Source organism: Paenibacillus sp. YIM B09110, from assembly GCF_037167145.1.
In the GTDB taxonomy this organism is placed as follows: domain Bacteria; phylum Bacillota; class Bacilli; order Paenibacillales; family Paenibacillaceae; genus Pristimantibacillus.
The window spans coordinates 1-57,671 of sequence record NZ_JBANSP010000028.1 but is presented as its reverse complement, the minus strand read 5'-3'; the positions used below and the strand labels follow the sequence as shown (position 1 = coordinate 57,671).

Genomic DNA, 57,671 nt, shown 5'->3' with positions numbered 1-57,671 from the left:
AGGAACCTCGGTTCTTCCTGCTTTGCATCCAAAAAATGATCCATCGTACAATCGTTATCTAAAAATACATGAACGAGATTTCTAGGATTCCGATCGATTATCTGATAGTTGATCATAGGCGCATAGACCAGCGGTATACCTTCAATATTAATATTTTTAAACACGTTGTAGTTTGATTCCCCTCCGTCGATAGAGACGATTAGATGAGGAGTAATTCCATAATGGAGCAAGGATTGAACAGCAGATCCTGCAGCAATTAGAATAGCGTGTTTTTTGAGCTTTAACAGCCACTCCACATCCAGTTCCAGTGAAGGACCTGCTCCAATAATGACGGCTGTCTTCCCGTCAAATTTGCTCTTCAATCCCGCTAACGAAGGGGAATGTAATGTGGCGGATAAATTGTACAAACTATTTCGAACCCATTCCGCCCCGAACATCTCTGTCATTTTGATCGAACTATTAAAGTTGGTAACGGCTGATACAGCTTCTTTAAAGAAGAGATGCAAATCGTCTTGTGCAATACGGTCATACATGGGAAGAGCGAATAACTGTGGCTCCCCTTTCATATATCTTGCAAAATGATAAAACATTGCTTCCCTTTGTTTTCTGTCATTGCCTACAACAAAGCTCGCAATGCTGTTATTTTCAAATAGGGATTGAAAATCAACGACTTCCATTGCCGCCAAAAAAATTTGGATATCCGGTTCATAAATATATATTTTGTGATTCGGATATAGTTCCATATAGTGCTGGACGTGATAACCTAGCCCGAAGCCGAAAAAGAAAGCGCTCGTCACGTCGTGACTCGTTACAGTTAATTTGTTGCTCCATCGTTCGACTTCATGCTCAGGATTATATCGACTGTTCAAAAAAAAGGGGGCTTGCCCGTCTTGTTCCACATAAAGATTAGGAAGTCCGCTCTTGCTAGTAACCGTTTGATACTTCCGAATGTCTTTTGTTAGACCATCTAGCCCCTCATATATGTATGGCTTGTGACTTTGCAGATAGTTCGCATTGAACTCGAAACGATTGCCTCTCTGCAGATCGTCTTGTCCGAGTTCTAAGGTCAATCTATGAAATACAGGTATTAATTCAAAGCTAATACAATCGCTTGCTTCGATGTAATTGTCTTGATCCATAGCGGTGTTCATTGCATAGAACTTGTCTTTTATTTCATTAACGGCAGTCTCGATAACAGGCTGCAGTACATGCTTGTATCCCAATTTATGAAGATCTTCGCTAAGAATCGATAATGCTTTATATAAATCGTCTATGCCTTCGATTATATCAACGATTTGCCGCCATTCCTCGTCAGTCGGCTTTACCACCATGCTTTCAGCGGCATTAGAAGAAGCCTCGATTAATTTAGGCAGAAATAACACAATCTCAGTCATGCTGCTGTTTATCTCACTTAGTTGCTGATCCACGGTACTCCCCCTCTTACTACTTATTGTATATATCGGACCAAGACGCCGATAATATAATAAAACCCATCAGGAATATACACTGACGGGCTTTTGTAAATATATCCAAAGCAAAAGTTATGTTGTTGTTAATCGCTCAATCCGGGCAATCGACTCTTCTAAATACTCCGTAAGATGTTTATTCGTTTCTGCAATTCGATCAATGAGCTTTCCTAACACCGTTACAAACATTTCTGCTTTTCTTTGAATGTTTTTTTCTTCGGCCAGCTCAGGCAACTTGCGATCAAACACATGCACTTCGGCCCCTAATACGTATACATACATAACAATAAATGGTTTGCTATTTACTATGGAGCCCCAATAATCCTCTATAATCGCCATTGATTCCAAACACTTATTAGGATTGGTTTGACCAAGCAACTGAAGCTTATCTAACCGTTTCTTCACATTACTTACGATATCGTCTACTTCAGCGATTAACTGTGGCATCTCCCTTAACTTCGCTTCAATCTCTTTCCTTTGCGAATCGTCATACGCTTGTTTATGATTTCCAAGCACTTGTTCTATCATTATCCCAACGCTTTGCTGATCGCATAGCCTGTTTGCTACGCTTTCCATAAGTTCGTACTTTGTATTCTCAATTTTTGCGCCTAATTGACTTGCGTTAATAAATTGAACATTATCCGTGTTTTGAACTTCCTTCTCGATATTCGCTAGCGTAACCTGCATCTTCATATTCGTTCTGTTCATTCCGCCTTGTACGTTCTCAATGAGCTCGCTAGCCTGTTCTACAGTACTTTGCATCTTATCCGTATGGATGTGCTTAGCGCCGGTAGCGTACATACTTTCTGTAGGATACGATAAATCTTGTCCAGTAAATATGATCTCGGCACATCCTAAAAAGACAGCTAATTGTATTGCCGTACCGGTAACCGAATAATTAGAATGAAACACAGGTGGAGTCTCCATAAAATAATTAGTAACAGGATCGCTCTTAAAATAAGCATGGAATGTGTTATCGTATTGAATATCCATAATCTGATAATTGATTTGCGGAATATAAACCATCGGAATGTTTTTACGATTAATTTCCTTGAAAGCTTTAAAATTTTCTTCTCCGCCATCCATAGATACAACGAGATGCGGTTCTACTCCATAATGCTGCAAAGATTGAATAGCAGAACCCGCTGCAATAATAAGCGCATGATTCTTGAGCCTTTTCAATACATGTATATCCTTCTCCAAGGAAGGTCCTGCCCCTACAATAATGGCGGATAGGCCGTGTAATGATTGCTGTAACGTTGTAACTGCTGTTGAACTTAGATTGGCTGCGATATTGTATAAAACATTTTTGACATGTTGCAATCCCAATATATTCATTGTGCTAATATTTACCAAATATGACCAAGAGGCCTGATGAATGAGTTCCTTCAGCTTTAGCTTCTCGTTGTAAAATAAGTGGTTATAGCTTGGCAAATCTATAGTGGCTATTTTATTGCCACTGTCTATATATAAATCCCTTAATAGTTCTCCTAAACGCACTTTATCCTGACCTAAAAAGATCTCTTTGGGGACGACAGATTGAAAATAGGTTTCTAAATCGATCGCATGAATGGCGGCAAGAAATACTTGTTCGTCCGGCTCTATGACATAGACATTTGTGTCCCTAAGGCAATGTGCGGCTTCATGTAAATGATAGCCGAAACCAAACCCAAATACGATGGTATGGTTATATCCCGCAACCTTACCAGGTATTCGTTCCGTCCATCTTATGGCCTCATACGAGGGATCATATAAACTATAGATCGGGGCGCAGTCCCCCGTTGTAGTACGTACATGCAAATTAGGCATTCCGTTTTTAGCATTGATGATTTGATAATTGACATGATCTCGTTTAAGTTGTTTCAAACGCTTGACTGTTTCGGGATAATCATTCATCAATACCTTTAAATTAAGCTGAAACCGATTTTCCATTGTTTGCTTTTCTTCACCTAAGCTGTTAGACAACTCTTGAATAAGCGGTTTGAATTCATATCTAATAATATCTCCGACAGCTATATGTCGATCATTATCGAGTTGCGTATTTAACATGTGATACTTTTGCTCGATTAGCATGCAGGTACTATTTATAATCGGCTGTATGCCAAAGTTAATTTCATGTTCCAACAACCCGCTATTTACGGCATTTAACGTTTTGTATAAATCGTCGATTCCCGCAATCACTTGACTAAATATGTCCCAAGATTCCGTAGTCATCTTGTCGTAAAACAATTCTGAGACCGAATCGCACGCTTTCTCTAACCGCGGCAGAAACAACTTAATATCCTCAATGATTTCAAATATATTATCGATTTCATTATGCATCACATAGCCGCCTTTTACAAAGTGTTATAGTTTTAGTTTGTATATCGGCTTTTATGGTTCTTTTCATAAGAAAAACTGCTTAGGAAAAGATCCCAGCAGTTTTCTGATGCATTACTCTTTTCGATCAATAAAGTAACTTTCGGGTACGTATGCGGAGTCGTACCTGTTCTTTTGTAACTGTGACATCCGTAACTTCGATAGTTCTTGAGAAGCTTCTTCCATGAGATATTTCATTCGTTCGTTAATATGACTATCGTATTGCATGATTTGCGCTAGTAATTCCTTCTCCAATTGGGAAATAGCATCCTGTTCCTGAAGACGGATTATGACCTCATCGCGAAGCAGTAGAAGATCGTGCAATTCTTCATCATAAACTTCATGGATACGGTCTGCCGTCGCAATCGTTACATTTAACAAGGATGTGATAAGCTCAACCATATCAAACCATGTCCGCTGCAGTTTGTTGTCTACCAGTATTTCCGCTCAATATTTGCTTCCAAGCTGCTAGCAATTCCTGTAAATGCTCCGCGACTTCTTCAGCAATTGACGCAGTTTTGCTTACGTTTGCTTTGATGAGGCAATGTAACATATACTCGTAAATTCCAAGCAGATTTTGAGAGATTTCATAATCATAATTAAGCGAAGCAATTAACTCGTTTACAACAGCCTGCGCTTTCAAAAAATTAGTATTAGCGGCCTCATAATTATGCTTATGAATCGCTTCAATACCTAATTTAGTGAAGCGGATCGCTCCTTCATACAGCATGATAATTAACTTTTCACCATTTGCGGTCTGAACGGACGATTGCTGATAGATTTGATATGGTGAATTTATCATATTATATATACACTCCTTTAGATCTTACATAAAGCTGGATAAAGAACCAGACTGGGAATTGAATTTATTAATTGCCGTCTCCATTGCAGTAAATTGCTTATAATACTGTGTCTCAAGCCTAGTTAACCTTTTGACCATATCTGTCTCTTTAAGTTTCATTTGATTGATTTCAGTACTTAACGACGAATTAACGAGGAAAGTACTGTTCAAATCCGTACTGGTAAGCGAAGTTCCCGCTTTCTTGGACAATTCCGTTAATGCATCCATAGATGTAGTTGTCATTTTTTTAAACACGCCAGTTGAATTATTCGAAAACAATGAAATTACTTCTTCCGGATTCGATTCCAAGGCGCTTCGCAGTTTACTTTCATCCAGTACGAGCTTGCCCTTCTCCGAGTAACTACCTGTCGTAATACCGATTTGTATACTGTTACCGGAACTATCCTTAATTCCACTTACTAAAGAAGTAGCAGCAAGGCGCAAATCGGATACGAATCGGCTCAGCGTGCTATCATTTCTCAGTGTGCCGCTTCTTGCTTTATCTTGCCAGTTTTTAACATCATCTTCATTCATTTCCGCTTTCTCATCGCTGGTTAGCGGACTAAAAGTACGATTTCTCGCTTCAGAGAGCTCAGAATTAACTGAACTAATGATGTTGTTGTAATCCGCTACAAATGATTTAATTGTATCGATGATTTTACTGGTATCTTGAACCGCAGTAATTGTAGAGGGATTTCCTACTGCAGTTTTAGCTTTAACCGTAAAGTCCATGCCGTTGACAGCAAATCTATTATTGTTGCTTGTGTAACTGATGCCGTTGACCACAATACTCGCATCGCTGCCCACGCTGATCGTCTTTTTGGGCTCTGAGAACCCGGTTGATGTAGCGAAAGCATCAATCTTCAGACTATCATTTCCTGTCTTCGTACCCGTTAAGGAAAGCTTGCTTACTCCAGTATTTGCATCGTAAGCATAAACAGCCGTCGTTTTTAAAGCAGCGCTATTCGTATTAATGAAAGATGCCAATTCGCTTAATGTCGCATCCTCGGAAATAGACAAGGTTTTATCATTAATCTTGATAACAACATTGCCTGTCGGATTATTAGACCCGTCCAATTCTGCCGTGAAGCCTAAATCCTTTAGAGCCACGTTTTGAGTAGGATCCGAGAATGAATACAACTCAGTAGCAGTACTTGCTACATTCGTCACTTCAACTGATATCGTACCTGTGGCAGTTGAACTCGTTGAATTGATGGTTAGGGCGTTCGTATCTCCGCTAACCTGCGAAGTCTTGGCGCTGATTGCATTCGACATATTGTAATTAGTCAGCTTATTATTTCTGAAATCAACGATTTTCGTGCTTATCGAACGATAGTCTTCTTGTTTCCATTCAGACAATGTCCTCTTCTTCACTAGATTCGTATATGACGATTGGCGAGCCTTCATCAGTTCTTTCACCATTGAGTCTACATCAAGTCCAGATGCCAAACCTGATAATCTCATTACTCCGCAACTCCTCTCTACACTTTTTCGTCAACCATAATACCTGTAATCTCAATAATTTTTGCAGCGGCATCCAACAACTTCTCTTCCGGGAATTGTCGAAGAACTTCGCCGGTTGAATTATCCTTTACTTTATAAACGACTTGCTTGGTACCTTCATGTATCGATCGTTCAATGGTTGTATTTGGACCTTGAATAGCTTTAAGAATGCGATCCAGGCTTTCCTCAAGCTTATGTTTAGATACGTTGCCCTCTGTCTTTGGGACCTCGTTTTTAACTTGAATCGGTTCGTTCGATTGCGCTTCTTTACCGGCTCCGTTGCCTACGTTCTGAACTGTCATGAAACCTGGCGCGGTGTTGTTGGATGAAATATTTATCATCGCTTTGCCACCTCACAATATATTTTCCCTATAGTATAATATCGGATAAATCCAATAACTTTGTTAGTCAAATGATAAATTTTACTCTCTATGCTATCAAGTAAAAAAAGGAGACCTTGGTCAATCCAAGATCCCCCTTCTTTAATGTTGCGATAAAAATTAACGAAGCAAGGACAGAACGCCTTGCGGCTGCGAGTTCGCTTGAGCAAGCATAGCTTGGGAAGCTTGAAGAAGGATGTTGTCCTTCGTGAGCTTAACCATTTCCTTCGCCATATCCGTGTCACGGATACGGGACTCGGAAGCTGTAAGGTTCTCAACCGTTGTGCCCAAGTTGTTCGAAGTGTACTCAAGACGGTTTTGTTTAGCACCCAAAGTAGCACGTTGAGTGGAAACCGCTCCGATTGCAGTTTCAATCGAAGAAAGTGCAGTCGTAGTAGCTGCTGCAGTGAAGTCAGTTGCTTTGCCTTTGAAATCAGTATCAACGATACCGGAAAGCGTAATTTGTTGTTTGCTGTCGTCAGATTGAATCTTAACACCAGCAGTTGTGTTGATTTTAATGCCGTTAAATGTTGTCGAAGTCATGATTTCGTCGATTTGTGCAGTCAATTGCGTAAGCTCAAGATCGATGTTCGATTTATCGGACGTCGAGTATGTTCCGTTTGCTTTTTGAACAACAAGTTCTTTGATACGGCTTAGCATGGAGCTAACTTCGTTCATAGCGCCCTCAGCTGTTTGTACGAACGAGATACCGTCTTGAACGTTGCGTTGAGCCATTTCAAGACCGCGGATTTGGCCGCGCATTTTCTCGGATACTGCAAGACCTGCAGCGTCGTCAGCCGCACGGTTGATGCGAAGACCGGAAGACAATTTTTCCATCGATTTGCCCGCAGCTGTGTTGTTAAGACCCATGTTGCGGTGTGTGTTCAAAGCTGTAATGTTGTGATTAATACGCATTGATAATTCCTCCCTGAAATTGTATTCCCACATCCTTGTGGTTAACCGCTTAGCGGCCTAATATATATATCGACAACTAAAGAAAGAAGTTTATAGCTTATTTCATTTTTTTCAGGAAATTTATTTGATTTTTCAACGCTTCGTCGTTGATGGACGAATTTTCTGCCGAGCGGTTCATTTCTTCGACAGAAGTATATAGCTCCTTGCGTAACACGTTGATTTCTTTAGGGGCTTTAATACCAATCTTAACAATATCTCCGCTAACCTCCAGAATGCTTAACTCGATTTCATCGCCGATTAACAACGATTCGCCCTTCTTTCTCGTTAAGACCAGCATCTCACTTTCCTCCATCCTGGTTTCCGTGCTCCAAGAACAGCGGTTGCCGTATAGAATATTTATTATCAGACAATATGTATTGCAGTCCAAACTGTTTGGAGCCATTGATGACGATAGGCGCGGTTAGATTAATCGTCGCTTTTGCAAGATCATCCTGAATGCTGACAATGCTTACGACCCTTACGTATGCCTCATCCGTTAATTCCAACTCCGCCTTAATATGATCCGGCAGATCAAATTCGTAATTTTCATAAAAATCAAACGGCGTCGCGGTAATAAAAGTGACAGCGCCATCCTCTAACGATTGCAAATAATAAAACGGGCTTTCTGCAATTTCGATCAAAATATACTTGCGCAGATGCTTAAAACCGGGAATCCCTTGTTGAAATGTAATGATATCGGCTTCTTCGTATTTAAAATTCCCGAATCGGGTGGATTCAATAAGCATGCGAGTCACACTCCATAGTATTATCAGATAAAATAAAAAGCTATAGAATCGAGGTCGATTATATAGCTTTAACAAATTATGACGTTATTAATAGGTCAAGTCAATAATTGGCGGTGTAATCGTTACCGAGGCATATTGCTCCATATAGACGTTTACACTGCCTCTGTTATATTGAATATCCGGCTTATTCACCTTCACGTTGATATCTGCACGCCCAACTTGTACATTAACCTCGGGCTTAGATATTATGGCTTGAAAATCAACATTATCGTAAGCAGCGGGACCAAATACATTTAGTTTTAAATCTTGTTGCGATAAAGACTGCTTGGCCACATCGGCGACAGGATTGCCTCCAGCGGTCAGATCGCCTATTTGATTATACTCTTGGACCGTTCGCTGGATATAGCGAATCGCGCAGTCTTGGTAAGAGCTATAGATACGATTCCAAAAGGCTTCAGGCTTGCCGCCCGATAGAGCATTCCGTGTCTTCGTCATATCGATAATGACGACTGGCTGCTCCGTCTGAATATCGATTACCGTGTCGGTCGTCTGTATATCGATCGTCGCCGGCGTTTGTCTGATCTCATATTGCCCGCTCTGTGATTGAATGCCGATTCTCCCAGAAACAGACTGAATTTGAATTTGCGGAATAGGCAATGTCATGGCTAGCTCAAGAAATCAACCAGCGATTTGCTTACGATTTTCGCACCGACCGACAGAGATGCTTGATAGATGTTTTCATTGATTTGAGCATCGATCAGTAATTTTTCATAATCGGCATCTTCCGTCTTCGACTGCATATCCGTCAAATTAATCTCCATGTCTGCAAGACGATTCTGCACTAATTCTACACGGTTCGTACGAGCGCCGATCTCGGACCTCGCATTAATAATGCGATCCATACTTGCTTCAATATTCGGAATTTCTGCGCTAACAGCTGCGTGTGTTCCATTGTCCAAAGCGGTAATAACGCGATCAAGGACGGAGAATACATTGTTCCCGGTACCCGCCGGGTCACTAGCTCCAAAAACTTGATTCCCGGACAAATTAATATCCAGAGTGGTATTAACGCCAATCGCATAGTTGATGACGCCGGTATCTGTAACGTTCGACTTCGGATCCGTCCCGTAAGGTACTTGGTCAAACTTCTCTCCGTTAAAAACATACTTTCCGTTAAATTGACTGTTTGCGATATCGGATAATTGCGATTTCAACTGGATTATCTCGTTCTTGACGTTATCAAGAGCGATATCCGGATTCGTTCCGTTTGAACCTTGAGTTGCCAATTCCTTAACGCGTTGCAGAACGTCGTTGGCTTGCCCCAGAACCGTATCATTGAAATCAAGCCATGATATCGCTGAATCGACATTCTTCTGATATTGTTCGTTACCCGATAATTCCGTTCGGTACCGGACCGAATAAGTAATCCCAACCGGATCGTCTGACGGCTTGTTCAGCTTGCGTCCCGTTGCCGTCTGTTCCTGCAGGTTCGCCATTTGGCCCATATTGCGATTCAGATTGCGCATCATATTCAAATGCATCATGCCTTGCGTAACGCGAAGTGACATAACGTTAACCTCCTACTATAAGTCTATTCTGTTAGCGGCCAACCACGCCTGTGCCGTTGATAAGCTTCTCCAGCATCTGGTCAAAAGTGGTCATAAAACGTGCCGAGGCGCTATATGCATACTGGTATTTGATCAGATCAGACATTTCCTCGTCGAGCGAGACGCCGCTGACGGACTGTCTACTGCTCTCCACTTGATCGAGCTGCGTCTGCGTATTGGTGTAAATTCGATTCAATTCCTGACTTTGAACACCTAATGCTCCGACAATCGCTCCATAGAAATCACCTATCTTAGCGCTGGTGACACCTCCGCCAATAGCTGTCTCGTCGAAGGATACCTTCACATCTTTCAGCTCGGACATAAGAAGTGCAAGTCCATTATTTCCTTTGACGACGGTCGTCACTCCTGCCCCGTCCGTCGAAGTTCGAAGCGATGTGGCAATCTTATTAGCATCGGAGGCAATCGTCGGATTAAGCGTTATGCTGGCTGCCGTTATCCCCGTAGCTCCAAGCTTGAACGTAAAGAAATCTTCACCTTGCTCAGCCGGAGAACCCAACGAGTAACCCAGCTTGTGCAGGCCATTGATGCCTTGAACAGTAACAACCTCCGGAGCTGTAGTAGCAACCGTCGTACCGGGCTTCACCCAACCTGCCGGAACGGTAACCTGAAACTCTCCGTTCGCTAGTGTGTTGGCGAGAGTATCAAGTTGCTGCTGAAACTCCGATACGTAGGTGTCTCGCGACACGATCATCCCGTGAATTTCGCCGCCGATAAGCGTCCCGTTCGCTACGGCAGTCTCTACATCTTGGGAAGTTATCGACGTCATCGTTCCACCCTGAACCAAATTCATGTTACCCATCGAGATCTGATAGCCCAGTTCTGTATCCGTTACGTTAATATTAACGATCTTCGAGAGCTTGTCCGTCATCAAATCCCTTTGATCGCGAAGATCGTTCGCATCGTCGCCCAACGATTCGATCCTTCTGATCTCTGAATTGAGCGATGAAATCGTCTGAAGCAAAGAATTGGATTCAGTTACTTTGACATCAACGTTTTCCGTTAAATCGGCATCGAGATCCGTCAATTGACGGCTCAATTCGTTAAAGGTCTCTACAAGAGCTTTGGCGTTTTCCTGTAAAATCTCGCGGCCGGTTACGTTTTCTGGATCTTTACTAAGATCGGACCATGCGCTCCAGAAGTTTTCAAGAACCGTTCTGATTCCCGTTTCCGAGGGCTCATTCACGTAACCTTCCAGCTTGCTCAATGTATCTGTCTGGATCGATAAGCTTCCGAGACTCTGACTTTGTTCGCGATACTGCTCATCAAGAAAAGCGTTGCGAATACGTGTGATTGAAGTAAATTCAACACCTGTTCCCAATTGACCTGGAGCAATGGATCGATTCATCCCATAAGCTTCAATCGATCGCGATGCGACCATATTGACCTTTTGCCGGGAATACCCCTCCGTATTCGCATTCGAAATATTATGGCCTACCGTATTAATCGCTGCCTGCTGCGTGAACAAGCCGCGCTTCGCCGTTTCTAGCGAATGGAAGGTTGATCTCATTGTGTCATCTCCTCGTTAAGCTCTGGAATCGAACCAGGTGTTGCGTTTATTGTTATTGTATTGTTGACTCATCGGATGCTGATAGGTAACGTCCTCGTTCGGATTCTCCTGCATGAGATCGATCGAAAAGTTAATGAACGTAAGCGACTGGTGAATCAGTTGCTGATTCAGATCGTTCACTAGTTTCAACTCCTGGAGCAATCCCCCAAGCTCCTGCTGCAGCTTCATGAGCTCCTGCTTCTCGTCGGCATTGCTGACCGACTTGATGAGCTCCGTCATGACGCCGCTGCGGAAGCGGAAGCCCATATCCTTATAGTAGCGTGCTGTTTCGAACACTCTCTTCTTTTCAAGCTCTTCCGCTGTCGTTGCTAGCAGCTTTTCTTTCTGGGTGATGACGTTCAGTTGAACGACATCATTGGCAATAATTAATGGCTTCTTGCTTTGTTCCAGCTCGAGAAGACGCTCATACAGCTCATGCTGCTGCTGCAGCAGACGAACAATTGCACCTGTAGACATGGATGTCCGCCTCCGTCATTATTCCGACTGGTTGTTATTTAGGTATGGAAACAGCTTCTCGGCAATTTTGCCGGCTTCTACATGATAAGTTCCCGTTGCAACAGCTTGCTTAAGCTCTTCCAGCTGCTTCGCTCTCTCCGCGCTGCTTGCTTGGCTGGTGGCCAGTTCTTTGGCCGCTGCAGAAATTTGGACCTCGTCCTTCTTCTTCGCCTTATTCGTTTCGCTTATGCGTGATTCGTTCTGCTTCTGATAAGGGTTAAGCGCGCCGATTCGATTAGGTTCATTTATCTTCAATTTGTTCACCTCATTGATTTATCCGTACTAACGCAAACGGCTGTCGCAGTCGTTCCGTGATGATGAAAATAAAAAAGCCGATTACCTTTACAAGTATTATCGGCCGCAGTCAAACGATATTTTATAGTCTTAGCTATATTTAGTATTATCTGTCCTTATAACGATCCAGTCCGCGATAAGCGCCTTGGGTAGACGAGAAGCCCTTAGGGGGGTCATCTTTCTTGGATAGATTGCCTTGCATCTGCTGCGCGGCTTTCGTCAACTTGTTACGGCAATTGTCGCAAAGATGTCCTTCTCTAATAAGCGTTCCGCACGATTCGCAAGGATAAGACATATTCGGCGCATTGACCATGGAAATGCGACCCTCGCGAATGAACTTCGTAATCTGCTTTATGGATACGCCGGTTTCATCCGACAGCTCCGTAATGATAGCTCCTTTGTATTCACGCAAGTAGTTTGCACATAGCTCGTACTCTTTATCAATGTCCCGTGTGCATACATTACATACTTCTCTAATTCCTTTGGCAAAAAGCTTTCCGCAACGAGGACAATTATCCAAATTCATCGCCATAAGCCCTCCTTTTCGTTCTCTATCAAACTATATATACCTAGTTTAACGGATAGAGGCAACGTTTTCATTAGAAATTCATAAAAATGCTTACGAACGCGCCCAAGTAAGCACAAAAACCTCTAATGGAAAGTCGCTGTTCGCAATTAATTCCTCTGCGCAAGCGTCTGCTGTACTGCCCGTGGTATAGATATCATCTATTAAAATAACTCTAGCACGTGATCTCGAGAGAGAATGGCTAACACTATTATAGCTTTGCTCCAGCTTGCTTAAAGAAGCCGAATCCGCTCGAAAAAGCTTCTTCATATCGCTTATGCGTTCCGAACGCGACTTGAAGCTTTGTTTTCCCGTGTGCCGCTCGCGGCTAAGCAGCGGCAGCAGCGGCAATTGGTAATGGGAAGCAAGCTGGGCTGCTAATTGCTCCGCTTGGTTGAAGCCCCGCTCCTCCGCCCGCGCCGAGCTGACCGGCACATACGTCACGGCATCCCAGCAAGCTCTATAGCTGCCTCGCTTCGTTGGCGCTCCGAGTTGGCGGCTTAGCTCCTCGAAGGCTGGCTGGAGCATGAGGCCAAGCAGTGGCCCAAGCTCTTCGTTGCCTCTATATTTATAAAGCGCCAGCCAGCTCTTCATCGTAGAGTCGTATTGCACGGCGCTTCGATTGCATATAAACGATCTGTTCGGCTGTCTGCTGCAATCCTCGCATGAAATGCCGCGGCCGCATCTTAGGCATGCAATACGAGAGCTAGTTAACCATGGAATGGCAGATAAGCAAGTGCCGCATAGCTGCTGTATCAAATGAATTGGCAGCTTAATGCCTGAGGGATGACCTTTGCCTGGTTGGATCGATTTCTTGCAGAATGCGCATGTTTTTGTTCGTGCAGATAACCATTCTGCTTGTCCTGCAATTGTATTTGGAAGTCTTCGCATCCATTCTATTATTGACGTTATGCTCATCGCTCTGCCTCCCTTACGGTTATTTTCGTGAGCAAATAACCATGCTTGCGCGCCATACGATTCATCGCCTTAATATGGCTAACCGCTCTTGCCTGCGAACGGCTATGTTCGCTGCTGCAGAAGTAGACCCGTCCTGCCGGATCCTCTGCGGATCGGCCGGCTCGACCTGCCATTTGGACAAGCGACGCCTCATCAAACAATCGCCCGTCTGCGTCTAATATGTATACATCGCTTCGAGGTATCGTAACTCCCCGCTCCAATATGGTCGTCGTTACAAGCACGCGAATCTTCCCGTCACGGAATTGCTTTACTTTAATCGCCCGCTCCTCGTCTTGCGAAGAAGTTGCCTCCACCTCCGCCAGTGTGAGCTGCGAGCGCAGCAAGGCTGCCATCGGTTCTGCCTGTGCGATCCGCTGCACGAACACGAATAATTGTGCCCCTCTTTCTACGGAACGACGCAGTTCAGACAACAAGGATGCCGGAAGCCGCCTTGATATCAGCAGCTTCGCTACCGTTGCGGTTCGAAGCAGCTTAGGGACAGGCAGCGGATGCCGATGATAGCGCACAGGCACTCTTGCATGCGGCAAGGAGCCTCGTCTCGCCTCCTGCTGCATGGCCTGCGGAGGCGTCGCCGACAGCAGAAGTCTAACTGCGCCTGGGGCGCAGCTTTTGTAAGCCGCGTAGTGGAGTGTCGAGTCGTTTACATATGGAAAAGCATCGAGCTCGTCCAAGATAACAAGGTCGAAGCTCTGCCTGAAGCGAAACAGCTGATGTGTTGTCGCCAGCGTAATGTCGCCGCGCTCCCACTTTTGATCGCTGCCTCCGTACAAGGTGACGACCGAGGCAGACGGAAACGCTCTGCGAATACGCGGATCAAGCTCAATAACGACATCGCGCCTCGGCGTTGCGAGTAGAGCCTTGCCGCCGCGCAGCAAGATAGATTCAATCAGCGGGAAAATCATCTCTGTCTTACCCGCTCCGGTAACCGCCCAAAGCAGAAAGTTGCTTATTGCAGCCGGTGCGGATCGGACTGGCATCTTACCTTTATTCGATGACTCTGCGAATTGAAGCGCCTTAGCCGTTGCCGAAGCTTGGGCGGGACTTAGGCCCCACTTGGACAGCCTCACCTCCATCGGCGGGAGGCGGCCTGCATTTAGATGAGCGATGGCAGACGGCAGCCCTTCAATAAGCAGCTCGCATTCCCGGCTGCGCCCCATCTGAATGCAGCTTGAGCAATAAGCGCATGCTCTTCCGCAGGATGCGCAGTCTGTGCGGCGCATCTGTGATTCGCCGCTGCCGCAGCGCAGGCAGCGGAGCTCGCGCCTGCTGCGGCGCAGCAGGCCTCGCCGGTTGCCGGCTTCTGCGGCAACCGCCCCGTGCAGGCGCACGAGCCCGAGCAGCCCAGCCAGCTGGAGCACATCGCTCCAGCCGCCGTCCGCGCCGGGCACGGCCGCGCCCTCAAGCAGCGCCAGCGCTTCGCCCCGCAGCAGCGCGCGCCCTTGCAAGAGCGCCCCCGCCTGCCTCGCGGCGGCGGCTACCCCCTCCAGCGCAGCCCCGCTAACGCTCGCTGCCCCGCCATCCATAAGCTTGCCCGCTGACGCAGCTCGCTCCCAGCGCTCCGCGCCGCCGCGCTTGCTCCGCCGCGCGCCCGCAGCCTCACCGCACGCTGCCGCCGTACACGCGGCAAGCCGGCCGACGACACCCTCGCGATCGCCGCTCCCTCCCCCTCGTTGCTCCTGCTCGCTATTCCAAAGCGCTGCCGCTCGGCAAGCATCTCCGAGCGGCAGCGGATCCTGCCATACCCAGCCCTCATCTGCCGGAGGCCCTCCCCTCCCCATTCGCATCCCGAGCGAGGGCTCGAGCCAATAAAGCCGATCAACTTCAGGCGCAATCGTACAATATGCTCTCCATATTTCATTTCTGCCGACAACATACACATAAGCCCGCATCTTTTCCCCACTCCCCGCATATTGTATTTCTTAGTGCGTCATCATCACTAATGTCTAATGTTTAACAACCAAGCGAACGCAAAAAAAAGCACACCTTGAGCGCATAGAGCGCTGCAAAGTGTGCTTCACTTTCATAACCGTTATAGCTTGAAGTATATACTAAAAAGGCATTTTGGACAAATCGGAAGGATTTTGCAGGTCAATGAGCACCGCCTGATTCGCATCCTTCAGAACACCTTCAGACTGCAGCAGCCACATCAACTGATTGGCATCGCTTTCTCTACTGGATGCGGCTTCGCCTGCATCATCGACTGTACGGCTTCGCCTCATCTGTTCCGGGTATTCATGAACGGTCACTATATGCCCCTTGCGGGCCATCCGATCGACAATCGCAAGCGTTTCCGGCGTCGCGCCATAATCAACAACCGTCACCTTCACTTCCTTTCCCGTCTGACGCGAGAAAGTCAACAGCGAACGCATATACCATTCTATATTATGTTGATCCTCATCGGCTATAAGCACATAATGCCTGCTAGCCCTCTTCCGCCCTTGCCGAATCCAATAAGCCAGATGAACCGACAATGCAGCCGCTATATAGCACCCAAGCACGAGAAGCAGAAGTTTGAGCACGGCGGTCACCTCCTCTATGCGACACTATATGCCGCTCAACGCCCACAGGTTCCGGTAAAAGCGGACAAGTTGAAAAACATACAGTCCTTTTTCCTCTTTCTACACTTTTCGACTTATTTCAGCATAATTCGACATATTTACACTCTTGTAGAAATACCAATATATGTTATCATTTTAGTGCGAACTAGAGCATAAGTAGTATTGAAAAGCAGATAGAGTGAAGGAAGGAGGGGGAACCTCTTTACATTCGTGCTTTTTAGGGAAGCGATGATGTATAATCTGCACCTGGACACTTGGATTATACGGAGCTAGTAGTGTAACCGGCCCTCTTAGAACTAGATTATCCAAATCTAAGAGGAGAGTGAACAATGAAGTTGTTCAAAAAACAGTTTGCGGTCATCATGTCCATCATGCTTGTCTTGTCCATGTTCTTAAGCTCGATCGTTATGGCGCAAGGCACGGATGAGACAAGTCAAGAATCTGCACAGACAACACCTGCACCAGCCTCCGAGAATACAGAGTCAACTGTTGCCCCTTCTGAAGAGCCTGCAACGGAAGAGTCTCCTTCTATTGAATCCTCAATGGTGTTCACTACCCGCGGAGGAGGAGGCGGCGGCGGCGGCGGTGGCGACAATGCATGCGACGAACACGACCGCGACTTATCCGGTATTCAAGGCACTTATGGAGGCCGTGACGAAGATTGTGACGACGGCGGCAATAAATGCATCGGCGGAGACAGCCCGAGGATAACCGGCGGAGTCTTGCAAGGCACTAGTGACGGTGGCCGTAATCATGACTCGAAGTGCGGGGACCTCAAGGTTTACAAAAAATACTACTATGAAGACGGAAAATCAAAGTCACAAAGCGGCGTTACATTCGAAGTATATAAGGGCAACAACCTGATCACTTCAGGTACAACCAATTCTTCGGGTTACGTTTTGTTCAAGAATCTAGAACAGGGCACCTATAAAGTAGTTGAGATTGTTCCCGCTGGTTTCACTACTTCGATCTCTAGCAGCGGCCAAACGGTTGCAGTTAAGAAAAACAAAACGGAAGACATTACAGTGTACAACACGCCTATCCTCACGATAGCAGCTGCTTGTACAGATGATCCAACTAAAGCACGGAAGTGGATCGTTACGAACGAAAGTAATGTTGATGTCGAGTTCAAATGGAAAACAAATGGAAGCTGGCATGAGAAAGATATTGATGGCAATAGCTCTGAGCCAATTAATGTCACAGGCACTCCTAGCTCACTGACCATCAAGTGGGAGAGCGGCCAATACGACAAAACGATCACCCTGCCAAGCTCGGCCGAAGACTGCTCGCCGCCTGACCCAATCGAGCTGAACATCGTAGCCAACGGCTGCTTGGAGAACGAACAGAATACAAGCGCGAGCACTTGGACGGTTACTCGCGGCAACGACGGCAAAGGTTCGATCAGCTTCTCTTACTCCATTAACGGCGGTCCAAGCCAATCCGCAGGACCAATCGCCGCGGATGGCAGCGTAACGCTTACGGGCGGCTCTGCAGACCAGCTCGATACGATCGCTATTACGTGGAGCAACGGTGAAGCCGAGACGCTTCAATCTGATTCCGCATCCGAAACAGCAAGTCAAGATTGCATCACGCCTGAGCCAGAGCCAGACCCGATCGTGCTGAACATCGTAGCCAACGGCTGCTTGGAGAACGAGCAGAATACAAGCTCAAGCACTTGGACGGTTACTCGCGGCAGCGACGGCAAAGATCCGATCAGCTTCACTTACTCCGTTAACGGCGGAACAGACCAGTCCGCTGGACCAATCTCCGCAGGCGGAAGCTTGACGCTTACAGGCGGATCTGCAGACCATCTTGATACGATCGCTATTACGTGGGATAACGGTGAAGTCGAGACGCTTCAAACTGATTCCGCATCGGAAACAGCAAGTCAGGATTGCATCACGCCTGAGCCTGAGCCAGACCCGATTGTCCTTAACCTTGTAGCCAACGGTTGCTTGGAGTCGGATAATGAAGATGGCGAGAGCAGATGGACGATTACTTATCCTACTGATGTAGTAGGCGCTGAAGCAGTCTCCTTCTCATGGGAAGTTAATGGTAACGGAACGATTTATTCCGGCTCGGTTTCGCCTAACGGCTCCACTACGATCACAGGCGGCAGCGCTGACTTCATCGATTCCATCACGATTAAATGGGACAACGGCGTCGACGAGGCACTTGCAACGAAAACAGCTGCAGAAGCAGATGAGGACGATTGCGATCCTCCTCCTACACCGGAGCCTATCTCGCTAAACCTGTCCGTTAACGGTTGTTATGCAGGCGAGCAAGGTTACACAGGTGAAAGACTCTGGACGATTACTCGCGGCAATGACGGCGGCGGTTCAATCGAATTCAACTGGTACTTGAATCAAAATGGTGAAAGCTACGATGACTCCGGTTCGGTGAGCATTACTAGCGGCTCATCCGTCAACGTCTATGCCGGCTCGTTCGGCGAGACAGACGATCTGACTATCTACTGGTCCGACAGCATCGGTTCGAAGTCAATCACAGCGAGCGAAGAATCCAACTGTACGCCTCCAACAGGAGAACCGGAAGATCCAGAGCTTACGATCACCAACGTATGTACGGTGAATCCAAACTCGACCCGCAAGTGGAGAGTGCATAACCCTAGCGGCGAAGCTGTCACCATCTATTGGCACATCCAAGAAGATGGCGAAGAGCAACACGGTGAAACAACGGTCCCTGCCGGCAAGTCGGTAACGATTACGACTGATACGGTATCGACTGAAACAAAAGAAAATACGTTAATTATTTACTACGGATCCTCTGAGCATTCAGAGCGGTTGGTAAGCCAAGGAACACGTTGCGCAACACCTACGCCGGAGTCGACGCCAACGCCAACTCCTTCAACTGAACCAACACCAACTCCTGAAGTAACGCCAAGCACAGAACCGTCCACAACGCCAGAAGTAACGGCCACACCTGAATCGACACCTACTCCAACGCCTTCTACTGAGGTAATTGAAGAGGAAGAAATTCCTGAGGGCGGACCTGGCGACGGTGGAGATGGCGGTGAGGATGACGGCAGCGTGGTCGAGGAGGGCGAAGTACCGCTCGGCAATCTTCCTAAGACCGGCGATACAAGCTCGCTTCCGTTCTACCTGCTGGGCGCCTTCGCAATCTCGGCTGGTATCCTTACGCTTAGAAAGCAAAGAGTCAATAAACAAAGCTAGAGACTCCCGCTAGCGAGCACTCGAACCTCGGTGTCGTCCATGTGACGGCATCGAGGTTTTTTCCCGCGTAAACAACAAAAAATCCCGCTCCTACAGACACGGGACCCCCACTTTATTTTCATTGCGCAATACATGTCTGCCTATTACAACGTAACCCAACCGTACTTGATCGATTGAATAACCGCCTGCGTGCGATCATCAACCTCCATTTTTTGCAAAATGCTGCTGACATGGTTTTTTACCGTCTTCTCGCTAATAAACAGGAATTCGCCAATGTTTTTGTTGCTCTTGCCTTCGGCCATTAATCTCAGCACTTCTGCCTCGCGGCGAGTCAGCGGGCTTTCATCGACAGCGTTATACTTAACGCCCTGCTCCTGGGCAGCCGCAGCTCCCGATACAATCCCCATCTCGTCCAGGTACGTCATGCGACGAAGCTGATTGATAAGCTTCCCTGTTACCTTAGGATGAATGTATGCATAACCTTGAACAACCGAGCGGATCGCGTTAATAAGCGACTCGGCTTCCATATCCTTAAGCAAATAGCCCGTCGCCCCTTTGCGGAGCGTTTCGAATACATAGCTCTCATCATCATGAATGGACAGAATGATAACCTTCACGTCAGGGAACATGCTCTTGAGTCGTTCCGTAGCAGCTACACCGTTCTCAATCGGCATATTAATGTCCATCAGTACGATTTCTGGCTACGTATGATTGCAAAATTCCATAACCTGAATGCCGTCACCGCACTCGCCGATCACTTCCAAATCATCTTCCATATTCAAAATCCGTTTCAAGCCTTCGCGAAACAACTGATGGTCGTCTGCAAGTAATATTTTGATTTTTCGGGCAGGAGTGCTAGAAACTTGATTTATCATTATACTACTCCTTTCTGTTCTCGGCAGTTATTGGTATATGAATTATAATTTTCGTACCTTGTCCGGGATTTGAGTCTATATCCATCCTTCCTTCAATCAATTCCACGCGTTCTCTCATCCCGATGAGTCCAAAATGGGAGTTTCGGCTTGCTCCGAGATCGATAAGATCGCTCTGGAACCCAATGCCGTTATCGTGAATGATTATTGTAATTAAATGAGGCTCATAGCTTATGTCCAGCAATACGCGCGAAGCGTTGGCATGCTTCAGAGCATTCGTGAAAGCTTCCTGTACGAGTCTGTATATGGCCGCCTCCATCGCAGACGGCATTCGAATCTCTTTGCCGGAGAGCTCGAATACAGTATGTATTTTTGATTTATCTTCAAAATCCTGCACAAACTTTCGCAGCGTCGGCACCAATCCAAGATCGTCGAGCGCCATTGGCCGGAGATTGAAAATGATTTTGCGAATTTCTTCAAGACCTGAACGAACCTGGCCTTTCAAATCTACCAGTTCTTCCTGCACCATCTCGAATTCCTTCTTAATCAGCATGCGTTCGGCAATTTCTGTGCGAAGCACAATATTGGCGAGTGACTGAGCCGGTCCGTCATGAATTTCCCTGGCGATCCGCTTCCGTTCTTCCTCTTGCGCCAAAATAATCTTAAGACCCAGAAGTTGCCTTGTCTTTGCCGATTCGATAATACGCGTCACCTGATTAAGGTCGCCTGATAAATACTCCAGTACGACGTTAATTTGCGAAGCAATCATCTCTGCCCGCTCAATCGAGTTCTCAACGTTGCGAACCCGCTTTTGCAGATCGTCCCGGCGAGCCTTCAAATACGATTCCTTCTCGCGGTACACCATAAGATCCAGCTGGATTTGAGTAGCCTTCTCGTAAGCCGACTTAATATCCTCTTCCTTATATCGGACGAAATCCCGACTCACTTCAGTTAACCGAATGCGCGCGCGCCTATAATCTTGCTCGAGCTGATCGACCTTCTCGATCGTCTTCACCGTTTCCTCAAGCACAAGCTCCAGCTCTTGCTCGAGAGCTTCAAGCTCAGAACGCGCGGATTCGCATATTTCATAGATTTGATATTTGCTGTCTTCCATCACTTGAATTGCATTTTTGATAACTCGGTTTATGTCGACTGTCAAATGATCCACGATCGATCGGCAACCTTTCTATGGCAATCCTGATTCCTATACTTCTCTATCATACCACAGATTGGTTGCCTATCGTCCATTGCTATTGAATGGTAATCTTCTTCTGCTTTGCATCGTATCCTACGGTGAAGCCTAGCTTCTCCGAGAATAATCGCACAGGAATCAGCGTTCTATTATTGCGAATAATAGGCGCCACCTCCGATTGCTGGCGAACACCGTTCAACACGTATCCCTTCTCGCCAATAACCATTTCAAGCAGCTTTGTTCCGCGCAGTACGCTAACCTTATTCAGCTTGCCGTCAACGAACAGCTGGCCGCCGAGCGCATCCGTTACGAAGCGGAGCGGCACATAGGTCGCTCCGTTCAACTGAATCGGAGCGGCATCCAGCTTAAGCGCTTTGCCGTTCAAGGTTGCATTCGTTTTGCCGACAATCATTTCAACCTTGGACTTCGTATCAACCGTTACTTCAGGCGCATAATTGAGACTCATGTTATCAATGCCAACTACGCCCGCTGTCGTTTTCCCAGCTTGCGCACTGTCCAGCGTGACGACGTATATTCTCTTCAGCTTCACCGGATATTTCATGCCAAGCGACGATAGATTGACCTTAATCGTCTTCCAACCGCTCCAATCGAGCTGCTTCGTTACGTCGACTAGATGCGCTTTGCCGTCGGCATCAATAAGCTCTGCCCTCACCCAGTTTTTGCTTTGGTCGCTGTATACGTCAAGTGACATCGATGTAGGGTTTCCAGACAAAGATACGCCATTCGTATTAAACGCCGCATACGATGCCTTCGTACCCGTGCCGTTCGTAAAATCATAGGTCAGCTTAAGCGCTTTGGCCGAAGTCTGTCCAGGCAAGTCCGTTGCAAGACTTACGCTGCCCGCAATTTCCTTCGGCGTAACTTGGGAAGAGATTGGGTAAGCTGTTTTCTCGAAATCTTCAAATGCTTTGACCGTTTCGCCTTGGGTGAACGGAATCAACGTCGGGAAACCGTCGTAACGTCCTATCGCGTAACCGGTCTTCACGCCTGCTTTCACCGATTTAACCGTTAACGTATCGCCAACCATCGCGCCGCTAAAGCCGATATATTCCCATTTGAGCGATTCGCCGCTCAGCTTGTACGTCTTGCCGTTCTTTAGCTTCACTGTAACGGGAACCGTGAGCGTTGAACCCGGCGTAAGCATACCGGCAGCCGTATTCAGCGAGATCGAGGCGATCTGGTCTTGTCCGATAACCTCCATCGTATACTGCGCTGAAGCATCGCCAGCCTTGACGCTGATCGTTGTCTTGCCGACCTTGGTTGCCGTAAATGTATTGCTGCTGAACGTCCCGACCGCGGGATTAGCACTCCAGGCTGCTTGCGTCGCATCCACCTTAATGGGGTTATAGTACGTATCATAGCCATTGAGGGCGAAGGTCGTCTTCTGCCCAAGGAATACAACGTTCGAGCCTGTTATGGTAACGCCCTTCACCGTACCCGTCGGCGCGCTTGTGAATACGCCAATGCCATTCGAAACGCTGCGCTGCGTCGTTCCCATCTGCGTAGAATGCGCCAGCGTCAACGAGTTCGTTCCCAGCGGCCGTTCAACCATCGTCGTTGAGCCGCCGCCGTCCAGGTTGACTCCCTTGTAGACGCCGAGCTGCACCATCACCTGCTGCAGCTCCTTCAAGCTAAGTCCGGTGCTGCTGCCGTATTTCTCACTCGTTATTAAATACACCTTCGTCCCGTCCTTGGAATAGCCTACTCCGGACCTGGACGTGTAGGAAGAGCCGCTGACACCTGTTACATCTCGGGAGAATGCCGAAGCAGCTCCTCCGTCAACGAGCAAGGTGTGACCGCCGATCAGCATTTCGAAGCTGGCCGGATCGACTTTCGCTCCCGTCGATGACGAGATCAGCGAATAGTCGGCCGTAATAGCCTGTCCGACCTGCAAATGCTCTTTCACGAAGGTCGCTGCTTTGCCGTGTGTACGCAATATGTATCCGTCAGCCGGAGCTTGCCCGCTTACCGGCTTGCCTATTGATATTTGTTCGATAATGCCGTTTCGAACGAGAACCTCGGTTGGAGTCGCTCCTGTATTGGTAGGCCGCTCTGCGCCGTTCCATGCGCTCGTGTAGATGTACATCGTGTCGACATGGCTATATTTATTGCCGCCGTACTCCGGTCCGTAAGCGGATTGATTCAAGCCCTCGAGCGCGAAGGTGGAGCCGTCGGCTGCCGTAACGAGTCCCTCGAAGGTATAGTTTTCTATGGTAGGTTTGCGGTCCTTCGACACCCCGAATGCATACATGCCTTTCAGCTTGGAAGGACTGGATTCGAATGCCCCGCTCGTGATTTGGACGCCCATAGGCGCGCCTTCGTTCGTCATCACGAATACGTCTGCGTTGATTCCCGCTACCGCTCCGCTTTCCTTCGTCATATTCGTTATCGAATTACGCGTGCCAACCGTATGGTTTTTGCCGCTCATCGTATTAAGAGATACATAAGGATTCGATAGATCGATCTCGATGACATGCACCTCGGAAGTTATGGCTTTGCCGTTTCTTGTCGCGCTCCACAAATAGTCCATGCGCTTTGCGCCTGCCGTCACATACGCCTGCTTCGTCAGCTTGAGCGTCGGTGCCGTTGCCGTGGCCATTGCCACGTCTGCCGCTTCGGCAATCGCCGAGCTCCAGCTCCCAGGAAGGAGCGATACGACCGGTTGCGACAATAAAGTGCCGCCTAATGCGATAATCAATACTTTTTTACCAATGCTCTCCGTCCGCCGCCACCTGTTGTTTCTTGCCCTACCCATTATGTTAGCAACTCTCCCATCTAGTAATCTATGTAATATAGACTACTAGTGTTGCAGAAAAGTTACGCATGATAAAAGACTGCTATCACATCCAGAAATCCGAAAGAAATCCCCTATCTCTCTAAATCGACATAAAAAAAGCAGATTCTGCCGTCGTGACGTTGACCGTTGCTTCAACGCGTCAGGCAAAATCTGCTTTAGCTATATCTTCTTATGGCGTTATGAAATCGACGTACTCCAGCAAACGCATGATCATGACCGCGCCTTCCGCTCTTGTCGCGTTCGTAAGCGGGCTCATCGTCGATGCTGTCTTGCCATTCATAATGCCTGCGAATACGGCCTTCGCAACATCCGTTTGCGCATAAGCGCTAATCTTGCCTTTGTCTGTAAACTTCGACAGGTAGGAGGACGCTGATGACGGCAGCGTTATCGTTACGCCGGCCGCTGTAGCCGCTCTGCCCATCATAACCGCCATTTCTTGGCGTGTTATCGGATTGTTCGGCTTGAAAGTGCCATCCGTATTGCCAGTTACGATACCAGCTTCGGAAGCAGCGCCGATATACGCTCCCATCGTTGTTTTCGAGTTGACGTCCTTGAACTTCGCCGCTGCTGTCTTATTGCCGGTCAGGCCAAGGCCCTTGGCAATATAAGTAGCGAATTCACCGCGCGTAATATTAGCTTGCGGCTCGAACTTCGTTGTCGTTCTGCCCTCGATAATGTACTTGCGCACAAGCGAATTAATCGAAGCCGCAGCCCAGTGGCTGCTTACGTCGGAATAGGTTTTGGAACTTTGCACAAGAGCATACGCGCTGTTGCCCTTACGCTTGAACGTTGCTGTCGTCATGCCGCCTGATGTAGTGAACGTCGTAGGCACATAAGACAACGCCCCTGCTTCGGCGTCATACCAGACTACGGCCGCGTTGCTCGTCGGCACGCTTGCATAAGTCTCGATCGAGCGCTTAACGTATCCTTTGAAACCTGTTATCGGCTTCACGATCGAACCGCTTGCCGCCGACACGTCGAAGTGCAGAGGTCCCGCAATCATTTGTCCGCCTGTCGTTCCTAGAACCGAAGTCAGATTGGCCGTCAACGAAGAAGATACACGGTCAATCTTGATAAGCAAATTACCTACGGATCCTCCCGCGTTCAGCGACGCCGCTATCGCATTGAAATCTAACGCTGAAAGCGGAATTTCATAGCTGATATCTCCGTAGATTACTTTAAACACCGATGTCGCGCCTGACCGATATGCGCTATCGAGCGCGCTGATCGGCACAGAGACGATCGCCGCGCTCTCTGTGCTTGGCACCTCGAATACGACCTTAGGAGCGGCTACGCCGGCATTCCTAGCTGTCTGATAAGCTTGGCTAATCTTATCCAGCGGCAGGGAATAACGCTTGGCCGACATGCCAGCAGGCGATGTGTCCGCAGCGGACGTCACTGACGAGCTCTTGATGCCGATTCCGCCGTCAATCGACTCGAAGTCGCCCGATAACGTATCGAGAAGCGTCGTTTGATTGGCGACATTCACATTCTCGAAGCCGTCTAATGTTATTCCTTTTGAAGTCTGCAAACCGAATGCGTTCGAATAGTAAGATAACGTCATTGCATCGCCAATTCCCGGAGGAGCGGACAATGTCAGCTTAACCGTTGATCCGCTTACCGTTACAAGCGACACAGGAGACAGAATGCCTTTCACCTTCACCGTAAATTGAATGCTCGAAGGCACATAGGCGCTATTCAACGATTCCTTGAAAGACAGCGTGACGGTCGTGCCTTTAGCTACCGCGCCAAGCAAACCGCTCTTCGCATCGCCGGATTCGGCCGTTTGCTGCGAGAACGCAGCCGCTTTATTGTCAGCCAGATCCGTTAGCGCGATTCCGCTTTGCGAATAGGAAACTTTGACGGATTGTCCGCCGCTAACCGCTGTAGCTAATGCCAGAGTAACCGTGTCGCCTACTACGCTTACCGTAGTAACTGTTCTTGAAACATTGTCGACAAGGACACTGTACTGTCCTGCCGATGGCTTCGTTGCAGGATTAAGACTCTCATCATATTTAATCGTAATCAAGAGGTTATTAGCCGTTATCGCTTGTACCTTAGGCGCCGTGTTGTCCGTTCCGCTAGTCGCTGAAGCGTTCGAGAAAGCGGCCACGTTATTGCCCGATGAATCCCTTAACGGATACGAACCCGGCGCATAACTCACCTTAACCGATTGTGTACCCGTAATTACCGTGTTCACCGTCAATACAACTACGCTTCCGTTGCCCGATATGGCAATCGGATAATAAACGGTGCTGCCTATTGTAACACTGAATTGCAAATAGGCATTTGCGCTTGGAGCGATTAAGTTTTTGCTGAAGGAAAGCGTAACGCTGCTACCCGATGCCTTAATATCGAGAAGCTTAGGAATCGAAGTATCCGATACTAGCGATACGTCGCTATTCACGATGCTTGCGGCTTGGTTCAATGAAATATCTTGGATAAGGCCGGTAGCTCCCTTTGTATAAGACAGCTTGACTAATTGTCCGCTTAGCACAGGGCTCGATAACGTAAGAACGACAGTTACGCCGTTCACCTGTACGGAATTAACCGATCGAAATGCGCCGTTCACCGTTACATAGAAGCTGCCTGGAAGCGGCTTGGATTCCGTGTTCAGCTCCTCGTTATAGGTCAATATGATTGAGCTCTCGTTAGCTTCTATTTTACTGATGACAGGAGGCGTCTTATCGGTTCCGATCGTTTTGAACGCCCATTGATATTCGTTCTGAATGCCCACGTAATAATTGCCCGCTATATCTGTAATAACATTCGGATCGATATATACATAATAGCTTGCCGCGGAAATGAGGTCAGCGAGCGGATCGATAATTAGCTTCTTCTCATTGGCACTGTCAATGCTTAGCGTAGTATCGTAGCCGATTCCCGTGCTGGAGTTGAAAATCTTAACTTTCGCTGTGCCCGCCAAATATTCGTCACTTAGCGAGATCGCCTCGTTAAACGTCATTGTGAGGTCAACATTTTCTTTAACAGCGATAGCATTATTGAGAGGGGTCTGAGCCACTGCTGTCGGTTTAGTCGAATCGCTCGTAGCGGTGAATACCCAACCCGTGTTCGTCTTAATACCGCCGAAATAATTGCCCGATGCGTCTCGGAACGACGTTTCGCCAATGACCACATAATATTTCGTGTTATTGACGAACGGCTTCTTCGCTTCACCGTTGTACGCTTTGTTCGGATCAATCGTAATGATATTCGTACCTCCGCCAGTTACAAGCTCAGAGGTTACCGGAATCGAGCGGAATAGAGCTCCCGTCCCCGATATTCTAATCTCGATATTACCGCTGCTCGGCAGTACATTTTCGTCAAATGTCAGTTGAAGCTTCGTATTGACATTAGCAATCGAACTTTTATTGGCTGGGCTAAGTGCAGAAATGATCGGCTTAGCGGAATCTTTGGTTGTAAAGTTCCATACGCTCGCGCTTGTTATTCCTGTAAAATAATCACTTGTTCCCGTTGCCATATATGCGCCGGAATCGACAACAACGTAATAGGAAGTATTCGGATTAAGCGCTCGGCTTGGCGTAATCGTAACGACATTGCCAACTACAGCCGTATTCGTTGCTCTAATGGTTTGGTAAGTCACGTTCGTGCCTACGATCTTGATATGAATATATTTGTCGGGTGCTGCGGTTACGGCCCTATTGAAAGTAAGAACAAGGTTAGCGCTTGTCTCGACATTGACGGCTTCGTCTGCGGGCGAGAATGGCGCAGCAATCTTAACGGGAGAATCCATCGTCGTGAACGTCCAGCTGGTGCCGCTGTACGAGCTGCCGAGCTCGTCCTGGAACAGTCCGTTTGCTATCGTAATCGTATATGTTCTGTTCGGCTGCAGCGCAGCAGGCGGAGTAATCGTAATCGTACTGCCTCCGCTTCCTTGAACCGCGCTTGAGGTGACCGGTATTTGTTGACTGTCATCTCCGCCTGCTATTGTTATATTGCCGCTTGTTGCGAACACAGGCTTGCTGAAATTGAGGGTAATCGCTGAATTCGTCGCCACACCTGTACCTGTCGGTGCACGGGAATCCAAGTTTAGCGGTACCGGGGTGTCGTCTACAACAGTCTTGAAGTTCCACACGTCCGCCGCTTGGATCCCAGCATAACCAGCGCCATTGGAAACATTTACGAATGCTCCAGCCGAAATCAGGACGTAGTAGTTCGTATTAATATCAAAATCCTTTTGCGGGTCAATTGTGATTTCGTTCTTATTCGCCAGTATCTTCACGCGGCTATTGGAGACGAGTAAAGATTCGAAAGGCGTGTTCGTTGAAGCTTCATATATGGTGATCGTATTTGCACTCGAGCCTTTTGCTACATTTTCGTCAAAAATAATTTTGAGTACGGCTCCCGTCGCGACATTCGTTAAATCATCAGCCGGTGTCAAGCTTAACGCGATCGGTCCGGCCGCTGCCGCCGAAGCATATTGCGAATGCGTTGACCAGCCGGTAAGACCGATTTGCAGCAATAACACGACAGCGATGAACAAAGACAGCTTGCTGGTTCTTTTCATTCCATTTCACTCCTCAAAAATTACAGTCGTAATTTATTTGTCGGTTTTTGAGGATGAAAAATTTAGGTTATTCAACTTTTTAACATTATTGAATGCAAAAAGAGGCCGTTCCTCCTATACGGAGGTACAGCCTCTTTTGATTTGTCTTTATGATTTATACGCTGCTAGCTGCGCCTGCTTCTGCTTTCAGCTTATCCGCTTTGTCGACACGTTCCCATGGCAGGTCGATGTCTGTACGGCCAAAGTGACCGTACGCAGCTGTCTGAGCGTAGATTGGACGACGCAGGTCCAGCATCTTGATGATGCCCGCCGGGCGAAGGTCGAAGTTGCTGTTGATCAGCTCAACGAGCTTCTCTTCTGCAACGATGCCTGTACCGTACGTATCGACGTTGATCGATACCGGCTTCGCAACACCGATCGCGTATGCCAATTGTATTTCACATTTGTCCGCAAGGCCTGCAGCTACGATGTTTTTCGCAACGTATCGCGCCGCATAAGCTGCCGAACGGTCAACCTTTGTAGGATCCTTGCCGGAGAATGCGCCGCCGCCGTGACGAGCGTAGCCGCCATACGTATCAACGATGATTTTACGGCCGGTAAGACCAGCATCGCCTTGAGGTCCGCCGATAACGAAACGGCCTGTAGGGTTAATGAAATATTTAGTTTCTTCATCAAGCCATTCCACTGGAACGACTGGTTTGATCACTTGCTCGAGAATATCGTTCTGGATTTGCTCAAGCGTAATTTCTTCAGCATGCTGCGTCGATACAACGATCGTATCCACGCGAACCGGCTTGCCGTCGAGGTATTCAATCGTTACTTGCGTTTTGCCATCTGGGCGCAGGTAATCAAGCGTACCGTTCTTGCGCACTTCCGACAAGCGGCGTGCGATACGGTGCGACAGGGCGATCGGAAGCGGCATAAGCTCAGGCGTCTCATTTGTCGCAAATCCGAACATCAAGCCTTGGTCGCCTGCACCGATGTCTTCGTTCTCTTGCTTCATATCCTTGCCGTCGCGTGTTTCAAGCGCAGCGTTAACGCCTTGCGCAATGTCAGCTGACTGCTCGTTAAGCGAAGTCAGAACCGCGCATGTGCTGGAGTCAAAGCCATACTTGGCGCGCGTATAACCGATTTCCTTAATCGTACGGCGAGCGATAGCCGAAATATCAACATAATCCGCACGGCTGCTGATCTCGCCAATAACAAGCACAAGACCTGTTGCTACAGAAACTTCGCAAGCAACACGCGCATATGGATCTGCTTCAAGGAATGCATCTAAGACTGCGTCAGATATTTGATCGCATATTTTATCGGGATGGCCTTCCGTAACTGATTCCGATGTGAACAAGTGGCGTCCTTTGACCGACATCCGTATCAACCTCCTACAACCTTAGTATGGAATAAGAGCTAACTTTCTACACAAAAAATGAACCTTTTCCGCGAAGGAAAAGGTTGTTAGACAACTCTTCTAAAACAATATGATACCGAAATTGTCGCTTACTGTCAATGGACGCCATTTTAAATTCCGAGGGGATTACTAGTAGTTTCCAAGCACCTGTTCCGCTTGAGCGATGAGGCGCTTCGTAATCTCCCCGCCTACCGATCCCGCTTGACGTGTCGACAAGTTTGACCATTGCACACTGCCGCCGGCAGCGCTAGCCGTACCCCCAAGTTCGCCAGCGAACTCTGTATCATGACTAGCGCCACCATAACCTCCAGATGTGAGGCCAAGCTCGGCAGCAATTTCATATTTCATTTGATTCAGGGCAGCTTTGCAATTGGGTACTACTACTTTATTCGAACGACTCATTGCGGTGACACCTCCAAGTAATGTAGGAACAATTCTATTGTGTGCCGTTCCTGACTCCTTGAAGCGTATAACCTATTGTCAACACGGGGAAAATGTAGTATCTGTTCCATACGCTATTGCAGCGTGTAGCTGCCTCTTACTAATACGGTAAGTCCGTTCTTCTGAGCAGGATCAGGCTGAATGCCGCGGCCTTCACGCGGGAAGATAAGCAAGTGGTTAGCCGAAACGGCAGTACCCTTCTTAAGCTCCGTACCGTCCGTCAGATCCGCTACGCCATTCGTATCCACGCTATAAGCGAGCGCTTTGCCTACACGCACGATAACTTCCGTGCCCGCGCCTGCAAGCAATATTTTACCGGCAGGAACGGCTACAACCACAAGGTCCGTGCTTGCGCTAGATCCGCCGCCCGTTCCGCCGCCTCCGCCAATCTTCGCCAACTGTTCGTCGACATAACTTTTCGTAACGACAGGATCTTCAACAGAGCCTGGCGTGAGCGCGTTTGATTCCGCCTCCAGCGGCGATTCAAAGCTCACGCCGATCCATACGCCTGCGCCGATAAGCACACATGCAATCAAGACGCGGATAACCTTTTGTTTCACTTGGCAGTCTCCTCTCAACCTAGTATATCTCTTATTAAGATACTAGATTTGAAATGGATTAACCAGTTTTTTGTTTCCATTCTAGCATCTCTATGAATATGTTACTACGTTGGAAGCTCTTAATTACGTTGTTGTGAACCACTTGACTTTTTTCGTTGCGATAAGCATTTTTGCGCCTTCAAACACATCGTAGACGTTAACCGTGTACGTATCGAGATTGTTAAGTTTATTCAATATGTTCGCGTCGTTAAATACGACAGATAGCGCAGTACCAGTGCCTTCTTCAAGTACAGTAAGAGCGTTATCCTCGGACTTCTTGAGTGCAAATGACTTTGAATAAGTTGTGTTTGCACTGCCGCCATTTATCTCAATGATCACCTTATGCTCGCCTGCAACGAAATCATAATCATCGCCTATAGCCAAATCGTAATCAAGATCAAATTGAACGCCGTCTGTATCCCCTTCGCCTGAGTATGAGAGCTGCGTGCTCAAATTCTTCAAGCTGAGGCTGTAGCCGCCGAAAGTGATACCTAGCAGATCTGTCTTCACGGCAGATCCGGACTCATCCGTTAGTTTATAAGCCACCGGATTCAAAATAACCGATGATTTGGTCTCTCCTACTGAAGTATCAGCCGTTTTGCCGATAATAAGCGACGAGCCTAGACGGTTAAAGTTCTTCGATACTTTTGCCCATGCGGATACGAGAACCGTGCCATCAGGCGTTACTCTCTCCGTGAAGTCTACGAATTCTACCGGAATGGTGAAACCCGTTACGTCTTGCAGATATCCGCTAATATCGGCTATCGCTGCATAACGCTGCTCCTTATTTGTCACAGCGAATTCACTGTAGAAATAAGTATTTGTTGCATTATCGTAAAATCTAGTAGTAAGCAGCTTAATATCCGCTTTGCGACCTGCATTATTGATTAGGTAGCTCTGTTCCTTTAATTGTGTAGGAACAGTGCTAACAGCTTGCGATCCGAATTGATATAATTTCTTCGCCTTGTCCGTTGTCGTTGCAGGCAATTCGGTCAATACAAACGATACATCATTAATAGCTGTCGTATACGGGATTTTCACATGCACATATTTCGTAACCGTTGCGTTAGGTTGAATGTACAGCTCGCTATCCAAGGTCGATACTTGATGTGCCTCCGATATTTGAACGCCATTCAAAAGGAAGTATCCGCTTAGATTAGGCGTTATCTTCGCTGCTTTACTTGTATTAGTAATCGTGATTTCTGCCATCAGCGTATCTTTCTCGGAAGTTGGCAAACGATGTACGGTATTAAGCTTCACAACATAACCATTGTCATAGCTGTACGTGCTTCCGCCTGTAGCTACACCGCCGTCTTTCTTCACCTTGTAGCTGGCAACCACGTAACCTGAATTTGTCTCCGTTACGTTCGAACGAACGACAAGCTGAGAAGTGTTCAGATTAACGGAGGCAGGAATATCTCCGTTCATCGTGATCGTTTTCGTTATCTTAGGTAACAGCGATAAAGAGGTACCTTCATTCGTATACGCTAGCGGATATACGACTCCGCTGGAAGTAACGAGCGAGAAGTTCAAATTCGGAACATTTGTGTAGGTTGTCCCAATATTCTCAAGATCGTAATCCATCTCAATGTTCAAAGTTGCATCGTCGTCATTTTCGGTCGTTGTGACGAAGCCGACTCCGCTATTCACGGTTACACCATTCAGGTATACGGTCTTGATCTTTCCAACCTCCACAGCTGCTGCCGGCGTTACCTTCGGCATGTCAAACACGCCGAGCGGAATGCTGGAGCTTGATCCGCCATCATTCGGGGCTGCGACAATAAGAGCGAATTTTTTGCCCTTCATTGCAAGCGGCATTGTTGAGCTGAGCGTAACGATCTTGCGTTCTTTGGGTTGAATTGTAAGATTTGCTAATGCCGACGTATCCACATTGTAAGTGGCTAATCCTTCGGATTGTGCAAACAGCTTCAGGCTAGCAACATTCACGCTTTGCAGTCCTGAGTTTTCGAGCAGGAAGCTCATCGTTACATATACGTTGTTTTTATCGCTTGTTACCATGTACTGCTTCAAAGCGCCGCGAACAGTGCCTCCGTTATAAAGCATCGACTTCGCCTGGAAAGCGGTTACTTTGTCCGTCGATCCTTCTGGGAAACTAAGCTTGCCTAGCACCTTCTCATAATTGGATGCCGCATATTGGGAGGAGAAGTCCCACTTGATGATATTGAATGATAGATCGGATAACTTCGTATTCGTGTTAACGACTGCATAATACGTAATATTTACCGTTGTATTTGGAGCAACTGTCACTTTGCTCTTGTCTGCTTCCGCTACTTTCGATATGTACCGGCTGCCCGACTTCGTAAGCAAACGAATATAATAATCTTGCAGGTTAATGGTCGTGTTACCGCTATTCTTAATCGTGATCGTATATGCGAATACTTTGCCTTGATCCTGCATAAGGAACTGACCATCACGAACAGAAATGGTACTGGATGCGTTAAGCTTGACACTTTGACTCGTTATCGATGCGGCCTCAACGATCTCTACAACCTTCAATGGCGCTAGAGGTATAGCCGATTGCGCCAGCAGTGCGTAAGTTGCCACGGTAGCTGCACCGACCTTAATCCACCTTGTATTCACAAATCATTCCTCCTCAGACTTATTAATCTTTTAGACGCTTCCAGCCGTATAGAAGTTGCTGTTTTGTCCATAATAATTAATAGTATATCGGATCTTTATGAACCAAGGATGAACGAAAAAAAAAAAGAGGCCGTGCCTCTTCATCGCGGAGCGATTAGGAGGACGGTCTCTTTCTTAGTAAAGTTGATAATTAGTCAACAACTTTTACAGTGATTGTGTAGAGGTTACCGCCAAGGCTGATTGTAAGAGTTGCAGTACCAACATCTCCAGCAGTCCAAGTAGATACGTCTACTACGGATTTTTTCGACGAGAATGCGTCAACAGCAGTGTTAAGGATTTCGATTTTAGCGCCGTATTGGTTGTAAGCAATAAATGCGCCGTTAACTTCGTCATCACCGAACAATTTAACGAACAGATCGCTGTCGTCATTGTCAACAGTAATTGCGTTTTTAACTTGAACTACTTTAGTCAACGATTTTGCAGTGTTAACTACAGTGAATTTGAATGTAGCAACTTTAGCGTTACCTACTTTAACAGTAACAGTTTCAGTACCAACAGCTTGAGCATCAACATCAACACCGGATGTTGTTACTGCGCTGTCAGCAGCTTCACTTGTTTCAGTCAAATCAATATCGCCACTAGCAACTTCAGCAATGTAGTTTCCGTTAACGTCTTTCTCGTATACGGCAACTGCTACTGTGCCTGGGTGATCGGAAAGATCATCGTCAGCGAAGTTAAGATCCAAAGTAGTGTCGGATACAACTGCAGCATAACCTGCAAATGCGCCAGCCTCTACAAGGGATACAGAGATTGTTTTCTTAATTCCGTTAACAGCAACAGTCAATGTTCCAGAACCTTTAGTTTCACCTGGAGTCAATGTGTAAACGAATTTCTTATCACCAATAGCAAGTGTGTCAGAATCCGATACGCCACCGGAAAGTACTGGTTTGGAAAGACCATCAACGATACCGTCTTTGTTGATTGTGAAATCAATATCATAAGCTTCAGTTACAGCAAACTCTTCATTGTATTGGTCAAGGAATTTAACAGTTAGATCTTGAGTAAGTTCCGAACCTTTAACCAATTTGGAGTTTGGCAATTCAAGAGCAAGGGAAGTCAACTTAGCGTCATCTCTTACTGTCAATGTTACTGTTTTGGAAACTGTTTTACCGTTGAAAGTAGCTTGAACAACGATTGTAGCTGTACCAGCTTTAACGCCGAATACTTCACCAGTTTCTTGGTCAATTACAGCAACTGTTGGGTTTTGCGATCTGAAAGTTGGAGCAACCGCGATTTCATCGCCGTTTTGATCAAGAATTTGAGCGATCAAAGTGTCTGTCTCGGATTTGTAAAGAGCCAGATCTTCGGATTTGAAATCATCAGCCAAAGTTACAACGCCGATTTTAGCAGCTGTTGCAAGCGTGTTGTAAACAGAGATGATTGTGTTGCCAGTTTCAATGCTAGTTTCTTCGCCGTCATCGTTAAGCAAGATAACATTAACGATGGAGTAAAGAGCTTTGTTGTTTGCAGTGTCAAGATTTTCTGCTACAAGATCCGTACCAACAACAGTTTCGTTGGAAGTTTCTACAGCGATATCAACACCATTAGTTAGTTCGTAATCAGCTGTTACGTCGTTGCCGTTAGCGTCTTTAATTACCACGCCTACAGTTCCTTCGTTAGCAACGGATGTGCCGGAGAATGCGATCGAAGCAGCTTCAGTAGCTTTGTAAGTTACTTCATTGGAAGTAGAAGCAAGAACCAGGTTGTGTTCTTTCGAAACAACTCCGCTTGCAACAACTACATAAGTAGTTTCTTCGTCAAGAGCTTCTGTAAGAGTAACTTTAACCGTTTTACCGTCGATTTTCACACTGTCAACAGCGTTGATAGAATAAACATCGTCTTTAGTGTGAACTGTAAAGTCATTAGCTACAGCAGTACCTACTTCAATGTTGAAAGTTGCTGTCAATGTTTTGGAGTTCGTAGCTTTTACGGACTCAACAGTGATTGCAGCTGGAACTTGAAGAGCTACATAAGCGCTGTACGAAGCAAGAACAAGAATTTCACGAGTAGCTGGAACTTTGTAATCAGTTTGAGCAGCGATGATTCCGTTAGCAACAGCGATTGCTACGTAATCTTTAGCCCATTCAGATACAGCGCCTTCTACAGCTACGCCTTCTTTAAGCGTGTAACCAAGTTTTTTCAGAGCTTCTACAGCAAGTTTAGCAAGCTCTTCAATTGTTACTTCGGAGCTAGGATCGTATTTACCAGCGCCAACGCCTTGGACAATTCCAAGGTTAGCAGCGTAGTCAACGAAAGGCTTAGCCCAGTGACCTTCTGCAACGTCTGTAAATCCAGCGTCAGGGGAAGTTACGCCCGCTTTGTAACCAGCAAGGATAGCGATGATTTTCGCAGCTTGTGCGCGAGTCATCGAAAGATCCAAGTGTGCTTGACCGTCTGGGTAGCCTTCGAAAATACCGGCTTTTACCAAACCTTCATACTTTTGAGTAGCTGTAAGCTCTTCAGCTGCGAATACCGATGTTGCGAACATCGAGAATACCATCGCAATTGCTACGAGCAAAGATAAACTTTTTTTCATAACCTTTTTTTCTCCTCCTCTAAATACCTTCGGTTGTTGAGAGTGTTGATTAGATAATAGATTGCTCGATTCCCTCATTGCCGATTCACCCCCTTCCCAGAGTAGAGCATTGATTTCGTATAAATGATGTCTGCGCGCATGCTTAACCCTATGTAATAACATGTCGCAGAAACTTGTAAACAATAAGTAAAAGAGTACTAGAGTAGATGTACCACTATAACATTATACAATGGGCTACTCGTACCGTAAAGAGGAAGTTGAGAATTCATTCCAACTATCTTCCTATTCTGCCGTGCGTTCGCCATTATTCATCATGTGTTTCTTGATGACATGTATTTAGACGCACTGCCTGGGAAAAAGTTGCGCTGCGGGCTGAAAAGTTTTTTTATGTACGTTTCAGTTGGAAAACCCCTCATTGATTCCTACTTTGCAAGTATAGCTTGTTTTACTCAGCAGCGTCGATGCTAAAGTTTTTCCATGGATAATGTTGTACAAGCTCGTAATATAGCAACAGACGGCTGCAGAGTAAGGTCTGCAGCCGTCTATGTAGGTAGTTAGTTAAGCTTAGGAAGCTTCTTCAGATCAGCAAGAATACGTGCGACGATAATCGCTGCGTCCGAACGAAGCAGGTTCGACTTCGGTTCGAATACGTAACCGGCCTTCGGATTGCTAGGATCGACTGGCGAGCCTAAAATGAAGCCTTTCTTAGCAATAGCGACGACAGATGCTTTAGCGTAGTACTCTACGTTGCCGCCGTCCTTAAAGATTTTGTCCAGATCTTTCTTGATCTTGTCCGTGTCCGTACCCAGCTTAAGATCAAGCGCTCTAGCGATGATGACCGATGCTTCTTCACGAGTCAAGCTAGAGCTCGGTTGGAACGTCTGCGGTCCTGTACCGCGGATAATGCCCTCCCGGGCTGCTGTCTCAATGTAGCGGTAATCCCATAGCGCGTCCGGGTTAACGATAGACGGCACATCGTTGAAGTGCAGCTTGCTCAGCTCATAGTTAAGCGGGATGTCGAGCGCCTTCACGATCATACGTGCGAACTCGCCCCGTGATACATAAATGTCTGTACCGAACTCGTCATAGCCAGCTGCATTCATAATGCCTTTGGCAAAGATCGCTTCCAAGAAGTTGCGGCCGTATGGATGCGATGTTACGTCTTGGAATGAATATACCATCTTGCCAACGACATAGTAGCCAAATTTATTGAATGGTACAGTGATCGTGTTATTCTTCACGTTAACTACGCCGCCGATATTCTCCCAATACTTGGCCTTCACATCGTAACGGTATACCGTAATAATTGTGCCAATGCTGTCTCTCATATTCGGATCAAAAGTAAGCGTCAACGTGCCGGTCTTCGATGTAATCAATTCACGATCGTCCGGACGTTCATCGTAGGTTGGAATCTTCGTTCCGTTCGTTCCCTTAGCACCCGGGAATTGATACGGATCTACACCCATAGTGAGTGGATCGTACAAAGACGTATTCGGATCATCGGCAAGTCCGGCATCGATCCAGTACACTGGGCTTGCTTTCGTGAATCTAGTCGGATAAGAAAGACGGAATCTTGTTCCGAAGCTCTCGAGCGTAATATCGTAGCCTGGAGGCTTCTCCTCGAGTTCACGTCGGTCAACAACACCATCTTCGTTATTCGCAATAGCGAACAATAGATTGTGTCCGGTAAAGACTTGGTTCTTCAAGTTGCTTGGGACGTTGTAATCGCTGCGAATCAAGGACGTATTAGCTGGGAACTTCAGGTTCACTGCACCTTCGAAAATTTTGTGCGAGTTTTTCATCGTTTCCAGGTACTGAGCGCCAGGAATGTTTGTAGGCTTGTAAGTCACCTCGAAGCTGCTCTCAACCTCGTCATCGGCGCGGACGATCGTAAACCCAATTTCATTTTTGCCGACCTTAAGATTACTTAAATATGCACGGTACGTATTCAAATATGTTTCTTCAGGAGTTGAAGGATTGTTGTCAGAATCAAATTCGATTAATTCGGCTTTGATTTTATTAATGACAACCGACTCCGTACCTACAGGTGCATCGATAATGACTTCAAGGAAGTTTTGATTAACGATGCTCTTCGCAGGGAGAATTGGTCGAACGATTGTGTAAGGCATGGAAGTAGGGTCAACCTCCAAGCGATACGTTGCTTTCGGACCCGTAAGACCGTTGTTGTACGCTGTAAAGTTGTACACGCTGGAGCTGCCGTCTGCATTAAGCTTCTGATTTGCAAATATGAATGAGAAGCTTTGCGTTGCGATATCGTAACGCACCGTCAGGTTTTCTACCGGTTTAGTGGAGTTGACGATACCTATCTGAGCGTTGTCATTCAAGCTATTGACCACATAGAACTCATTCGTTAAATCCCAAAGGATTGGAGCAGCGAGCGAGCTGCCCTCTATCTTGAAAATGTAATTATTAGGTGCAGTCAGTCCATTAAGCGGATTATTCATTTCACTAATCTTATTAGTATAATGCGATAGGGACGTACTGTTGCCAAGATCAATGAAATCGAATGTACCGAAGATATTCATGCTTGCTTCCGTCGTGTTAAAGATCGATCCGCTTTTCGGGAACTTCGGATCGTTCGGCAAAGGCTCATCATAACCGCTGGCGTAAGGGAAAATACCCAGTGCCGTGTCTACCGGAATAACCGGCAGGTTGGTCGGCACGATATACACCTTCAACTTCTTCTCATATGCATTTTTCGAGCCTTGGAATACGAACTTAATTTCGTTTTCCCCACTGAATAGCGCATCGAAAGCTTTGATTTTCTCAGCAGCGTCATAGATTTCGAATTTCGTTACATCGGTTGAATCTGCTTTTAGGCGTATCGGTGTGTTATTAATATAGAAAAACACCGTTTGCGCAGCATTGGCTGCCAAGTCATAGCGTATCTCGGAAGTGTTGTTAATATTGTTGATCTGGCCTTTAAAATCGCTAAGCGCTGCGGTAATTACTTTGGAGATTCGATCCGTTTTCAACAGGTTCGTATCGTCGTAGATCAACATATTGTCAAATATCGTCTGGTAGCTTGTGAACGGTCCAAATAACATCGTGAATGTAACGGATTTCTTCACTCCGCCAACATCAAGCTGAATGGTTTGCGTTCCTTCAAAAGGAAGTTTCTTGAAGATGATAACTTCACGCTTGAAAAGCTTCGAAACGCCGTTCACATCACGATAAACAAACTTTGACGTGAGCAGCTCGGATTGGTTCTCGAATTTATCAACTGTTGGAGCAGCAATATAGTTCGAATCGGTAGCTCCTGTAATACTTGTGACGCCGGTAACCGTAGCTAATTCAGCTGTTGGAGCAGCGATATCCGGATTCGCGATTAAAACTTCCATTGCAAATGGAATACTAAATAAATTGATTCCGTCAAGTGCCGATCCGGTCAAGTTCTCGAATGGCTTGTCTTTGGTATATCCGGTCAAATAATTGATTTGTTCGATATATTCTTGCCCTCCGTCACGCAGCGAGAACGACATGTTGCCTGTTCCCTCGTTGTATGGCAAGCTTTGCGCCCTTCTCTTCTCGTTCACGGCGGTAAGCTTCAACGTATATTGATCGTCGAATACTGGTGTTCCACCGGTAAACGTGCTTAATGGCGTTTTGAATTCATAGACAAAGAATGCATCGTCATTCTGCCCTACAGGCAATGACGGACTTACCGTATAAACAGATCCGTTAAATGTTGAGGTTGTTGTACCTGTCTGTGTAGATGTAGAACTGATCTCAATCTCGGTATTAGGATCCGGATGCGGCTCTAGAATGCCATCTGTCGGCACAGAATCGTCCTTCAGAAAGTTCGGTACGATAACCTTACCAGTAACCATGACTGCAGCAGGATCTTCTGCCGAAAAATTAGGGTTATACTCAAGTGCTACTTTATTTGTTACCGCTGGAGTGCCTACTGTTTCCTCCAGGTTCACATCATAGAACGTTACATTCCCGTTATAAAATGCGATCTCGCGTGTCGTTTCGATCGTCTGATCGGCATTCTTAACGCGGATCGTAACAAGGTTCTTACCTTGCTGGACGTTAATCGGGGATGCTGCGAATTGATAATTATTAGAGCTGCTGACATTGTACGTCTTACTGCTGTTGTTCGTAATAACCGTTACGGACTGAGCGTTCGGCGCAAAACCAGTCAAGCTGATATCAGCCGAAGTTTTGCCTGTCGAGTTGGTCGAGTGGACTACGGTCGTGCCATTCTCTTCAACGGTAAAACGGTTACCGTCCAACTGGGCAACAAGGTCATAAAATACAGGCGCATTGTGGTAATTGATATAGATAGAGTTCGTCACTTCCCCGCCGCCTTGTACGCCTTTGAACGTAATGCGGTTAAGGCCCGGGAAAAGCTCGATGTTGTATACTTGAATGTTAAATCCGTTGATGTAGATATTGCTCGTCACGTTCTCGCGTTTCGAACCGATCTGGTCGTTAGAGGGATCATTGTCGCCTCTGTTGTTAATGATTTGGACAACGTCGTACGAAACTGTCGCTCCATTAACGTTGCTGATTGAGCCTGTCAGCGTTACGCGCGGCTCAGTCGTAATGCGCGGTGCATTCGATACGTCGGATTCGTTGGAAAAGCTAAAGCTTCCCGTCGCGGCAGATACGTTATTACCGCTGTACGGCGGCAGTACCTGGAGGACGAGGGCCAGCATCATCAAAACTGCTGTAATTTTTTTTAACACGATAAGCCTCCTCTACTTCTGTCCTTTAAAGTTAGATGTAACGTATATATCGGACAGACCGCGGCCAAAGTTTAGGTTAAACATCAATTTCCAAATATGACAAGTAATCATGGCAACTAAACATTCACGAACATTCTCAGTCGCAACCCGCACATTAAAGTTACTTCCACAACAAAGTGATTGATAGACCAACTTGGTAACCTCCGCCTTCATTTCGAGCTCGCTGTTGCCGTTTGATTGGATTTTGTCCAATGAAAAGGATCATTGCTACGAATTTGGTGCGTTTGAGTGGAAAACATCCAACCTAATCGCCTAACTACACACCATACCGCCTATATCTGCTCATTAGCCTGTACAAAATCCATTCAAATAGTACGAAACGGATTATTCTCGCTATTTGATTGGATGAAATCCATTCATACGAACGATGTGCCATATGGTTTATAAGCTTCACTCACAGAAAAAAGCTCCGAGCCTCTTGGTATAAGAGACTCGGAGCGAATGCATAAATGAATATTAATTTATTTCGAACGCGATTCCGCGTTAACCTTGGTCCGCAGGAATATACGGTTTAACAGGTTAATAAGCGGTCTGCGCGTCTTGTCCACGATCCCGGTAACCTCCGCACCGATCTGGAGGAAGAACATTAGCAAGCAAATGACGGCGAATGTAATCCAGTTGGCCGCGCTCGATTGCACGACAGCCGATTGCACGATCGCAAGTCCGCCGAAGATAGCGGCTACGCCCCAAATAATGAGGACGGTCTTGCGGTGGCTGAAGCCAAGATCGCGCAGACGGTGATGCAAGTGTCCTTTGTCCGGCGCGAATACAGGGCGCTTGTTCACCCAGCGGCGAATGATTGCGAAGAACGTGTCCGAGAGCGGAACGCCGATAATTAGCAGCGGCGTAACGAAGGATACGATCGTAACCTGCTTGAAGCCAAGCATGGAGAGTGTCGCCAAGCTGAATCCTAGGAACAGCGAGCCGGAATCTCCCATGAATATTTTCGCAGGATGGAAGTTGAACACAAGAAAACCGACGATGCCGCCAAGCAGCAGCGTACTAAGCAGGATGATTGGCTGGAAGCCCATCAGCGATGCCATGACTACGATCGTCGCAATGGCGATACCCGATACGCCCGCGGCAAGCCCGTCCAAGCCATCGATCAAGTTAATCGCGTTCGTAACGCCAACGATCCATAGAATCGTAATCGGAATCGCGATCCAATGAGCGATTGGCTGCATCGTCTCGCCGAACGGAATGTTCAGCAGATCGATCTTCACGCCGAAGCCGAATACGACAACGGAAGCTGCGGCAATCTGGCCGACTAGCTTTACCTTAGCCGAAAGCTCGAAACGGTCGTCTAGAGCGCCAAGCACAATAATGATTGTCCCGCCGACAAGCAGCGCGTTAATCAGCTTCATGTCGCTCGGGCGAAGCAAGCCGTCAGGCAACAATGGGGACAATAAGAAGAATCCCCCTACAAATGCAATATAAATAGCTAACCCGCCAAGACGCGGCATAATGCGCGTATGTACCTTGCGGTGATTCGGTTTATCGATTGCGCCGACTTTGAACGCAAGTTTCTTCACGAGCGGCGTCATAACAAGCGCTAATACAAGAGAGATGATGAATCCTATCGTGTACAGCAAGCCTACTGGCATTTTGTGCAACTCCCCTTTTCTTCAAATATAAGACGCTCATTAACAAGCAGCCCTATATTTCCTGCGTGTAACGTCATTCTCGCCGTCAAAGGACGATGATTTGCGTTTACGCATGTACCGAAGTGAATTATACTCCGATTGAAAAAGAAACTCCAATCCCGTTTTCAACCGATTTTCACGGTTTTCACTACATATTCGCGGTGTAAGTTAAGGTTTTGTCACTTTTTCTTTGTCGCGAAGCACTTTCACGACGAATTTCGGCAAAACAAGCATTCTTTTGTAACGTTTCGGCTCTTGCAGCAGGCGATACAACCATTCGAGACGAAGCTTCTGGAAAATAATTGGCGCACGTTTTAATCTGCCGGATATAACGTCGAAGCTTCCGCCGACACCCATTATGAGGGGTACGTTCAAGCTTTTCTTATGCTTGACGATCCAAGGCTCTTGCGTGTCCGCGCCGCGCGCTACGAATAACATATCGGGCGCCGCTTGCCGGATCTCGGCAATCACTTCATCGTCCTGCTCGGCTGTGAAGAAGCCGTTGCGGCAGCCTGCGATCCTTACCTGCGGATACTGCAACTGCAGCTTCTCGGCCGCCGCTTCAATAATTTCCTGCGTCGTACCGAGCAAGTACACCTTCCAGTGGCGTTTCTCGCCTTGCTCCATTAGCTTGCTTAGCAGCTCGATGCCTGTTACTCGCTCAGCAACCGGATTTCCGACGTGCTTCGCCGCCCACACAACTCCGGCGCCGTCTGGAACGATTAAATCAGCCTTCAGCATCATCCGCGCATAATTCGGATCGTCCACCGCTGCCATAATCATGATCGGATTAGCCGTAATGACATGCGTAGGTTTTCTTGCCTCAATAGCTGTTGTAAGTAAACGAACCGTCTCGTCCAAATTCAGTTTCGAGAACGGTATGCCATAAATCGGCACGGTTGGATGATTATTCGACATGAGGAAGTCACCTCGATATAGTATGACGCAAGAAATGCACGATTTGTTGCGCCGGTTTTTGCGATTGTTCCACTAATTGGTCGATTGCGCGCTTATGCTTGTCCTGCCACTGTCCACGCTGGTCGAGCAGCAGACATGCCGCATCGGCGAAAGCCTCTGCGTCCAGCTGCTCAGTCGTACCGATCGGCGTTAGGCCGAGTCGATTCAGGAATTGATCGATCTTAGGATCGTAGGACAGGCCGAGCATCGGAATGCGCTGGCCTGCGGCATAGATAAGCGCGTGCAGGCGCATGCCCAGCAGCGCGTCGCACCGGCTGACCTCAAGCAGCATCTGCTGCGGATGGTCGCCGGGAGCGGCCAGCTCGGCGGAACTGCCGTCGCCGAGCCGGCCGCGCAGCCGTTCCATCACCTGCTCCGACGTTTCTAAGTCGGAGGGGGTGTGGAACGGCAAGAAGCGCAGCCGCACAGGCCGGCGGTGCGACAGCGCGACCAGCGCCTCGACGGCGCGCGAGAGATCCGCGCCGTCGCTGCGCCAGCGGCGCAGCGAGACGCCGATGATCGGCGGCGTCTCGCTCGCGCCGAGGATCGCTGCCGCCTCAGCGGCCGGCAGCGGCAAGCCCATCACCGGATCGGGTACTACTTCGATCCGGCCCGCAGGGACCCCGATCCGCCCAAGCAAAGCGGCGGATTCGGCGTCCCGCACCGAAACATACTTGCTCCGCTTCATCACATGGCGGATCAACGGATCCATCCATCGGCGGTTCACCGGGCCGATACCCTGCGCATACGCGAACGTGGGCTTGCCCAGAAGCTGGGCAAGCTTCATGATTCCCGTATAATACGGAATCGTCTTCGTCCCCGTTGCATCCTGGAGCAAGCTGCCGCCGCCGCTAATGAGCCCGTCGCAGCGGCGGAGCGTCTTCAGCACGTCCGCCGGACGCATCCGATGCGCCGCTTCAACTCCGTATGTCTTGCTCGTCCACTCCGGGTCACCCGACAGCACGATCGGCTTGATCGTTACGCCCTGCGCCTTGCCTTCCGCCTCAAGCGCCAGCAGAATCGAGAGCAGCACCGCCTCGTCGCCGCTATTATGGAAGCCATAATAGCCGGAGATCGCTATTTGATATACTTGCGTATGAGAACCGGTGCCCATTTCTTCAAAACTCCCTCCACAATCAGCCAAGCAACAATAAGAATGCAGCCGATAATCGCTCCCGTGCCTAGTCCAAGCAGAACGCGGATAGCCGAAATATAAAGCGGCGTATGCAGATGCGCGAACGTGTCAACCATCGACAATTGGCCGATTGAGCCTACGATAACGAGCAGCCATGCCGCGCGATAACGGAGCGATAAGAACAGTCCGAGCAGGAAGAGCGGGTGCGACAACAGGAACTCCTTAAAGCGCGGCCTTACGCCGAACGTCTGCTCCAGGAAATTGCGAATCACAAGCTCTATCGGCGTTACCGATCCAGCATTGCCTGTACGCGACAAATAATAATAACCGACTAGGCCGATAACAGCGACGAGAACAACCCATGTAAGCGTAATAGGCTGCGCAAGCAGCTTGCGAATATTGAACAGCTTCGCATGGCCTGTATAAAGCACGACGTAGATCGCAACAAGCGCAATTGGCGCAAGATGCAATACGCTAACGCCGCGGAATTGTTCCAATACAAGATTGTACGTAATATTGTTCAATAAGCCGAACACAAGCGGAACGGCAATAAGTGAAATTAATGCCGTTACTACGAACCAATTGATCGCCAGTCCAAGACGTTTGCCTACGGACGGAGCAGCGAACAGCCAGTTCAAGCGGCCATTCTTCCCGCCTGCAGCCGCTTCGTCCGCTGCAAGGGACGCTTGGCTTCTGCCAACCGACCAATCTTCGCCTCCAACGATACGCCGATCGCCAACAGTTCTTGACGTGATGCGATTCATTGCCCAAATGAGTGCCAGCGTCGGCGCAGCGATAGCCGCGCCGAGCGCGAGCGCCTGCTCCATCGTCGAGCTGTTCAGCTTGTACAAGCCTGCGCTGCCGACTAGTCCGAGCAGGAATACCGGAATGTTGACGCCCGGTACGAATGTACCGACAACAAGCGCAATAAGCGCAATTGCTCCCAGCGCTACAACGCCGCGAAGCGGCTTCGCCCATGACGGCTGCTCGTAATCGAACGGCTGCGGCTCGCCTGGCGTGAAACCGTGCTCAGCAAGTTTGGCAACGGCTCCATTATCCCCGCGCAGCGCTTGGCTTATTTTATCCAAGTTATGAACGAATTTGCCCTTGTCCGTATTGGCCTGTACCATGCCGTTCAAGAAGAACATCCGAATATTGCGATCCTTCGCCGCCAAGAGGAAACGGTCCGCTATCCCCTCCGGCGTCATCGTCATTCCGTCACCTGCGGATAGCGAGTAGAGTCGCACTACGTTATAGTCTGTATCGTACGCTAATGTATTAATCCCTTTTTGCGGCTTTTTCAAATTCTCGATAGCGGCGATACCCATGCCATAGTTGTTCAGAAGCTCAGAGAAGCTATGTAGATTCGCTTTATCGGATGCTCCTTTGACTTTATCGCCATCGAATAATACGCGTGTCACGCCATATTCCTTCATTTGACCGAGAAGCTTGTCCAGAGCCTCTGCATCATAGGGCTGAATCCGGTCCGAGAAGCGCGGCAAAATCTTAAAGCCCATGCCGTTCAGCTCTTCCATCGCCATTGGGTCAAAATCCATGACCTTCATGACCGCTTCCCCGACAGGCATCTCGATCACAAGACCGTTTCGCCCCTCGTAGGACCACTCGCGGTAGACAGCCTCGGCGCGATCGAACGCCTCGCGCACGATTGGTCCGATCTTCTCTTCCTCTTCCTTGCCGTTAAACAAAACGTACGTATAATTTTGTCCGGTAGCCTCGAACTTTCCTTGCAGCAACGCCGCATCGCGGGCGCTGAAGTACATCAGTCTGCCCGACTGTACGAGCTCCTTCAAGCTGCTCTCATAGACAGCCATCGTCGTGATGCCTGAATCCTTCAGCAGCTCGAGCTTCTCCTTCATGAACTCCCGAGGCTTCGATTGCAGCTCCGATACTTCAATAATATCGCGATAGTCGAATACATACTCAATATTCTTCGACGTCTTTTCCATATCCATCCGAACCAAGCCAAGCGGCATAGCCGCCGCTACGCCAATCAGCGTAATGACCCATAGCCATATCTTCGCGTGCCGATTCCATTGCTGCCATCGTAAAAGCACGAAACTCCTCCGTTCTAAATTACAGTTTCCAGTCTAGGCTTTGCTGTCAACACGCGCCATAACGGCATTCTTCAACGCTTGAAGCGACTCTGCAGCCGCAGCCGTCGATTCACCTTTGACCGCGAAATAAACTTTTATTTTCGGCTCGGTACCCGATGGACGCAAGCAGAACCACGATCCGTCCGCACGAAGATACTTCAGCACGTTTTCCGGACGAAGTCCGTCAAGGCCTCCCGCGTAGTCAAGCACCCGTTCAACCTTCACGCCGCCGATCTCGGCAGGCGGATTCTGACGCCAGTCGTCCATGATCGCTGCGATCTGCTGAACACCGTCAAATCCCTTAAGCGTGCGGGATTCCAATCCCTCCAAGTACACACCGTGCTGCGCATACAGCTCAAGCAGCACATCGTATAAAGTTTTCCCTTTGCTGCTATAATAAGCAGCCGCTTCACAGATCAACAGCGAGGCGACAATCGCATCCTTATCGCGCGCATATGTGCCCGTCAGATAGCCGTAGCTTTCCTCATAGCCGAATAGAAATGCACGTTCGCCGGTTTGCTCGTAACGCGTCATTTTCTCGCCGATATATTTGAACCCTGTAAGTGTATTTTCAACCGCAACACCATAGGACAATGCGATGTCCGCACCCATCTCGCTCGTGACGATCGTCTTCACAACGACGCCATTAGCCGGAAGCTTGCCACGCTCTTGCAGTTGGCTCAGCACGTAATGAACCATCAAAGCGCCCGATTGATTGCCTGTTAGCACGACGTATTCGCCTTCGTTGTTTTTCACGACGGCGCCCATGCGGTCCGCATCCGGGTCCGTACCGATAATGATGTCGGCGCCAGTCTCCTTCGCGAGGGCAATCGCCAGCGTGAATGCTTCGCGTTCCTCGGGATTCGGCGACTTCACCGTACTGAAGTAACCATCAGGCTGCTCCTGTTCGGGTACGATATGAACGTTGCGGAAGCCCGCTTGCTTCAGCACCTCACGAACAGGCATGTTTCCTGTTCCGTGCAACGGCGTGAACACGACGCCAAACTTCTCGCCGATCTCGCCTTTCAGCAGCTCGCCATTCAAGCTTTGCGCTGCAACCGTATCAATGAATTGTTGATCCGCATCAGCGCCCAACCAGCGGAGCAAACCTTGAGCTTCCGCTTCCTCGCGGCTTATGCGTTTGATCTCACCGAGGTCTACGATATGGCCGATCGAAGCGATAACTTGCTCTGCTTCCTCCGGAATAAGCTGACAACCGTCTGCACCGTATGCCTTGTAGCCGTTATATTCAGGAGGGTTATGGCTTGCCGTAATAACAATGCCGCTCGCCGCGTTCAACGCGCGAACCGCAAAAGACAATTGCGGCGTAGGACGCAGCCCTTCGAATAAATACGTCGTAATGCCGTTAGCCGCAAGCACAAGCGCCGAATCCAGCGCGAATTCAGGCGACAGATTGCGGGAGTCATGAGCTATAACGACCGAAGGTTTGCCGCTCTCAGCGCTTTCATTGGCAAGCAGCCAGTTCGCCAGGCCTTGCGTCGCTTTGCCGACGGTATAAGCATTCAAACGGTTAGTCCCTGCACCCATAACCCCGCGCAAGCCGCCTGTCCCAAATTCAAGATCGCGATAGAAACGATCCGTAATTTCCTTCTCGTCGCCAGCGATGCCGCGAAGCTCCGCCTTCGTTGCTTCGTCGATGAGCGGATCATTTAACCATGCTTCATATTTGGCCGCAGCCGTGTTCAGGGATGATTGAGTCATATATTCAACCTCTTTCTTCGTATCTTTGAAAATCTAATCCAGCCTACGTGTGCAACAAATGATTAAGTACGATCGGACAAAGCAAACATAAGCTCGCCTTCGGCTACTACCTTGTCACCAACTTTTGCAGTCGCTTTTCCTTTGCCGATCGGTCCTTTGAGGCGCGTAATCTCTACCTCTAGAATAAGCGTATCGCCAGGCTTCACTTGGTCGCGGAAACGGAAGCCGTCTATGCCGGCGAAGAATCCAAGCTTGCCGCGGTTCGCTTCAACCATAAGCATCGCAACCGAGCCTACTTGCGCAAGCGCCTCCACGATTAACACGCCCGGCATAACCGGATAACCTGGGAAGTGCCCTACAAAAAAGGGTTCGTTCATCGTTACGTTTTTGAGTCCGACGGCCTTTACGCCCGGTTCAACCTCCAAAATACGGTCGACGAGCAGGAATGGAGGGCGGTGCGGAATAATTTCTTGGATTTGATTAATATCGAGCATGTTAAACAATACCCCTTTCGCAAAGTTCACTAGTATAAAAAAAGTTATTTTAACTGAAACTATACTTATCCTTCATGAAACTGCAGTTCGTGGAGGTTAAGATAAGGGAGCTTGACTAGGAGACCTGAAGCGTCTTTGGTCAAGCTTCTTTTTTCTCCGGCTCACCTTCCTGTTTACCAATCACATCGACTTCCGGCTTATTTAGCGCCTTGAATAATGCGATATACATAAAGGAAGTAATAAATGAGAACGCGATGACCGCCCAAAGATACGACTTTGCAAACGATGCATCGAAGAAAATAAACATGATGGCTGAATAAAATAATATCGTCGTCAGTTTCCCCATCCAGTTGGCCGGCACGGTCTTCTTGCCCCGAAAATGATAAAACATGCCTCCCGCTATCATGCCCAAATCGCGCAAAAACATCGCTCCAGCCGCAGACAATGAAATCATGTCTGCCAGCAACAGCGATAAGATGACTGTTATGAGCATAAGCTTATCGGCCAGCGGATCAAGCATAATGCCAACCGTTGTCACTTGTCCGCTCTTACGAGCGATGTAGCCGTCCAAAATATCGGTAATACCGGCGGCAACCATAATCAGAAAGGCTGGGATCATATAACCGCTTGAGAATACACCTATGTACACCGGAATTAACACAAAGCGTAATGAGGTTAATAGATTCGGCAGATTCAAACGGTCACACTCCTTTGCCTATTCCTGACTTTCGCCTCGGCTCCCAACTATTATACAACTACCATATGCAAATGAAAACTGCGCATGCGTCTACCTTGACAGAAGAATGTGCTGCATCCCTATAAAATGTTGTAGTTCTCTGTACCCATTTGAAATAAGTTGCCCTTTTTATCTTCATTTCCAGCCTTTTCTAGCCGTTAATAGTAGAAGACACTAATATTAATGAAGCAGAAAGGAACGGGATGCAGTGAATTTACGTTTACAATGGAACTTGTCGTTCATGCAGGCGCGAAAATGGCTTGCCGCTACTCTGGCACTTATGCTTATTGCTACCTCAATGACAGGAATCGCTTATGCGGCGGAGGATACCGTAACCGGAATCGAATTCGATTATGACGCCTCGGATTTCAATAGCAGCACCAATTCCCTTGATCTAAAGGTCGAGTCGGATAAAATCAACGTCACGTTGTTTGCTTCGGTCTCCGGCAGCACAACGAAGAAGAATGTTACTTCAAGCGCAACATGGAAGTCGTCAAGCGCCTCAATCGTAAAGGTTGAAAGCGGCGTCCTTACCGGTCTCGGCAAAGGGACTGCAACGATTACAGCAACTTATAGCGGATATACGGTCAGCATCAAAGCAACGTCTGACTATGTATACGATGAAGTAACGCTGAGGGATTCCAAAGGCGAAAATGATATTCCATCCACGCAAGAAATTAAATTAGGCGAAACGCTCATTTATAGACTCGAAGGCACCAAAGGCAACGACGATGGCGTAAATATTTCATCCGAAGCCACTTGGTCCTCTTCTAACACGGCGGCCGCAACCGTCGTTGACGGCACGATTACCCTAGTCGGTACAGGTTCGACGACGATTACCGCAAAGTACAAAGGAAAAAGCGATTCGGTCGTACTGACCGTCTCCTCCCCTTACAAGTCGATCGAGCTTAACAAATCTGGTCTTCTTGAGCTTGAAATCGGGACCGATGATACGAAGCTGACAGCTACAGTAACAGACAAAGATACTCTCGATACAGATCCAGTAACCGACAAAGCAAAATGGACCAGCTCCAGCACAGCCATCGCAACGGTTGATAAAGGCTCCATTACGCCAGTTAGCGCAGGCAAAGCAACAATCACCGTCTCGTATCTCGGCGTAACCACTTCCATCGAAGTCGTTGTTCGTGCAGCTTATCAATCAATTAAGCTGACGCCAGAGAAGGAATATCATATGTTCCTTCAGGACGGTGACCTCCCAATCATGGCTGAGGTGCTGACGAACCAGAACGTATCGAAACCCGTAACTACAGAAGCGACATGGACATCGTCCAACGTAATCGTTGCTACCGTTAATAACGGTGTTGTTACACCTAAAGGCGTTGGTACAACGAAAATCACAGCATCACACAAAGGCGTAAGTCGCAGCATCGAAGTAACCGTATATGCCAGCATCAATGCGGTGAAGACGGAGACAAAGGAAATCGACGGATTCATCTCCGATAGCGCCGAGCTTCCAAAAGTAACCGCTACGATCTTCGACGGCACGGAAACCGATGTCAGCAAACTTGTGAAATGGACTTCTTCCGATGAGGAAATCGCTACGATCAAGGACGGTAAATGGACAGCAGTCGCAATCGGCGAAACCGTTCTGACCGGCACCGTGCAAGGTTTGAAAGTAGAAGCCAAGCTGACAGTGCACGTCAAACCGCTTAAGCTCATTGCAAGCACGAAGGAAATGAGTGTTATTATCGGCAAGGAAACGGCATTGCCAAGCGTAACCGTCGTTAATGAAGACGGCGAAGAAGAGGACGTAACGAAGTCCATAAAGTGGAAGACAACGTCCGACAATATCGTATTGAAGGCTGAGACCGTTAAAGGTCTTGAAGCTTCTACCGTTTCCCTGACTGGCACGTACTTGAACAAAACGATAACCGTAAAAGTTCGAATTGAAGAGGAAATCGTTAAGTTCGTCGTAGAGCCTACCTCTCTCGCGCTCAATCCGGGACGCTCGAAGTCGATTAAAGTAACCGGCTATTACAAAGACGGCAAAAAAATCTCTCTCGGTTCCAAAATGAACTGGGAGGTCAATCCCGATACAATCGCATCCGTTAACGGCAGCTCCGTTAAAGCCATAGCCGTTGGCAGCGGCAAAGTATCCGGGTCTTACCAAGGCAAGAAAGTTGAGATCGCCCTAGTCGTTACCCCTAAGCTGAAGTCGCTCTCGGTGTCGTCTAAGACGGTATCGCTCAGCCCTGGCGCAGCGTTCGCTATAACGTTAACGGCGAACTACACAACGGGCAGCCCGGTTAATGCAACGGCCAGCGCGATATGGACGAGCTCCAAACCAAGCGTAGCTACAGTAACCGACGGCAAGATTACAGCGGTAAGCAAAGGCACATCGACGATCAAAGCAAGCTTTGGCGGCAAAACGATTACCATACGCGTTAGCGTTAAATAGAAGCCTCTAAATGAACAAAGCCCTTTCACTTCCGGTCACGGAAGCTGAAAGGGCTTTGTTGTTAAGGTTAAGCTATGCATCTATTGAAGCGGCCGCTTTACTCCGCTTGCTGTATTTCATAACGAACCAGTCGTACAGCTGTTTCCCGGTGTCTGCGGTCAGCAGCAGGATAAGCGGGATCAAGGTGAACGTATACCTCGCCTCCGCGACGTAGATTAGTCTCAGCGCAGTCATCGAGACGACCAACAGCGCTATGAAGATCAGCAGCGGCTGCGAACGCTTATACCGCAGCAGCGCATAGATCGTTCCCAGCGCCCCGAGCAGCATAATGAGGAAGTGCAGCGGCAAGCCGTTCATGGGTATAATCGTATACCATGGATCATGCCCAGTTCCCGTATAGACCGGGCCGTACAGATAGACCAACTTGCCGACCGTATACCAGCCGAGGAAGGTCAGCGGATAATGCTTGAAGCCGTATATAATACGCTCCTTTGCGACTTCCGTCTGTGAATCTTCCGCTTTCGCATGAATCGGAACAATCGTATTCTCATAGTTCTTGTATTCGAACGTGCCGGCATACAACGGATTTTCCATCGTTGACAGCAAAATAAACTTATCGAACGTCACCATATTGCGAATCCACCACGGACTCATGAGCACGGCGAATACAAGCATCGTCACACCGAAGACGGTCAGTACCTTCTTGCGGCTTTGCTTCAGCTTCCAGCCGTAGAATACAACGAACAACAGCGCAACCGGCAGAAATTCCGGACGCGTAAGCACGAGCGCCCCGAGCACGGTACCTGCCGCAAGCGCCCATGGAAGCGACAACTTCTCGTAGGAGTGCAACTGCAGCGTAACGTACAGCGCGAGCAGGAACGTCGCCAGCACTTCGGTTAGTATCGCTCCGTTCGCATAGACGAATGGCGGGTAGACTGCCGCCAGCAGCAAAGCAATGAGCGCTTGCGCTCTTCCTAGCTGCCGATAGGCTAGTTGGAACAATAACGCCATCGTAGCAAGACTTAAGATAACTTGTATGTATCTGACATAAGGAAAAGGATCATGCTTCTTATAATCGACCGCTTTATAGATCCCCGCCAGGAAGAGCGGAAAACCCGGCGTCACCTTCGCATTCGGCTGATCTTCCTTATAGGCGTAAACGCCTTTCTCCAGCAACTGTTGAACCATTAGATTGTAATACTTCGTATCATGGTTTTTCATGCTGTGCGTCGACGATGCGACAAAGTCGAAGCGCAGAAATGCGCCTACTATGAATAGGACAGCGACAGCGCCCCAGTACCATTTTGCACGCGATTGGTTCATCTTCTCCACCATACCGCCTTCCCCTGAAATTCCACACAAAAAAAAGATCACGCTCAGCAGTCGCTCCTGCAAGAGCATGATCTCATATGCTTATTCGTACGAGCAAATGCGTCGTACACCCTTACGAATCGGCAAACACCAAATCGTATAGATGCTGCCAAGTCGACCAACTGAATACTTCATCCTCCGGCTGCTTGCCAAGTACGACATAACCGGCGTACAGGCCTACAATGAGCATAATGACCATAATGACCGGTACGATGCTCTTTCGCAAAATCCATAAAGTGATATTCGCGCCTTTGGATCGCTGCTTCTTAGCTTTAGCCTTCGTCTTCGAGCCGTCTCGCTTCGGGGGATCTTCTCCTTCGCCCCTATTGCTATTCTCGACTCGTTCATCGGCCATACTCATTCACCATCATCCTATCCTTATGCGCGCAAACTGTTTGCAAGTCCCATCATCGTATCACTGGACGAGAGCGCCCGCGCAGCCAGCTGGTAAGCGCGCTGCACACTAATAAGCTCCGTAATCTCATCCGTCATTTCGACATTGGATTGCTCCAAATAACCTTGGTTAACAGTAACGCCATTATCGCTGCCAGGCACGACAAGCTGAACAACGTCTCCTTCGTCGATTCCATCGGCGATAATGAACAGATTGTCCGCCACCGCCGTCAACGCCGCAGGACGTGTCGCTTGCAGCAGCTTCACGCTGCCAAGCTCGATCGTCTGCTCGGACGAAACGCCAAGCACAGTGCCATCCGGATTGACGCGCAGGCTGTAGCCTTGCGGTACGACGATCTGACCGTCTACGAGAGCGCCCGTCTGATCCCGGACTCTTCCGACTACAGGATATCCGTCTTCCGTTGCCAGTATGGTATCACCGTTTGCGTTAGGCGTCAACTGGAAGGCGCCGTTGCGTGTATACGCACGGTTGCCTGCCGCATCGACTTCGACCTCGAATAAGGCATTTCCTTCAATGGCAAGGTCAGTCTCTTTATCCGTCGCTTTAACCGGTCCTTGCGACAAATTCGGCTGCACCATCGTCATATGCGAACCCCAGCCTTGGTTGAAGTTCATCGGCGACAGCCTGCCCGGCTGATTGAACGCTTCCGGCTGTCTTCTCACGTTCGTGAGCAAATCCTCGAACGTCGCTTCCTTCTTCTTATAGCCCACTGTATTCGCATTCGCTATATTATCGGCGAGCAAGTCGAGCTTCTGCTGCAGCCCGTTCATCGACACCATCGCATTAATCATTGAACCGTTCATGCTAAGCCTCCTGACGTTATCTCGTTATCGATTAGACACGGCCAATCTCTGTTACCGCTTTGCCTAAGCTTTGATCGTAAAATTGAATAACCTTCTGGTTCGCTTCGTAAGCGCGAAGCGCAGCCATCAAATCGACTGAAGCTTGCGCAGCGTCGACGTTGGAGCGTTCGACGTAGCCTTGTCTTACTTCGATCCTCTCGCCTGCATCGATTGCGCGGGCATTGCCGTCTTCGCCTTCGAAGCGGAAGTTGCCGTTGCCGTCGCGCACAAGCTCGTTCGGATTATCTACGCGCGTGATGAGGAGCTGCCCCCGATCGATGCCTTGGGGATCTAAGAACCGCTGATCGTCGGTCAACATCAGATTCTCAAGGCTTGTCCCGACCGGAAATTGGATAGGCTGACCGTTCGCTCCAAGTACGCTAGAGCCATCGGTCGTCATGAGGAAGCCGTCTTCCGTCAATGTGAACTTGCCTCCGCGCGTATAGCGCACTTCTCCATTCGCGTTCTGAACGGTGAAGAACGCTTGCGGCTGGAACGTCACTTGGCCGTCTTCGCTAACCGACTTGCCGGATGCATCGAACACAAGTCCAGGCACATCGATATTCGAGATAAGGGCGAAGTCAGAAGCATTATTCGTCTGCGTAAGATCGCCTTGCAAATGAATCGATAAGCTCTCCTCGGCGAATACGCCGCTCGTTAGCTTGCCGATCTTCATTTGGTCCTTCGGCTCAACGCCCGTAAGCGACAAGAGCATCTCAGGAAAAGCGCGCGACACCGAATTCGTCTGCTTATAGCCCGGCGTATTGATATTCGATATATTATTCGTTACCGTATCATGTCTGCGTTGCTGCGCAATCATGCCGGCAGCTGCGGTATATAGTCCTCTTAACACGATTGTAACCTCCTCGTGGCTTTCAATCCCAGTACCTCTATATATTATCGGTCGAAAGCAAGGCAGGCTGAATAGCATGTCTATGCGACCTTTGACTCATTTGCGCCTCGGCTCGCTCCCCTATGGCTCCCTACCCGCGCAAACTACATGAAAGCCGCAACATCACCTTACTTTTTTCCCGAGCTTGTCCAAGTGATCGAGCAGAATACCCGTACCCTTCACGACGCAATGCATCGGATCCTCAGCAATTAGCACCGGAACCTTCAGTTCCTCTGCGAGCAGGGCATCGAGCCCGTCCAATAATGCGCCGCCGCCTGTCAGGATGACACCGCGGTCGATAATATCAGCGGACAGCTCCGGCGGCGTACGCTCGAGTACCGACTTCGCTGCCGATACGATCGACATCACCGGATCCCATAGCGCTTCGCGAACCTCGTTCGAGCGGATTGTAACCGTAAGCGGCAGACCCGACACCATGTCGCGTCCGCGAATATCGATCTCGTCACGGCGTCCGTCCTCGAATACCGTCCCAATCTTGATCTTAATATCCTCGCTTGTTCTCTCGCCGATCAGAAGCTTGTACTTGCTCTTAATATATTTCATGATAGCGTCATCGAACTTGTCCCCTGCGACTTTAATCGAAGAGGCGGTAACGACGTCGCCCATAGAAAGAACGGCTACATCCGTCGTACCCCCGCCAATGTCCACGACCATATTGCCGCTAGGCTGGAATATATCCATTCCAGCCCCTATAGCAGCAGCCTTCGGCTCTTCTTCCAAGAAAACTTCCTTCGCGCCGCTGCGTTCTGCCGCCTCGCGAATCGCCTTCTGCTCAACCGACGTAATATTCGTCGGCGCACAGATTAGAATGCGAGGACGGCTGAACCACTTGCGGCCTTCTACACGGTCAATAAACGCTTTCAGCATAATTTCCGTAATTTCGAAGTCAGCGATAACGCCATCTCTCAGCGGCCGAATCGCAATGATATTGCCCGGCGTGCGGCCCACCATACGATGTGCCTCCTCGCCTACGGCAAGCACGCGTTTCGTGTCGCTCTCGATTGCAACGACAGACGGCTCATCGAGCACAACGCCTCTTCCTTTCACATGAATCGAAACATTGGCTGTTCCAAGATCAATCCCGATATCCTTGCTCAGCATAAGGCTTAAGTCCCCCAACGAATAATGTTTACATAACGTACGTTTAGTCCCTCTTGACAGAGAAACCGCTAGTGTACATTATTCGCCAAAAAGGTCGAAATTCCTCTACAAATCGATGAAAAATTTTCTTACTGTGTCAGCACATGTCGACAAACCTATTATTTGATTACACCTTGCCCGCGGCAATGACTTCACGCTTCTTGGAGCTCGTTTTTTTGTATTTGATTTTGGTCGCTTCGCCTCCTCTTAAATGCCTAATCGATTTGTGATACTCGAGAATGTGCTTAACCTGGTCTGCCAGGTCGGGGTTGATTTCCGGCAGCCGTTCGGTCAAATCCTTATGCACCGTACTCTTGGACACACCGAACTCTTTGGCGATCGTTCGCACCGTATGCTTCGTTTCAACGATGCAGCGGCCTATTTTAATGGTTCGCTCTTTGATGTAATCGTGCACG

Annotated in this window: 42 protein-coding genes, 1 pseudogene and 1 riboswitch (1 of these 44 running past the window's edge); of the genes and pseudogenes, 2 read left to right on the top strand and 41 right to left on the bottom strand. The window is 48.1% G+C overall.

Annotated elements, in window-relative coordinates; translation table 11 throughout:
• The 18 genes from V8F51_RS26960 to V8F51_RS26875 all read right to left on the bottom strand — a co-directional run.
• Positions 1-1,427, bottom strand: partial view of a motility associated factor glycosyltransferase family protein gene (locus V8F51_RS26960; RefSeq protein WP_337103594.1) — the 5' portion only. 820 nt of this gene lie to the left of the window's left edge; only the first 1,427 of its 2,247 coding nucleotides appear in the window; it begins with the start codon at positions 1,425-1,427; its stop codon lies off the left edge, out of view.
• 114 nt (positions 1,428-1,541) lie between these two features.
• A complete protein-coding gene (locus tag V8F51_RS26955) occupies positions 1,542-3,788 on the bottom strand; it encodes a motility associated factor glycosyltransferase family protein (protein ID WP_337103593.1) in 2,247 nt (748 codons plus the stop codon).
• Positions 3,789-3,899: 111 nt separating this feature from the next.
• Positions 3,900-4,226, bottom strand: a complete 327-nt coding sequence (locus tag V8F51_RS26950; RefSeq protein ID WP_337103592.1) for a hypothetical protein — start codon at positions 4,224-4,226, stop codon at positions 3,900-3,902.
• 1 nt (position 4,227) lies between these two features.
• On the bottom strand, positions 4,228-4,626 hold the full coding sequence (gene fliS, locus V8F51_RS26945) for a flagellar export chaperone FliS (protein WP_337103591.1): 399 nt from the start codon (positions 4,624-4,626) through the stop codon (positions 4,228-4,230).
• 24 nt (positions 4,627-4,650) lie between these two features.
• The gene (gene fliD, locus V8F51_RS26940; RefSeq protein ID WP_337103590.1) at positions 4,651-6,129 is read right to left on the bottom strand and encodes a flagellar filament capping protein FliD; all 1,479 of its coding nucleotides are present in this window, start codon (positions 6,127-6,129) and stop codon (positions 4,651-4,653) included.
• Between the two features lie 17 nt (positions 6,130-6,146).
• On the bottom strand, positions 6,147-6,509 hold the full coding sequence (locus tag V8F51_RS26935; protein ID WP_337103589.1) for a flagellar protein FlaG: 363 nt from the start codon (positions 6,507-6,509) through the stop codon (positions 6,147-6,149).
• 159 nt (positions 6,510-6,668) lie between these two features.
• Positions 6,669-7,463, bottom strand: a complete 795-nt coding sequence (locus tag V8F51_RS26930) for a flagellin N-terminal helical domain-containing protein (protein ID WP_337103588.1) — start codon at positions 7,461-7,463, stop codon at positions 6,669-6,671.
• 97 nt (positions 7,464-7,560) lie between these two features.
• Positions 7,561-7,815, bottom strand: a complete 255-nt coding sequence (gene csrA / locus V8F51_RS26925; RefSeq protein ID WP_442956495.1) for a carbon storage regulator CsrA — start codon at positions 7,813-7,815, stop codon at positions 7,561-7,563.
• Positions 7,802-8,248 (bottom strand): flagellar assembly protein FliW, encoded by a 447-nt coding sequence (fliW, locus tag V8F51_RS26920; protein ID WP_337103587.1) that lies wholly within the window; start codon positions 8,246-8,248, stop codon positions 7,802-7,804. The genes csrA and fliW overlap by 14 nt, the downstream gene beginning before the upstream one ends.
• Positions 8,249-8,335: 87 nt before the next feature.
• Entirely contained in the window at positions 8,336-8,911 is a 576-nt protein-coding gene (locus tag V8F51_RS26915; protein ID WP_337103586.1) for a DUF6470 family protein, read from the bottom strand.
• A 2-nt stretch (positions 8,912-8,913) separates the two neighbouring features.
• Positions 8,914-9,816: a flagellar hook-associated protein FlgL gene (gene flgL / locus V8F51_RS26910; protein ID WP_337103585.1), complete on the bottom strand. Its 903-nt coding sequence runs from the start codon at positions 9,814-9,816 to the stop codon at positions 8,914-8,916.
• A 31-nt stretch (positions 9,817-9,847) separates the two neighbouring features.
• Entirely contained in the window at positions 9,848-11,383 is a 1,536-nt protein-coding gene (gene flgK / locus V8F51_RS26905; protein WP_337103584.1) for a flagellar hook-associated protein FlgK, read from the bottom strand.
• A 15-nt stretch (positions 11,384-11,398) separates the two neighbouring features.
• Positions 11,399-11,899 carry a flagellar protein FlgN gene (locus V8F51_RS26900; RefSeq protein ID WP_337103583.1) on the bottom strand — a complete coding sequence of 167 codons (501 nt, stop codon included), beginning with the start codon at positions 11,897-11,899 and terminating at the stop codon, positions 11,399-11,401.
• 18 nt (positions 11,900-11,917) lie between these two features.
• Positions 11,918-12,211 carry a flagellar biosynthesis anti-sigma factor FlgM gene (flgM, locus tag V8F51_RS26895; RefSeq protein WP_337103603.1) on the bottom strand — a complete coding sequence of 98 codons (294 nt, stop codon included), beginning with the start codon at positions 12,209-12,211 and terminating at the stop codon, positions 11,918-11,920.
• Between the two features lie 127 nt (positions 12,212-12,338).
• Entirely contained in the window at positions 12,339-12,758 is a 420-nt protein-coding gene (locus V8F51_RS26890; protein ID WP_337103582.1) for a TIGR03826 family flagellar region protein, read from the bottom strand.
• Positions 12,759-12,851: 93 nt separating this feature from the next.
• Positions 12,852-13,715 (bottom strand): ComF family protein, encoded by an 864-nt coding sequence (locus V8F51_RS26885; protein WP_337103581.1) that lies wholly within the window; start codon positions 13,713-13,715, stop codon positions 12,852-12,854.
• On the bottom strand, positions 13,712-15,664 hold the full coding sequence (locus tag V8F51_RS26880; protein ID WP_337103580.1) for a DEAD/DEAH box helicase: 1,953 nt from the start codon (positions 15,662-15,664) through the stop codon (positions 13,712-13,714). Before V8F51_RS26880 ends, V8F51_RS26885 begins: the two co-directional genes overlap by 4 nt.
• 159 nt (positions 15,665-15,823) lie before the next feature.
• Entirely contained in the window at positions 15,824-16,294 is a 471-nt protein-coding gene (locus V8F51_RS26875) for a hypothetical protein (RefSeq protein ID WP_337103579.1), read from the bottom strand.
• Positions 16,295-16,547: 253 nt separating this feature from the next.
• A riboswitch (cyclic di-GMP riboswitch) is annotated at positions 16,548-16,629 on the top strand.
• A gap of 33 nt (positions 16,630-16,662) precedes the next feature.
• Here V8F51_RS26875 and V8F51_RS26870 point away from each other — a divergent pair.
• Complete coding sequence (locus V8F51_RS26870; protein ID WP_337103578.1) at positions 16,663-19,524, top strand: SpaA isopeptide-forming pilin-related protein; 2,862 nt, start codon at positions 16,663-16,665, stop codon at positions 19,522-19,524.
• A gap of 143 nt (positions 19,525-19,667) precedes the next feature.
• Here V8F51_RS26870 and V8F51_RS26865 read toward each other — a convergent pair.
• The 17 genes and pseudogenes from V8F51_RS26865 to V8F51_RS26785 form a co-directional block, all read right to left on the bottom strand.
• Positions 19,668-20,399, bottom strand: a pseudogene (locus V8F51_RS26865) (response regulator).
• 4 nt (positions 20,400-20,403) lie between these two features.
• Positions 20,404-21,564 (bottom strand): sensor histidine kinase, encoded by a 1,161-nt coding sequence (locus V8F51_RS26860; RefSeq protein ID WP_337103577.1) that lies wholly within the window; start codon positions 21,562-21,564, stop codon positions 20,404-20,406.
• Positions 21,565-21,646: 82 nt separating this feature from the next.
• Positions 21,647-24,364, bottom strand: a complete 2,718-nt coding sequence (locus V8F51_RS26855; protein WP_337103576.1) for a stalk domain-containing protein — start codon at positions 24,362-24,364, stop codon at positions 21,647-21,649.
• 211 nt (positions 24,365-24,575) lie between these two features.
• Positions 24,576-28,934 carry an Ig-like domain-containing protein gene (locus tag V8F51_RS26850; protein ID WP_337103575.1) on the bottom strand — a complete coding sequence of 1,453 codons (4,359 nt, stop codon included), beginning with the start codon at positions 28,932-28,934 and terminating at the stop codon, positions 24,576-24,578.
• Between the two features lie 154 nt (positions 28,935-29,088).
• Complete coding sequence (metK, locus tag V8F51_RS26845; protein WP_337103574.1) at positions 29,089-30,303, bottom strand: methionine adenosyltransferase; 1,215 nt, start codon at positions 30,301-30,303, stop codon at positions 29,089-29,091.
• A 168-nt stretch (positions 30,304-30,471) separates the two neighbouring features.
• Positions 30,472-30,744, bottom strand: coding sequence for an alpha/beta-type small acid-soluble spore protein (locus V8F51_RS26840; protein WP_337103573.1), 273 nt, complete (start codon positions 30,742-30,744; stop codon positions 30,472-30,474).
• A gap of 113 nt (positions 30,745-30,857) precedes the next feature.
• Positions 30,858-31,343 (bottom strand): hypothetical protein, encoded by a 486-nt coding sequence (locus tag V8F51_RS26835; RefSeq protein ID WP_337103572.1) that lies wholly within the window; start codon positions 31,341-31,343, stop codon positions 30,858-30,860.
• A gap of 123 nt (positions 31,344-31,466) precedes the next feature.
• Entirely contained in the window at positions 31,467-33,983 is a 2,517-nt protein-coding gene (locus V8F51_RS26830; RefSeq protein WP_337103571.1) for a hypothetical protein, read from the bottom strand.
• A gap of 190 nt (positions 33,984-34,173) precedes the next feature.
• The gene (locus V8F51_RS26825; RefSeq protein WP_337103570.1) at positions 34,174-36,579 is read right to left on the bottom strand and encodes an Ig-like domain-containing protein; all 2,406 of its coding nucleotides are present in this window, start codon (positions 36,577-36,579) and stop codon (positions 34,174-34,176) included.
• A 554-nt stretch (positions 36,580-37,133) separates the two neighbouring features.
• Complete coding sequence (locus tag V8F51_RS26820; RefSeq protein ID WP_337103569.1) at positions 37,134-41,294, bottom strand: S-layer homology domain-containing protein; 4,161 nt, start codon at positions 41,292-41,294, stop codon at positions 37,134-37,136.
• A 521-nt stretch (positions 41,295-41,815) separates the two neighbouring features.
• Positions 41,816-42,958, bottom strand: a complete 1,143-nt coding sequence (locus tag V8F51_RS26815) for a glycosyltransferase family 4 protein (RefSeq protein ID WP_337103568.1) — start codon at positions 42,956-42,958, stop codon at positions 41,816-41,818.
• A 207-nt stretch (positions 42,959-43,165) separates the two neighbouring features.
• Positions 43,166-43,915: a WecB/TagA/CpsF family glycosyltransferase gene (locus tag V8F51_RS26810; RefSeq protein WP_337103567.1), complete on the bottom strand. Its 750-nt coding sequence runs from the start codon at positions 43,913-43,915 to the stop codon at positions 43,166-43,168.
• A 7-nt stretch (positions 43,916-43,922) separates the two neighbouring features.
• Complete coding sequence (gene csaB / locus V8F51_RS26805; protein ID WP_337103566.1) at positions 43,923-45,068, bottom strand: polysaccharide pyruvyl transferase CsaB; 1,146 nt, start codon at positions 45,066-45,068, stop codon at positions 43,923-43,925.
• Positions 45,032-47,164 carry a DUF5693 family protein gene (locus V8F51_RS26800; RefSeq protein ID WP_337103565.1) on the bottom strand — a complete coding sequence of 711 codons (2,133 nt, stop codon included), beginning with the start codon at positions 47,162-47,164 and terminating at the stop codon, positions 45,032-45,034. The genes csaB and V8F51_RS26800 overlap by 37 nt, the downstream gene beginning before the upstream one ends.
• Before the next feature lie 33 nt (positions 47,165-47,197).
• Positions 47,198-48,925 carry a phospho-sugar mutase gene (locus tag V8F51_RS26795; RefSeq protein WP_337103564.1) on the bottom strand — a complete coding sequence of 576 codons (1,728 nt, stop codon included), beginning with the start codon at positions 48,923-48,925 and terminating at the stop codon, positions 47,198-47,200.
• 62 nt (positions 48,926-48,987) lie between these two features.
• Entirely contained in the window at positions 48,988-49,419 is a 432-nt protein-coding gene (fabZ, locus tag V8F51_RS26790; protein ID WP_337103563.1) for a 3-hydroxyacyl-ACP dehydratase FabZ, read from the bottom strand.
• 139 nt (positions 49,420-49,558) lie between these two features.
• Positions 49,559-50,116 (bottom strand): CDP-alcohol phosphatidyltransferase family protein, encoded by a 558-nt coding sequence (locus V8F51_RS26785; RefSeq protein WP_337103562.1) that lies wholly within the window; start codon positions 50,114-50,116, stop codon positions 49,559-49,561.
• 247 nt (positions 50,117-50,363) lie between these two features.
• On the opposite strand from V8F51_RS26785, the gene V8F51_RS26780 reads away from it, so the two are divergent.
• Positions 50,364-52,574, top strand: a complete 2,211-nt coding sequence (locus tag V8F51_RS26780; protein WP_337103561.1) for an Ig-like domain-containing protein — start codon at positions 50,364-50,366, stop codon at positions 52,572-52,574.
• A gap of 72 nt (positions 52,575-52,646) precedes the next feature.
• Here V8F51_RS26780 and V8F51_RS26775 read toward each other — a convergent pair whose 3' ends face one another.
• From V8F51_RS26775 to spoIIID, 6 genes are all read right to left on the bottom strand, one after another.
• On the bottom strand, positions 52,647-53,909 hold the full coding sequence (locus V8F51_RS26775) for an ArnT family glycosyltransferase (protein ID WP_337103560.1): 1,263 nt from the start codon (positions 53,907-53,909) through the stop codon (positions 52,647-52,649).
• A 109-nt stretch (positions 53,910-54,018) separates the two neighbouring features.
• Complete coding sequence (locus V8F51_RS26770; RefSeq protein WP_337103559.1) at positions 54,019-54,306, bottom strand: DNA-directed RNA polymerase subunit beta; 288 nt, start codon at positions 54,304-54,306, stop codon at positions 54,019-54,021.
• A gap of 17 nt (positions 54,307-54,323) precedes the next feature.
• Entirely contained in the window at positions 54,324-55,163 is an 840-nt protein-coding gene (locus V8F51_RS26765) for a flagellar hook-basal body protein (RefSeq protein ID WP_337103557.1), read from the bottom strand.
• Between the two features lie 31 nt (positions 55,164-55,194).
• Entirely contained in the window at positions 55,195-56,055 is an 861-nt protein-coding gene (locus V8F51_RS26760; RefSeq protein WP_337103556.1) for a flagellar hook-basal body protein, read from the bottom strand.
• Between the two features lie 162 nt (positions 56,056-56,217).
• Entirely contained in the window at positions 56,218-57,216 is a 999-nt protein-coding gene (gene mreB / locus V8F51_RS26755) for a rod shape-determining protein MreB (RefSeq protein WP_337103555.1), read from the bottom strand.
• A gap of 166 nt (positions 57,217-57,382) precedes the next feature.
• A complete protein-coding gene (gene spoIIID / locus V8F51_RS26750; RefSeq protein WP_307204834.1) occupies positions 57,383-57,670 on the bottom strand; it encodes a sporulation transcriptional regulator SpoIIID in 288 nt (95 codons plus the stop codon).
• Position 57,671 lies beyond the last annotated feature (1 nt).

Coding starts and splice junctions, on each gene's coding strand:
- V8F51_RS26955 (WP_337103593.1), bottom strand. CDS start 3,788: ATGCATAATGAAATCGATAATATATTTGAAATCATTGAGGATATTAAG.
- V8F51_RS26950 (WP_337103592.1), bottom strand. CDS start 4,226: ATGGTTGAGCTTATCACATCCTTGTTAAATGTAACGATTGCGACGGCA.
- fliS (WP_337103591.1), bottom strand. CDS start 4,626: ATGATAAATTCACCATATCAAATCTATCAGCAATCGTCCGTTCAGACC.
- fliD (WP_337103590.1), bottom strand. CDS start 6,129: ATGAGATTATCAGGTTTGGCATCTGGACTTGATGTAGACTCAATGGTG.
- V8F51_RS26935 (WP_337103589.1), bottom strand. CDS start 6,509: ATGATAAATATTTCATCCAACAACACCGCGCCAGGTTTCATGACAGTT.
- V8F51_RS26930 (WP_337103588.1), bottom strand. CDS start 7,463: ATGCGTATTAATCACAACATTACAGCTTTGAACACACACCGCAACATG.
- csrA (WP_442956495.1), bottom strand. CDS start 7,815: ATGGAGGAAAGTGAGATGCTGGTCTTAACGAGAAAGAAGGGCGAATCG.
- fliW (WP_337103587.1), bottom strand. CDS start 8,248: ATGCTTATTGAATCCACCCGATTCGGGAATTTTAAATACGAAGAAGCC.
- V8F51_RS26915 (WP_337103586.1), bottom strand. CDS start 8,911: ATGACATTGCCTATTCCGCAAATTCAAATTCAGTCTGTTTCTGGGAGA.
- flgL (WP_337103585.1), bottom strand. CDS start 9,816: ATGTCACTTCGCGTTACGCAAGGCATGATGCATTTGAATATGATGCGC.
- flgK (WP_337103584.1), bottom strand. CDS start 11,383: ATGAGATCAACCTTCCATTCGCTAGAAACGGCGAAGCGCGGCTTGTTC.
- V8F51_RS26900 (WP_337103583.1), bottom strand. CDS start 11,899: ATGTCTACAGGTGCAATTGTTCGTCTGCTGCAGCAGCAGCATGAGCTG.
- V8F51_RS26890 (WP_337103582.1), bottom strand. CDS start 12,758: ATGAATTTGGATAATTGTCCTCGTTGCGGAAAGCTTTTTGCCAAAGGA.
- V8F51_RS26885 (WP_337103581.1), bottom strand. CDS start 13,715: ATGAGCATAACGTCAATAATAGAATGGATGCGAAGACTTCCAAATACA.
- V8F51_RS26880 (WP_337103580.1), bottom strand. CDS start 15,664: ATGCGGGCTTATGTGTATGTTGTCGGCAGAAATGAAATATGGAGAGCA.
- V8F51_RS26870 (WP_337103578.1), top strand. CDS start 16,663: ATGAAGTTGTTCAAAAAACAGTTTGCGGTCATCATGTCCATCATGCTT.
- V8F51_RS26855 (WP_337103576.1), bottom strand. CDS start 24,364: ATGGGTAGGGCAAGAAACAACAGGTGGCGGCGGACGGAGAGCATTGGT.
- V8F51_RS26850 (WP_337103575.1), bottom strand. CDS start 28,934: ATGAAAAGAACCAGCAAGCTGTCTTTGTTCATCGCTGTCGTGTTATTG.
- metK (WP_337103574.1), bottom strand. CDS start 30,303: ATGTCGGTCAAAGGACGCCACTTGTTCACATCGGAATCAGTTACGGAA.
- V8F51_RS26840 (WP_337103573.1), bottom strand. CDS start 30,744: ATGAGTCGTTCGAATAAAGTAGTAGTACCCAATTGCAAAGCTGCCCTG.
- V8F51_RS26825 (WP_337103570.1), bottom strand. CDS start 36,579: ATGAAAAAAAGTTTATCTTTGCTCGTAGCAATTGCGATGGTATTCTCG.
- V8F51_RS26815 (WP_337103568.1), bottom strand. CDS start 42,958: ATGCCAGTAGGCTTGCTGTACACGATAGGATTCATCATCTCTCTTGTA.
- V8F51_RS26810 (WP_337103567.1), bottom strand. CDS start 43,915: ATGTCGAATAATCATCCAACCGTGCCGATTTATGGCATACCGTTCTCG.
- csaB (WP_337103566.1), bottom strand. CDS start 45,068: ATGGGCACCGGTTCTCATACGCAAGTATATCAAATAGCGATCTCCGGC.
- V8F51_RS26795 (WP_337103564.1), bottom strand. CDS start 48,925: ATGACTCAATCATCCCTGAACACGGCTGCGGCCAAATATGAAGCATGG.
- fabZ (WP_337103563.1), bottom strand. CDS start 49,419: ATGCTCGATATTAATCAAATCCAAGAAATTATTCCGCACCGCCCTCCA.
- V8F51_RS26775 (WP_337103560.1), bottom strand. CDS start 53,909: ATGGTGGAGAAGATGAACCAATCGCGTGCAAAATGGTACTGGGGCGCT.
- V8F51_RS26770 (WP_337103559.1), bottom strand. CDS start 54,306: ATGAGTATGGCCGATGAACGAGTCGAGAATAGCAATAGGGGCGAAGGA.
- V8F51_RS26765 (WP_337103557.1), bottom strand. CDS start 55,163: ATGAACGGTTCAATGATTAATGCGATGGTGTCGATGAACGGGCTGCAG.
- mreB (WP_337103555.1), bottom strand. CDS start 57,216: ATGCTGAGCAAGGATATCGGGATTGATCTTGGAACAGCCAATGTTTCG.